At 32.8% G+C, this 57,671-nt stretch carries 61 protein-coding genes (2 of these 61 running past the window's edge); 50 read left to right on the forward strand and 11 right to left on the reverse strand.

Translation table 11 applies throughout. The features are described 5' to 3' along the window. From rfbC to ACGK9U_RS02175, 14 genes are all read left to right on the forward strand, one after another. Positions 1–254, forward strand: partial view of a dTDP-4-dehydrorhamnose 3,5-epimerase gene (gene rfbC / locus ACGK9U_RS02110; protein ID WP_394464709.1) — the 3' portion only. 292 nt of this gene lie to the left of the window's left edge; 254 of the gene's 546 nt are visible here — the last part of the coding sequence; the start codon falls outside the window, past its left edge; its stop codon occupies positions 252–254. Further along, complete coding sequence (gene rfbD / locus ACGK9U_RS02115) at positions 251–1,114, forward strand: dTDP-4-dehydrorhamnose reductase (RefSeq protein WP_394464710.1); 864 nt, start codon at positions 251–253, stop codon at positions 1,112–1,114. Before rfbC ends, rfbD begins: the two co-directional genes overlap by 4 nt. Positions 1,115–1,432: 318 nt before the next feature. Further along, positions 1,433–2,716 (forward strand): flippase, encoded by a 1,284-nt coding sequence (locus ACGK9U_RS02120; RefSeq protein WP_394464711.1) that lies wholly within the window; start codon positions 1,433–1,435, stop codon positions 2,714–2,716. Between the two features lie 21 nt (positions 2,717–2,737). Then, complete coding sequence (locus tag ACGK9U_RS02125; protein WP_394464712.1) at positions 2,738–3,544, forward strand: glycosyltransferase family 2 protein; 807 nt, start codon at positions 2,738–2,740, stop codon at positions 3,542–3,544. Positions 3,545–3,637: 93 nt separating this feature from the next. Continuing rightward, on the forward strand, positions 3,638–4,744 hold the full coding sequence (locus tag ACGK9U_RS02130; RefSeq protein ID WP_394464713.1) for a glycosyltransferase family 4 protein: 1,107 nt from the start codon (positions 3,638–3,640) through the stop codon (positions 4,742–4,744). Then, positions 4,731–5,417, forward strand: coding sequence for an acyltransferase (locus ACGK9U_RS02135; RefSeq protein WP_394464714.1), 687 nt, complete (start codon positions 4,731–4,733; stop codon positions 5,415–5,417). The genes ACGK9U_RS02130 and ACGK9U_RS02135 overlap by 14 nt, the downstream gene beginning before the upstream one ends. 40 nt (positions 5,418–5,457) lie before the next feature. Continuing rightward, complete coding sequence (locus ACGK9U_RS02140) at positions 5,458–6,711, forward strand: O-antigen ligase family protein (protein WP_394464715.1); 1,254 nt, start codon at positions 5,458–5,460, stop codon at positions 6,709–6,711. A gap of 1 nt (position 6,712) precedes the next feature. Continuing rightward, positions 6,713–7,942: an O-antigen ligase family protein gene (locus tag ACGK9U_RS02145; protein ID WP_394464716.1), complete on the forward strand. Its 1,230-nt coding sequence runs from the start codon at positions 6,713–6,715 to the stop codon at positions 7,940–7,942. A gap of 25 nt (positions 7,943–7,967) precedes the next feature. Then, on the forward strand, positions 7,968–9,050 hold the full coding sequence (locus ACGK9U_RS02150) for a DUF1972 domain-containing protein (RefSeq protein WP_394464717.1): 1,083 nt from the start codon (positions 7,968–7,970) through the stop codon (positions 9,048–9,050). 169 nt (positions 9,051–9,219) lie between these two features. After that, the gene (locus tag ACGK9U_RS02155; protein WP_394464718.1) at positions 9,220–10,266 is read left to right on the forward strand and encodes an MraY family glycosyltransferase; all 1,047 of its coding nucleotides are present in this window, start codon (positions 9,220–9,222) and stop codon (positions 10,264–10,266) included. Beyond that, the gene (locus tag ACGK9U_RS02160) at positions 10,263–11,576 is read left to right on the forward strand and encodes a UDP-glucose dehydrogenase family protein (protein WP_394464719.1); all 1,314 of its coding nucleotides are present in this window, start codon (positions 10,263–10,265) and stop codon (positions 11,574–11,576) included. The genes ACGK9U_RS02155 and ACGK9U_RS02160 overlap by 4 nt, the downstream gene beginning before the upstream one ends. Continuing rightward, the gene (locus ACGK9U_RS02165) at positions 11,573–12,559 is read left to right on the forward strand and encodes a UDP-glucuronic acid decarboxylase family protein (RefSeq protein WP_394464720.1); all 987 of its coding nucleotides are present in this window, start codon (positions 11,573–11,575) and stop codon (positions 12,557–12,559) included. The genes ACGK9U_RS02160 and ACGK9U_RS02165 overlap by 4 nt, the downstream gene beginning before the upstream one ends. A gap of 7 nt (positions 12,560–12,566) precedes the next feature. Then, on the forward strand, positions 12,567–13,976 hold the full coding sequence (locus ACGK9U_RS02170) for an exopolysaccharide biosynthesis polyprenyl glycosylphosphotransferase (protein ID WP_394464721.1): 1,410 nt from the start codon (positions 12,567–12,569) through the stop codon (positions 13,974–13,976). A 6-nt stretch (positions 13,977–13,982) separates the two neighbouring features. Next, the gene (locus tag ACGK9U_RS02175; protein ID WP_394464722.1) at positions 13,983–14,762 is read left to right on the forward strand and encodes a glycosyltransferase family 2 protein; all 780 of its coding nucleotides are present in this window, start codon (positions 13,983–13,985) and stop codon (positions 14,760–14,762) included. Here the strand turns inward: ACGK9U_RS02175 and ACGK9U_RS02180 are convergent. After that, positions 14,746–16,053, reverse strand: a complete 1,308-nt coding sequence (locus ACGK9U_RS02180; protein WP_394464723.1) for a phenylacetate--CoA ligase family protein — start codon at positions 16,051–16,053, stop codon at positions 14,746–14,748. The genes ACGK9U_RS02175 and ACGK9U_RS02180 overlap by 17 nt on opposite strands. A gap of 156 nt (positions 16,054–16,209) precedes the next feature. Here ACGK9U_RS02180 and purD point away from each other — a divergent pair, with 156 nt between their 5' ends. Beyond that, complete coding sequence (gene purD, locus ACGK9U_RS02185; RefSeq protein WP_394464724.1) at positions 16,210–17,481, forward strand: phosphoribosylamine--glycine ligase; 1,272 nt, start codon at positions 16,210–16,212, stop codon at positions 17,479–17,481. Here purD and ACGK9U_RS02190 read toward each other — a convergent pair. Continuing rightward, positions 17,476–17,703, reverse strand: a complete 228-nt coding sequence (locus ACGK9U_RS02190) for a uracil phosphoribosyltransferase (protein ID WP_394464725.1) — start codon at positions 17,701–17,703, stop codon at positions 17,476–17,478. The genes purD and ACGK9U_RS02190 overlap by 6 nt on opposite strands. 71 nt (positions 17,704–17,774) lie before the next feature. On the opposite strand from ACGK9U_RS02190, the gene ACGK9U_RS02195 reads away from it, so the two are divergent. Continuing rightward, complete coding sequence (locus ACGK9U_RS02195; RefSeq protein ID WP_394464726.1) at positions 17,775–18,698, forward strand: DUF6427 family protein; 924 nt, start codon at positions 17,775–17,777, stop codon at positions 18,696–18,698. Here the strand turns inward: ACGK9U_RS02195 and upp are convergent. Next, positions 18,687–19,346, reverse strand: coding sequence for a uracil phosphoribosyltransferase (gene upp / locus ACGK9U_RS02200; RefSeq protein WP_394464727.1), 660 nt, complete (start codon positions 19,344–19,346; stop codon positions 18,687–18,689). The genes ACGK9U_RS02195 and upp overlap by 12 nt on opposite strands. Before the next feature lie 75 nt (positions 19,347–19,421). On the opposite strand from upp, the gene ACGK9U_RS02205 reads away from it, so the two are divergent. Together ACGK9U_RS02205 and ACGK9U_RS02210 are read left to right on the forward strand one after the other, a co-directional pair. Then, the gene (locus ACGK9U_RS02205; protein WP_394464728.1) at positions 19,422–20,027 is read left to right on the forward strand and encodes a DUF4254 domain-containing protein; all 606 of its coding nucleotides are present in this window, start codon (positions 19,422–19,424) and stop codon (positions 20,025–20,027) included. A gap of 49 nt (positions 20,028–20,076) precedes the next feature. Then, positions 20,077–21,096 carry a glycosyltransferase family 9 protein gene (locus ACGK9U_RS02210; RefSeq protein WP_394464729.1) on the forward strand — a complete coding sequence of 340 codons (1,020 nt, stop codon included), beginning with the start codon at positions 20,077–20,079 and terminating at the stop codon, positions 21,094–21,096. A gap of 159 nt (positions 21,097–21,255) precedes the next feature. On the opposite strand, the gene ACGK9U_RS02215 is transcribed toward ACGK9U_RS02210, so the two are convergent. Beyond that, entirely contained in the window at positions 21,256–22,311 is a 1,056-nt protein-coding gene (locus tag ACGK9U_RS02215; protein ID WP_394464730.1) for a 2Fe-2S iron-sulfur cluster-binding protein, read from the reverse strand. 114 nt (positions 22,312–22,425) lie between these two features. Here ACGK9U_RS02215 and ACGK9U_RS02220 point away from each other — a divergent pair, with 114 nt between their 5' ends. The 24 genes from ACGK9U_RS02220 (at position 22,426) to ACGK9U_RS02335 (ending at position 42,479) form a co-directional block, all read left to right on the forward strand. After that, positions 22,426–22,764, forward strand: a complete 339-nt coding sequence (locus tag ACGK9U_RS02220; protein WP_394464731.1) for a PadR family transcriptional regulator — start codon at positions 22,426–22,428, stop codon at positions 22,762–22,764. Continuing rightward, entirely contained in the window at positions 22,764–23,456 is a 693-nt protein-coding gene (locus ACGK9U_RS02225; protein WP_394464732.1) for a hypothetical protein, read from the forward strand. The genes ACGK9U_RS02220 and ACGK9U_RS02225 overlap by 1 nt, the downstream gene beginning before the upstream one ends. A gap of 68 nt (positions 23,457–23,524) precedes the next feature. Continuing rightward, complete coding sequence (locus ACGK9U_RS02230; RefSeq protein WP_394464733.1) at positions 23,525–23,929, forward strand: DUF2059 domain-containing protein; 405 nt, start codon at positions 23,525–23,527, stop codon at positions 23,927–23,929. 4 nt (positions 23,930–23,933) lie between these two features. Next, entirely contained in the window at positions 23,934–25,412 is a 1,479-nt protein-coding gene (locus ACGK9U_RS02235) for a DUF5687 family protein (protein WP_394464734.1), read from the forward strand. Positions 25,413–25,423: 11 nt separating this feature from the next. Next, a complete protein-coding gene (locus ACGK9U_RS02240; protein WP_394464735.1) occupies positions 25,424–26,131 on the forward strand; it encodes an ABC transporter ATP-binding protein in 708 nt (235 codons plus the stop codon). Positions 26,132–26,370: 239 nt separating this feature from the next. Next, on the forward strand, positions 26,371–28,884 hold the full coding sequence (locus tag ACGK9U_RS02245) for a tetratricopeptide repeat protein (RefSeq protein WP_394464736.1): 2,514 nt from the start codon (positions 26,371–26,373) through the stop codon (positions 28,882–28,884). 8 nt (positions 28,885–28,892) lie between these two features. Further along, positions 28,893–29,315, forward strand: a complete 423-nt coding sequence (locus tag ACGK9U_RS02250; protein ID WP_394464737.1) for a polymer-forming cytoskeletal protein — start codon at positions 28,893–28,895, stop codon at positions 29,313–29,315. Next, the gene (locus ACGK9U_RS02255; RefSeq protein ID WP_394464738.1) at positions 29,272–29,505 is read left to right on the forward strand and encodes an AtpZ/AtpI family protein; all 234 of its coding nucleotides are present in this window, start codon (positions 29,272–29,274) and stop codon (positions 29,503–29,505) included. Before ACGK9U_RS02250 ends, ACGK9U_RS02255 begins: the two co-directional genes overlap by 44 nt. Next, on the forward strand, positions 29,505–29,897 hold the full coding sequence (locus ACGK9U_RS02260; protein WP_394464739.1) for a hypothetical protein: 393 nt from the start codon (positions 29,505–29,507) through the stop codon (positions 29,895–29,897). The genes ACGK9U_RS02255 and ACGK9U_RS02260 overlap by 1 nt, the downstream gene beginning before the upstream one ends. A gap of 103 nt (positions 29,898–30,000) precedes the next feature. Beyond that, a complete protein-coding gene (gene atpB / locus ACGK9U_RS02265; protein WP_394464740.1) occupies positions 30,001–31,119 on the forward strand; it encodes a F0F1 ATP synthase subunit A in 1,119 nt (372 codons plus the stop codon). Between the two features lie 87 nt (positions 31,120–31,206). After that, complete coding sequence (gene atpE, locus ACGK9U_RS02270) at positions 31,207–31,398, forward strand: ATP synthase F0 subunit C (protein WP_162880152.1); 192 nt, start codon at positions 31,207–31,209, stop codon at positions 31,396–31,398. A gap of 76 nt (positions 31,399–31,474) precedes the next feature. Continuing rightward, positions 31,475–31,975 (forward strand): F0F1 ATP synthase subunit B, encoded by a 501-nt coding sequence (locus ACGK9U_RS02275; protein ID WP_394464741.1) that lies wholly within the window; start codon positions 31,475–31,477, stop codon positions 31,973–31,975. Between the two features lie 4 nt (positions 31,976–31,979). Next, entirely contained in the window at positions 31,980–32,516 is a 537-nt protein-coding gene (gene atpH / locus ACGK9U_RS02280) for an ATP synthase F1 subunit delta (RefSeq protein ID WP_394464742.1), read from the forward strand. A gap of 27 nt (positions 32,517–32,543) precedes the next feature. Next, positions 32,544–34,124 (forward strand): F0F1 ATP synthase subunit alpha, encoded by a 1,581-nt coding sequence (gene atpA, locus ACGK9U_RS02285; protein ID WP_394464743.1) that lies wholly within the window; start codon positions 32,544–32,546, stop codon positions 34,122–34,124. A gap of 88 nt (positions 34,125–34,212) precedes the next feature. Next, complete coding sequence (gene atpG, locus ACGK9U_RS02290) at positions 34,213–35,073, forward strand: ATP synthase F1 subunit gamma (RefSeq protein ID WP_394464744.1); 861 nt, start codon at positions 34,213–34,215, stop codon at positions 35,071–35,073. A 116-nt stretch (positions 35,074–35,189) separates the two neighbouring features. Continuing rightward, positions 35,190–35,648 carry a hypothetical protein gene (locus tag ACGK9U_RS02295; RefSeq protein WP_394464745.1) on the forward strand — a complete coding sequence of 153 codons (459 nt, stop codon included), beginning with the start codon at positions 35,190–35,192 and terminating at the stop codon, positions 35,646–35,648. Positions 35,649–35,738: 90 nt separating this feature from the next. Beyond that, on the forward strand, positions 35,739–37,199 hold the full coding sequence (locus ACGK9U_RS02300) for an oligosaccharide flippase family protein (RefSeq protein ID WP_394464746.1): 1,461 nt from the start codon (positions 35,739–35,741) through the stop codon (positions 37,197–37,199). Then, a complete protein-coding gene (gene dut / locus ACGK9U_RS02305) occupies positions 37,199–37,633 on the forward strand; it encodes a dUTP diphosphatase (protein ID WP_394464747.1) in 435 nt (144 codons plus the stop codon). The genes ACGK9U_RS02300 and dut overlap by 1 nt, the downstream gene beginning before the upstream one ends. A 76-nt stretch (positions 37,634–37,709) precedes the next feature. Further along, the gene (locus ACGK9U_RS02310) at positions 37,710–38,729 is read left to right on the forward strand and encodes a sugar phosphate nucleotidyltransferase (protein ID WP_394464748.1); all 1,020 of its coding nucleotides are present in this window, start codon (positions 37,710–37,712) and stop codon (positions 38,727–38,729) included. A 58-nt stretch (positions 38,730–38,787) separates the two neighbouring features. Further along, positions 38,788–38,853: a hypothetical protein gene (locus ACGK9U_RS02315; protein ID WP_394464855.1), complete on the forward strand. Its 66-nt coding sequence runs from the start codon at positions 38,788–38,790 to the stop codon at positions 38,851–38,853. Continuing rightward, positions 38,840–39,079, forward strand: coding sequence for a GIY-YIG nuclease family protein (locus ACGK9U_RS02320; protein ID WP_394464749.1), 240 nt, complete (start codon positions 38,840–38,842; stop codon positions 39,077–39,079). Before ACGK9U_RS02315 ends, ACGK9U_RS02320 begins: the two co-directional genes overlap by 14 nt. A gap of 30 nt (positions 39,080–39,109) precedes the next feature. Then, positions 39,110–40,471: a tetratricopeptide repeat protein gene (locus ACGK9U_RS02325; RefSeq protein ID WP_394464750.1), complete on the forward strand. Its 1,362-nt coding sequence runs from the start codon at positions 39,110–39,112 to the stop codon at positions 40,469–40,471. Further along, positions 40,471–41,238, forward strand: a complete 768-nt coding sequence (locus ACGK9U_RS02330; RefSeq protein WP_394464751.1) for a DUF4292 domain-containing protein — start codon at positions 40,471–40,473, stop codon at positions 41,236–41,238. The genes ACGK9U_RS02325 and ACGK9U_RS02330 overlap by 1 nt, the downstream gene beginning before the upstream one ends. 50 nt (positions 41,239–41,288) lie before the next feature. Beyond that, positions 41,289–42,479, forward strand: coding sequence for a murein hydrolase activator EnvC family protein (locus ACGK9U_RS02335; RefSeq protein WP_394464752.1), 1,191 nt, complete (start codon positions 41,289–41,291; stop codon positions 42,477–42,479). A gap of 93 nt (positions 42,480–42,572) precedes the next feature. Here the strand turns inward: ACGK9U_RS02335 and ACGK9U_RS02340 are convergent, their stop codons facing one another. Further along, a complete protein-coding gene (locus ACGK9U_RS02340) occupies positions 42,573–43,082 on the reverse strand; it encodes an acyl-CoA thioesterase (RefSeq protein WP_394464753.1) in 510 nt (169 codons plus the stop codon). Positions 43,083–43,151: 69 nt separating this feature from the next. After that, entirely contained in the window at positions 43,152–44,099 is a 948-nt protein-coding gene (locus ACGK9U_RS02345; RefSeq protein WP_394464754.1) for an SPOR domain-containing protein, read from the reverse strand. Between the two features lie 104 nt (positions 44,100–44,203). Here ACGK9U_RS02345 and dprA point away from each other — a divergent pair, with 104 nt between their 5' ends. Then, positions 44,204–45,307, forward strand: coding sequence for a DNA-processing protein DprA (gene dprA / locus ACGK9U_RS02350; RefSeq protein ID WP_394464755.1), 1,104 nt, complete (start codon positions 44,204–44,206; stop codon positions 45,305–45,307). Positions 45,308–45,399: 92 nt separating this feature from the next. On the opposite strand, the gene trpS is transcribed toward dprA, so the two are convergent. After that, positions 45,400–46,368: a tryptophan--tRNA ligase gene (gene trpS / locus ACGK9U_RS02355; protein WP_394464756.1), complete on the reverse strand. Its 969-nt coding sequence runs from the start codon at positions 46,366–46,368 to the stop codon at positions 45,400–45,402. 250 nt (positions 46,369–46,618) lie between these two features. On the opposite strand from trpS, the gene ACGK9U_RS02360 reads away from it, so the two are divergent. Further along, on the forward strand, positions 46,619–47,356 hold the full coding sequence (locus tag ACGK9U_RS02360; RefSeq protein WP_394464757.1) for a lysophospholipid acyltransferase family protein: 738 nt from the start codon (positions 46,619–46,621) through the stop codon (positions 47,354–47,356). A gap of 88 nt (positions 47,357–47,444) precedes the next feature. Here the strand turns inward: ACGK9U_RS02360 and ACGK9U_RS02365 are convergent, their stop codons facing one another. The 4 genes from ACGK9U_RS02365 to recA form a co-directional block, all read right to left on the reverse strand. Next, the gene (locus ACGK9U_RS02365; RefSeq protein WP_394464758.1) at positions 47,445–48,923 is read right to left on the reverse strand and encodes a hypothetical protein; all 1,479 of its coding nucleotides are present in this window, start codon (positions 48,921–48,923) and stop codon (positions 47,445–47,447) included. Beyond that, positions 48,924–49,466 (reverse strand): RNA polymerase sigma factor, encoded by a 543-nt coding sequence (locus ACGK9U_RS02370; protein WP_394464759.1) that lies wholly within the window; start codon positions 49,464–49,466, stop codon positions 48,924–48,926. 27 nt (positions 49,467–49,493) lie between these two features. Further along, entirely contained in the window at positions 49,494–49,907 is a 414-nt protein-coding gene (locus ACGK9U_RS02375; RefSeq protein WP_394464760.1) for a hypothetical protein, read from the reverse strand. Positions 49,908–49,997: 90 nt separating this feature from the next. Further along, a complete protein-coding gene (gene recA / locus ACGK9U_RS02380) occupies positions 49,998–51,011 on the reverse strand; it encodes a recombinase RecA (protein ID WP_394464761.1) in 1,014 nt (337 codons plus the stop codon). A gap of 290 nt (positions 51,012–51,301) precedes the next feature. On the opposite strand from recA, the gene ACGK9U_RS02385 reads away from it, so the two are divergent. The 6 genes from ACGK9U_RS02385 to ACGK9U_RS02410 form a co-directional block, all read left to right on the forward strand. Further along, on the forward strand, positions 51,302–52,375 hold the full coding sequence (locus ACGK9U_RS02385; RefSeq protein ID WP_394464762.1) for a rhodanese-related sulfurtransferase: 1,074 nt from the start codon (positions 51,302–51,304) through the stop codon (positions 52,373–52,375). A gap of 137 nt (positions 52,376–52,512) precedes the next feature. Next, positions 52,513–53,778 carry a stage 0 sporulation family protein gene (locus ACGK9U_RS02390; RefSeq protein ID WP_394464763.1) on the forward strand — a complete coding sequence of 422 codons (1,266 nt, stop codon included), beginning with the start codon at positions 52,513–52,515 and terminating at the stop codon, positions 53,776–53,778. Next, positions 53,765–54,259 (forward strand): gliding motility lipoprotein GldH, encoded by a 495-nt coding sequence (locus tag ACGK9U_RS02395; RefSeq protein WP_394464764.1) that lies wholly within the window; start codon positions 53,765–53,767, stop codon positions 54,257–54,259. Before ACGK9U_RS02390 ends, ACGK9U_RS02395 begins: the two co-directional genes overlap by 14 nt. 49 nt (positions 54,260–54,308) lie before the next feature. After that, on the forward strand, positions 54,309–56,639 hold the full coding sequence (locus ACGK9U_RS02400; RefSeq protein ID WP_394464765.1) for a penicillin-binding protein 1A: 2,331 nt from the start codon (positions 54,309–54,311) through the stop codon (positions 56,637–56,639). An 88-nt stretch (positions 56,640–56,727) separates the two neighbouring features. Next, positions 56,728–57,429, forward strand: a complete 702-nt coding sequence (locus tag ACGK9U_RS02405; RefSeq protein WP_394464767.1) for a CoA transferase subunit A — start codon at positions 56,728–56,730, stop codon at positions 57,427–57,429. A 92-nt stretch (positions 57,430–57,521) separates the two neighbouring features. Then, positions 57,522–57,671 carry the start of a 3-oxoacid CoA-transferase subunit B gene (locus tag ACGK9U_RS02410; protein ID WP_394464768.1) on the forward strand. The gene runs 504 nt beyond the window's last position, so only the first 150 of its 654 coding nucleotides appear in the window; its start codon is at positions 57,522–57,524; its stop codon lies beyond the right edge, outside the window.

Here is a 57,671-nt window from a genome sequence, read left to right on the forward strand (position 1 = left end):
ACATTTCAATAGAATTATCAGAAGAAAATAAAAAACAACTTTTTATACCTCGTGGTTTTGCCCATGGTTTTATTGTTTTAAGCAACACGGCTATTTTTTCTTACAAATGCGATAATTTTTACAATAAACAGTCAGAAGGAGGCATTATATTTAATGATAAATATTTAAACATTGATTGGATTTTGAATGAAAAGGAGTTTGTAATTTCTGAAAAGGATTTACAATTACCAGTTTTAAAAAATGCTAGATTATGAGAACTGTTTTAGTAACTGGAAGTAACGGACAATTAGGGAATTGTATAAAAGATATTGAGAGCAATAATCTAAATATAATATACACAGATTATTTAGAATTAGACATTAGTGATTTAGACAAAGTAAAATCTTTTTTTAAGTCACATGGTCCAATAGATTATTGTGTTAATTGTGCCGCATACACGGCTGTAGATAATGCTGAGAAAGAACCAGAAAAGGCTTATCAAATTAATGCTTTAGGCCCTAAAAATTTGGCATTAACTTGCGAATTGAACAGCACAGTGTTAATTCAAGTTTCAACTGATTTTGTTTTTGATGGAGAGAAAACCGAACCTTATAAAGAAACCGATTTGCCTAATCCGCTAAGTGTATATGGTAAAACCAAATGGAAAGGTGAAAATTTTATTCAACAAATTTGCTCAAAGCACATAATTATAAGAACATCTTGGTTATACTCTCCGTTTGGAAACAATTTTGTAAAAACCATGTTGCGCTTAGCAGAAACCAACATGAAATTGAATATTGTAAATGATCAAATAGGAACCCCCACAAATGCTTATGATTTAGCAGGTGTTATTTTACATATAATTGGTAAAGACAGTTACATGCAAAAAAATGGTGAATCAATTCCTTTTTATGGAACATATCATTACAGTAATGAAGGTATATGCAGTTGGTTTGATTTTGCAAAAAAAATATTTGAAATTAATAACATTAAAATTGAGCTACAGCCAATTCCAACTATAAATTACCCTACACCTGCAAAGCGTCCCCATTATAGTGTTTTAGATAAAGCAAAGATAAAAAGGACTTTTGGGCTTGAGATTAAAAATTGGGAAGAAACTCTGAAAAAATATTAGAACTATTAGAAACCATATATTTTGTAATATTATACTTAGAAGTTCGATTAAAAATTTTAAAGGAAAGTCTTTTGCAATAGCTATAAACAATATTACTTTTGGGTTTTTTGAAGAGTTTTTTTCAACCCAATATTTTTTTAGATCAAAAAAAGTATTATAATAAATAACCCAATACAAACATGTCTTTAACTTTTGCAATGCTATAATAAATGATTTTTATATGCAACGCTTATTATTCTTTATTCTGTCCACAAGATATAAATAGTAGTTTTTGCCATAATTATTAATAAATTTAAATAGAGACTTCGCTCCTTTATTATGTTAAAAAAAATTCTACAAGATGAAGATACAATAAGATATGTTTTATCCAAAGGAGGAATTACTTTCTTTTTTAGGATGATAGCTATGGTATTTAGTTTTTTAACCATGTGGTTTATAACCAACTTTTATGGAGAAACTGTATTTGGAAGATATTCAGTAGCATTAACAGTTTTACAAATTACAACTATGGTTTTTGCTCTTGGATTACCACATGCCTTTGTTAGTTTTACTGGAGAATTTAATTGTGAACAAAAAACAATAGGGTTTTTGTTTAAAAATTTAAAAATAGCAGTATCCTCAGCACTAATACCATCGGTTTTGTATTTTGTTTTTGCCGAGGATATTGCAGATTATTTTTTCAACAAAGCAACATTAATTCCTTATTTTAAAATACTTTCTTTAAGTGTGGTTTTTTTGATTTTACATGAAATAATTTGTTATTACTTTATGTCTTTAAAAAAGTTTGTTACTTATGGGTTATTCTTTTTTATAGCACCTAATGTATTGTTTATTCTTTTTTTGATGCTTTTCAAGAAGTTAAACCTTGAATCTTATTTCACCTTTTTAGCATATACATTGTCTATGTTTATAACGGCAGTTATTGGGTTATTTGTTATATTTTTTAGAAAAAGGAGAATTGAACACCCACCAATTTCTACCAAGGTTATTTTAAATAAATCTTTGCCAATGATGATGAGTGGTGTATTTTTAGTTTTACTTAATTGGACAGATATATTGATGCTTGCAAAATTCCAAACAGAGAGTCAAATAGGCATTTATAATGTTTCTTTTAAAATAGGGTCTTTGGCACTTTTTTTTGTGGTATCTATGAATGTGGTTATAACACCTAAAGTTTCAGAATTATTTTTTAAGAATGATTTTAACGAAATGAAGAAAGTAGTTAATAGGGCAACTCAAATTATTATTTTACTAACAATCCCATTAGCTTTAACTCTAATTTTTTTCAGCAATTTTATACTTTCATTTTTTGGAACAGTATCTATTTCAGGGAGCACAACTTTAACCCTCATTACTCTAGGCGCATTGTTTAATGCTATGACAGGGAATGTTGACCAAATTTTAAATATGACTAATAATCAAAAATTAGTTAGAAATATATTTATAATAGGTTTTATAGTAAATGTTATTTTAAATGTTATTTTAATTCCAAACTATGGAATAGTTGGTGCAGCAGCTTCAAGTTTAATAACAAATGTTATAATAAACAGTATTTTTGTTGTAATTATTAAGAAAAAATTGGGATTTTATACTTTTATGTAATTCCAATAGCCCCTAAAGAGAATGGATATAGAACTTTCGGTTATAATAGTAAATTACAATGGAGTTTCATTTTTTAAAAAATGTTTTGATTCTTTAAAAGAGAATCTTTCCGGCGTCTCATTTGAAATTATTGTTGTAGATAATAATTCTACAGACAACAGTTGTGATTTTTTGAGGATTAATTTCCCAGAAGTTAAGTTGATAGCAAGTGGAGAAAATTTAGGATTTGGTAGAGGCAATAATTTAGGCGTAGAGAACGCACAAGGAAAAACAATTTTATTACTAAATAACGACACCATTATTCAAAATCATTTATCCCCTGCACTTAAAACGCTATATAAAAATGATGAAACTGGAATTGTCTCAATTAATATGCTTAATGCCAACAAAGAATATATTTCTGCAGTAGGGAGATTTCCGTCACCTTTCAAATTATTAAAAATTTCCTTTTTAAACGACACTAGAAACGAGTTTAAAACAGGTAAATTTAATTTAATCCAGTATGATGTTGATTGGGTTTCTGGTGCTTTTATGCTCATTAGAAAAGCAGATTATGAAGCTATAAATGGTTTTGATGCCGATTATTTTATGTATGTAGAAGATGTTGATTTATGTAGGAAAATGAAAAATATTGGAAAGAAATGTGTGTTTCAAGCCAATTTAAGTTATATTCATTTTGTGGGTTTTAATAAATCAAGAGAAAATCTATTGTTAAAAGGCTACAAAATTTATGCTTCTAAACATTTTTCTAAAACAGGGTGTTTAATTGCAAAAAGTATGATTTCAGTAAATAGATTTGTTAAGGGAATAAAATACAAAAAGAAATAAAATATTTTTGTGTTCTTTTAATACAAGTAAATAATTTATGTTAGAAGTACAATGTTTAATAATGGCAGACAATATTAAATTGTAAATATGAAAATGAAAATAGGAATAGACGCAAAGTGGTTTTTTGAAGGCCCTCCAAGTGGCAAGGTTGTTGTAAGGAATATTGTTAAAGAGTTGTTGGCGCAAAATAAAAAGGATACTTTTTATTTATTTCTAAATAAATCAGATAAAAACAGAGAATTTCCTTTTTTAGACAAAAATGTTCATTTAATATATTTGAGAAAAATAAATAATGCAATAAGTAATGTACTACTTCTTCCAATTTATTCTAGAAAATTGAAATTAGACATAGTACTGTACCAAAATTTCTCAAGTCCATTTGCTCAAAGTAGGAGTATTAATTATATTCATGATGTTTTGTTTTTGGACTACCCTGAGTATTATACATTTAAAGAAAGATTGTATTTGTGGCCAATTAAATACCTTTCTAAATTTTCCAACCATATCATTACAATATCTGAGAGCGAAAAAAAAAGAATTATTAAGCATAATCTTTTAAAAGAAAAAAATATTTCTGTTGTTTATCATGGTGTTAATAAAGGATGTGGAAACCAAAACTCAAAAGATATTAATGGGGAGTTTCGTCAAAAATACGATCTACCTGAAAAATTTGTATTGTATCTTGGAAGGTTGAATTCTAGGAAAAATATTGCAACCCTTTTGAAAGCTATAAGTCATTTAAATGATATTTCTTTAGTTATTGCAGGTAAAGAAGACCTTGAAATGTTGAATTTAAAAAAGTTGATTGTAAATCTTAAACTTGAGAAGAGAATTATATTTACAGGTTACATTTCAGACAATGATATCTCAAAGCTTTATTCTTTAGCACATATATTCTGTTTTCCTTCTTTTGCAGAGGGATTCGGATTACCTCCATTAGAATCAATGGCATCAGGAACTCCTGTAATTGTTTCAAATACAACTTCATTACCAGAAATATGTGCAAATGCAGCTTTATATGTTAGCCCTAATGATAGTTTAGAATTAGCCTATCAGATTAATAGATTACTTACAGATGAGAAGCTATATTACAATTTAGTGAAACTTGGTGTAGAAAGAGCAAAAGAGTTTGATTGGGCAGTTACAGCAGAACAAATAAATGAGATATTTAATTTTGTGTTAAACAATGAAAATAGATAGATTAATTTCAAAATTAAAAGGAGATAGTAATTATAAAATTGAATCAGAATATTCTAATGTAGAATTGATGAAGGTTATTTACTATAGATTTTTCCAAGTTGTAAGGGGGACTTTCTCAAAACTTTTATTTATAAAAACAAATGGCTTATTCTTTAAGGGTAGAAATGTTAAAATTAGACAAAGTCAATTAATTACTGCTGGCAAAAATTTAATTTTAGGAGACAATGTCTTTTTAGACGCACTTTCAGTAAATGGAATAAAATTTGGCAATAATGTATCTATTGAAAGAAACTCAATAATTGTCTGCACTGGTGTTATTGCAAAAAAGGGAATAGGAGTGATTATTGGAAATAATACAGGAATAAACGCCAATGCTTTTATCGGAGGACAAGGTGGAGTTTATATTGGGAACCATGTTATTATTGGTCCAGGAGTAATGATATTTTCTGAAAACCATAAATTTGAAGGTTCAGGGTTTTTAAATCAACAAGGGGAAACTAGAATAGGAGTTCATATTAATGATAATTGTTGGATAGGAAGTGGCTCTAAAATTTTAGATGGAGTTTGTCTAGGAAGCAGAACAGTTGTTGCGGCAGGAGCGGTTGTTACAAAAAGTTTTGATGGCAACTGCCTCATTGGAGGAGTGCCAGCAAAAATATTAAAGAAAATATAAAATCAATTTTATAAATTAACATAACAATCAATATTTAATCTTGCAAAGAATTATATACAAAATCATATTTTTTTTACTTGTTTTTTTTCAAACATTATTTCCTCAGTTGGAATTTGTAATTGCGTCTTCACTATTTTGCTTGTTTCTTTTATTCGTAGAACAAAAGCTGTTATTATCTGTCACCTTGCTAAATGTAATTCTTGTTTTAAGTATGATATTTATTTTGGGTATTGTTATAGGAATCTTTCATAATCATACTTATTATGATATAATAAGAGATATAACTCATTTCTCAAAGCCTATAATTGTAATTATAACAGGGTATTTGTTAGCTCAAAAAATTAATAGCTCTAAATTTATTATTAAAACAATAATCTATACAGCATCTTTAATGGCAATTAGTCATCTGTACAAGATATTTTTTGGCGATTTAAATGCCATTTCCGTGTCGGAAATAAGAAGAGTAGGAGGTGCAGATAGTTTTATTGAGCTTTTTGCACTTATATTGTTTTTTTTCCAAAAGCGATATAATTATTTCAAAGTTTTTAATTCAAAGACAGCATCAAGGTTCATGTTTCTATTAATTTTAATTTCTTCGTTCCTATATTTTTCTAGAACGATGATTTTAGGTTTTTTTATATTGTATATTTCTTTAATGGGATATACAAAACTTACCGAAAAGGCTATTAAGTATATTACCCTATTTTTAATAATTTTTGGAGTTTTTTATTCTTATTTATTTACTCTGGAATTGGACTCAGAAAGCCCGGGGATTCAAAATTTATTTTATAAAATACGAAATGCGCCAGCTGAAGTTTTTAGTTCACCAAAGAGTTATAATCCGCGAGACCATAAAGAAATTTTTGATCATTGGAGAGCTTACGAAGCAGGAATGGCTTTAGAGCAAATGGAATACAATATACTTAATTATGTATGGGGAAAAGGTTTTGGGGCTTTAATAGATTTAAAATTTAAAGCACCAATTGGTGGTGAAAACGGTTTAAGGTATATACCGCATTTGCATAATGGATATGTTTATATTTTTTTTAAAACAGGAATTTTAGGGTTGTTCTTGTATTTGTTTATGCTATTAAGTTTATATAGACAAGTTTATATTTCGGCTAACAACGATAATCATACTATCTTATTAAGGCTAATATCTGGTACGGCTTTGTACTTCATTTTTACAAGTTTAGTAATAACAGGTATTTATAACCTGCAGGATATTTCCGTCTTGATTTTAGGGATATTTTTATACCTAGCTAGAAAAGAATCTAACACTGTAACCGTATAGTATGTTTACTAGAATTAAAATAAACGAAAGCGATCTGAATAAAACACAAATTGTACTGTTAAGCATTTCAATGGTAGGGTTGTTATTACCTATCAATATTAGTAGCTTTTTGTTAATAGTTTTTGTTGTTTTTTCAATAATTAAACAGATTTTTTACCACAAAACAGCTAAGTCTTTTAATTTGATTGCGTTATTGTTCAGTGGCTTTTACTTGTTTTATGTGGCGAGCCTTTTTTATTCAAACAATATTCATATAGCTTTTAGGTTACTGGAAAGAAATATAAGTTGGTTTATTTTACCAGTTATTTTCTCTTTAGGAATTCATTCTACTAAAGAAGAACGATTTAAAACTTTAATTCCATTTGCTATTGCAACACAGTTGTTCGCTTTATTTTTCTTGGTTGTAGCTTTATTTAATTTTTTACAAACGGGAAAAGCTGAAAATTTTTATTATACTGAGTTAACATCTATTTTAGATTTTCATCCAGTATATTTTTCACTTTATTTACTTTTTTCACTTAGTATTTTCGTTTACGGTTATTTTGAAAAACAAAAAAACATTCCTGTTTCCTTAATGATAGGATTATTTCTTTTTGATATTTTAATGCTCATCTTACTTTCATCAAAAAACATTTTATTTGTTTCTATTCTTATTTTTTTAATAACATTAATTAAAAACTATAAAAACCAAAAATGGTTGTTGGTGTTATTTAGTTTATCCATTCTTTTTTTATTAAGGTTCACAACCACCAAAGAGAGAATTCAAGAATCATTATTTTCAAAATGGGAACTATTGTCAAAAGATAAATTTTTGTACAACGATCCTTTTACAGGGGCAACACTGCGGTTGATTACTTGGAAATTTGTGCTTTTAGAAATGAAAAACAACAATTATTTAATTGGGACAGGATCTGGTGATAGCCAAGAATTAATAGATGATGTTTATAAGAAACATAAAATGGACGATGCAGGATATTTAGGATTAAACATGCACAATCAGTTTTTAGAGTTTTTTGTTAGTTTTGGGGTAATTGGGCTACTATATTTCCTAATCATTTTATTTGTCTGTTTTAAAAAAGCAATAAAACAAAATGATTATTTATATCTAATTTTTTTATTTTCCTTCTCGTTCATGTCTTTAACTGAGTCAAATTTAAAGCTGCATAGAGGTATTGTTTTTTTTGTACTATTAAATTCATTAATGTATTTTTCAAAATATAAAAAGGTATAGTTTACGTTACATATAAATTTTAGGAATGTTAAAAAACAAAAAAATAGCCGTTATAGGAACAGTAGGTATTCCGGCAAAATATGGTGGTTTTGAAACACTAGTTGAAAATCTAGTCGATAATTTAGGAGGAGGGTTTGATTTTACAGTTTATTGCAGCAAAAAAAGCTATGATACATATCCTAAGAAGCACATAAACGCAAAGCTTGTTTATTTACCTTTTAAAGCAAATGGGATATCTAGTATTTTATACGATGTTTTATCCGTCTTACATTCGCTTTTGTATGCAGATGTGATACTTGTATTAGGTGTAAGTGGAGCTTTTGTATTACCTTTTGTTAAGCTTTTAACTAAAAAAAAAATAATAACAAATATAGATGGGTTAGAGTGGAAAAGAGATAAATGGGGAAGTCTTGCCAAAAAATATTTAAAAAAACAAGAAGAAATTGCCGTTAAATATAGTCATCATGTTGTTGTAGATAATGAAGGTATTCGGGAACATGTTACATTTTCATATTCAAAAAGCAGCCATTTAATTTCATATGGTGGTGATCATGTTTTTAATGTAGGCCTAAAGCAGGAAACAATAGATAAATACAATTTGCCCAAAACGTTTGCTTTTAAGGTTTGTAGAATTGAACCTGAAAATAATATCCATTTGATTTTAGAAGCATTTTCAGAATCTAAAACAAATCTTGTTATTGTTGGCAATTGGAATAATAATGAATACGGGAAAAACTTAAAAAAAAACTACAACAAAAAGAATATTCACTTATTGGACCCAATCTACAACCAAGATCAGCTAAATGAAATTAGGAGCAATTGTTTTTTGTATATTCATGGTCATAGTGCAGGGGGAACAAACCCTTCATTAGTTGAAGCTATGTGCCTTGGGCTGCCAATATTAGCTTTCAATGTTTCATATAATAAGTTTACTACGCACAACGAAGCCTTATATTTTCAAAACAAAGAAGAACTAGTGGCTAATTTGAAATTAATTTCCGAAAACCCTAATATACTTAAGTATAATTCAACTAAAATGAAAGAGATTTCATTAAAAGAGTATAAATGGCATATTATAAGCGATAAATATAAAAAACTCTTTGTTTAGTTTTTAATCAAAAGGAATTCTACAATAATATAATTAATTTAATACTTTTGAAGAATCTAACAATTAACTTGTGGAATTTTATTATCCAATACTTTATTTTTTCGGAGCCTACTTAATAACGCTCCTCACAATACCAAAGATTATTGCTTTGGTAGAGTACAAAAAGTTAATGGATAAGCCTAATAGTAGAAGTTCCCATACAAAACAAACACCTACATTAGGAGGCGTATCTTTTTTCTACACGTTAATATTAGCTCTTTTTTTTCTAAGGGTATGGTGTGATAATGAAGAGTCTATCTATTTTGTTCCTGGATTAACTATACTTTTTATTGTTGGCTTAAAAGACGATTTAGTTGTTCTTTCTCCATATTCCAAATTAGCCGCACAGTTAGTTTCAATTCTATTTATATTAAGTAACGAAGGGTTTACTATATATTCATTAAATGGATTTTTTGGCATTTATGAAATACCCCTTTATGTATATTACTTAATAGGGGCATTTATTATGTTAACAGTTATAAACGCCTATAATTTAATAGACGGTATTGATGGGTTGGCGGCAATTGTTGGTATTGTCATACTTATAATTTACGCAACTATATTTTTTATGACAAAAGAATACTTTTTTCTTTTGATTAGTTTAACGTTAAATGGATGCTTGATTGCATTTTTAAAATATAATTTATCAAGTACAAAAGAGAAAATTTTCATGGGAGATACAGGGTCTTTAATAGTAGGATTTATTATTAGCATCCTGACTCTTAAGTTTTTAGCATTGTCACCTGAAAAATATGATAGCTTACCTTTTTTAATAGAGAATATTCCGTTAATTGCTATTAGTATATTAATTGTTCCATTATTCGATACAGCAAGGGTTTTTACAATTAGAATAGTAAGAAAGAGAAGCCCATTTTCAGCCGACAGAAATCATACGCACCATATATTAATCGATTATTTTAAAATGTCCCACAGAAAAGCAAGTTTGATAATTGGAGGCTTTAATTTAATTTTTGTTTATCTATTTATAATTTTAGGAAGTTCATCTTATAATTTTTGGTTATCAACTACTTTAGCAGTAACGGTTATAATTCTTGGTTATTTATTTTATAGTTTTGACTATAGTTTTGCAAACCTCAGAAGAAAAATTCGCTTTAAAAGAAAAGTAAACAAGGTTAAAGAAAAAGGGAAAAATATAATTGGAAAAAAGAATAAATGAAAATATCAGTAATAGGAACAGGATATGTGGGTTTGGTAACGGGCACATGTTTAGCTGAAACAGGAAATGAAGTGCTTTGTGTAGACATAGATGAAAACAAAGTAAAAAGAATGCAAAAAGGGAAAGTACCTATCTATGAGCCTCATTTAGATATATTGTTTGAAAGGAATATTAAAGCAAATAGATTAAACTTTACTACATCTCTTAAAGAAGGTTTGGATCATGGCGATATTATTTTTCTAGCATTGCCTACACCAGAAGATGAAGATGGTTCTGCCGATTTAAAATATGTTTTAGGTGTATCAGAAGACATAGGGAAGCTTATTGAAAGTTATAAAGTCATTGTTGATAAAAGTACCGTGCCAGTTGGTACTGCCGATAAGGTAATAGAGGTCATTTCAAAAAATGCTAAAGTAGATTTTGATGTAGTTTCAAACCCAGAATTTTTAAGGGAAGGTTTTGCTGTTGACGATTTTTTAAAACCCGAGCGTATTGTAATAGGTTCTAGCTCTGAAAGAGCTACAGAATTAATGATGAAGCTTTACAAGCCATTTGTTAGGTCGGGAAATCCTATCATAATTATGGATGAAAAATCTGCCGAATTAACAAAATATGCTGCAAATGCATTTTTAGCAACCAAAATTACATTCATGAATGAAATTGCCAATTTTTGCGAAATTGTTGGCGCAGATGTAGATAAAGTTAGAGCAGGTATGGGAACTGATTCTAGAATTGGAAAACGATTTTTATTTCCTGGTATTGGTTATGGCGGGTCATGTTTTCCAAAAGATGTTAAGGCACTTCATAAATCAGGCAAAGATTCAAATTATGATTTTGGTATTTTGAATGCTGTTATTAAAGCAAATGATTTTCAAAAGAAAATTTTAATACCTAGAATTAAGGCATTTTTCAATAATGATTTGAAAGGAAAAACCTTTGCTATATGGGGATTGGCATTTAAACCGGAAACTGATGATATTAGAGAAGCACCTGCATTGTATATTATAAATGAATTACTAGAACAAGGAGCAATAATAAAAGTTTTTGATCCTGAAGCCATGCCAAATGTAAAAAAAGAGTTTGGAGATAGAATAGAATATACTTTAAATAAAGATGATGCAACGATAGGTGCGGATGCATTGATTATTTGTACTGAATGGAGTATGTTTAGAACGCCTAACTTTGAAAAGTTAAAGTCAAACTTAAAACATTCTGTAATTTTTGATGGTCGAAATTTATATGACCTAGAAGAAATAAAGAACGAAGGTTTTTATTACAGTTCAATAGGAAGAAAAACAGTAGAGCTATGAAGAAAGTATTAATTACAGGAGCTGCAGGCTTCTTAGGTTCTCATTTAAGCGATCGTTTTATTAAAGAAGGATATAAAGTTATCGGAATGGATAATTTTATAACAGGGGATAAGAAAAACATTGCACACTTACTACAAAATCCAAATTTTGAGTTTATAGAACATGATGTAACGGAGTATATCAAAATAGATGGAGATTTAGATTATATTTTACATTTCGCATCACCAGCAAGCCCTATAGATTATTTGAAAATTCCAATCCAAACTTTAAAAGTTGGTTCATTGGGGACACATAATCTACTAGGACTCGCAAAAGCAAAAAAAGCAAGGATACTTATTGCATCTACTTCTGAAATATATGGAGACCCTTTGGTACATCCCCAAACAGAGGATTATTATGGCAATGTAAATACTATAGGGCCAAGAGGTGTGTACGATGAGGCCAAACGTTTTCAAGAATCTATTACCATGGCATACCATAGGTTTCATGGTGTTGAAACACGAATAGTGCGTATTTTTAATACCTATGGGCCAAGAATGAGACTAAACGACGGGCGAGTTATTCCTGCTTTCATGGGGCAAGCGCTTAGAGGAGAAGACTTAACAGTTTTTGGCGATGGTTCTCAAACACGTTCATTCTGCTATGTAGATGACGAAGTTGAAGGGATATATAGATTGTTACTCAGTGATTATGCTGAACCTGTAAACATTGGAAATCCTCACGAAATAACCATTAAAGATTTTGCTGAAGAGATTATAAAGTTAACAGGAACTACTCAAAAAATAATATATAAAGATTTACCAGTAAACGACCCAATGCAAAGACAACCCGATATAACCTTGGCAAAAAGGCTATTGGGCTGGGAACCAAAAGTGAGTAGAGAAGAGGGTATGAAAATAACCTATGATTATTTTAAGGGATTAACCGAAGATGAACTTTATAAAAGTGAGCATAAAGATTTCTCCAGTTACATAAATAAATAATTGGCTTATGGAGTATAAACGCGGTAGATATTCATGGCTATTAAGACCTCTGTTAATTGTATATGATCTATTAGTTATAAATATCTTTGCGTTTTATTTTTTAAACTTAAATGATGAAAATCTGTATTTTTTTTCATCAGATATACTAAACAATAAAAATTTATTATATGCACTATATTCTACCATTTTGTGGTTGTCCTCAAGCTTTATATTAAATTTTTATAAAGTTTATAGATATACTTCTGCCTTAAATATTTTATCTCTATTAGTTAAGCAATTTTTGGTATATGCGGTCATTGTTTATGCTTTTTTAGGGGTTTTTAGAAGTGTAAAAATACCGGCATTTGTTACTTTAAACTATTTACTTTATGTATTTGCAGCAATAGCATTAATTAAATTAGTTAGTTTTTTTGCTTTAAAAACCTTTCGGACATTTTTAAAAGGAAATTTAAGAAACGTAATTATTGTTGGTAGTGGTGAAAGTACGGAAGAGCTTAAAGAATTTTTTGTAAACCGGAATGAACTGGGTTATAATTTAATAGGTGTCTTTACTAATTCTGAATCTAAAAACATTACAGGAACAATATCCGATAGTTTTGATTTTTTAGAAAAAAATCAAAACATAGATGAAATATATTGTGCAATTGATGAACTTTCAGAAAAAGAAGTAAATGAATATGTAAAGTATGCTAACATAAATCATTGTAATATTAAGTTTGTACCAAATACTTCTAAACTCTTTACAAAAAGACTTCGTACAGATTATTATACCTACATTCCAGTGCTATCTATTCAGGAAGGTGTATTGAATAATGATTTTAATAAAGTTGTTAAACGTAGTTTCGATGTAATGTTTTCATTAGCCATACTCATTTTTGTTTTATCATGGCTTTCAATAATCTTGTTCATTTTAATCAAGTTAGAATCTAAAGGGCCATTGTTTTATAGACACAAGAGAAATGGAATTAACTATAAAGAGTTTTATTGTTATAAATTTAGATCATTAACAACAACAAAAGAAGTTAAAGGTACCTACGTTAAGCAAGATGATAGTAGGGTTACCAGCATTGGTAAATTTTTGCGAAAAACAAGTATAGACGAGTTGCCTCAATTTATTAACGTTTTAAAGGGAGATATGAGTGTGGTTGGACCTAGACCACATATGCTTTCTTATACTGATGAATATTCTAAAGTAATTGACAAGTACAATTTCATATACAGGCATCATGTAAAACCAGGTATAACAGGACTAGCTCAAATAAAAGGTTTTAGAGGAGAAATAGAAACCGACAAAGACATCATCAACAGAGTAAAGTACGATATTTTTTATATTGAAAACTGGTCGTTATTATTAGATATAAAAATTATCATCCAAACATCGTTCAATATATTTAAAGGCGAAGAAAAAGCATATTAACAATCGTTGAAACCGTTAGTTTCCATAATAACTCCCATGTTCAATTCTGAAGCTTATATTTCAGAAACCATTAACAGTGTTATTAGTCAAACGTATGCAAATTGGGAAATGTTTTTAATAGATGACTGTTCAACAGACAAAACATTACAAATTATTACTCCATTTACTAACCAATATCCAAACATAAAACTCCTTAAGAACAACACCAATTTAGGCGCCGCCATTTCGAGAAATAGAGGTATTGAAGCATCGAAAGGAAAATACATAACATTCTTAGATGCTGATGATTTATGGAAACCCCAAAAGCTTCAAATTCAAATAAAGTTTATGGAAACCAATAATTGCGATGTTTCTTATAGCAGTTATGAACAAATAGATGAAACAGGTAAACCGTTGAATGAACTAATAAAAGCGTTGCCTGAACTCTCCTATCAAAAATATTTAAAAAGTAATTACATAGGTAACTTAACAGGCATGTACAATGCTGAGGTTTTGGGCAAAATAAAGGTTCCTAATCTGCAAAAACGTCAAGATTGGGCATTGTGGTTGTTGGCTATTAAAAAGTCTGGAAAACCCGCCAAAGGCATTCAAGAATCGCTGGCGTATTATCGGGTTAGAAAAGATTCGATGTCTTCAAACAAAATCAATCTCCTTAAGCATAATTATTTGGTTTATAGAAAAGGCTTGGGGTTTTCAACTTTAAAATCTGTTTTCTATATGTTGGTGTTTTTATATGAACACTTTTTTGTAAAATCAAAACTGGTTGTTTCTATAAATACGATTTAAATTGTTTTAATTTACCTCTAGCAGAACGCTCTAAAGCTGTTTTTCTTTCAAAAAGAACCGTTAAATTCGGCTCTAAATATTTAGTAATAACATTTTTAATAGTGATTAATTTTTCTTCGGAAAGTTCATAACCACTTGAATAGCTTATTTTAAACGTATCAAGTTTTAGCTGCTCAATAATAAATTCTTTTACGTTGCCACCATCTTCAATCACGGTTTTTGTAACGTAATAAAAGGTTAAACCAGCTGATTTTTTTCCACTAGGCAACTTAACAATATCATTTGTTCTGCCAACTAAAGTTTCCAAAATGGGTTTATTTGGCGTACTTTCTTTTGAAAGTTTACCAATATCTCCCAAATCGTATCGAATAAACGGATGTGCTTTATTGTAAAATGAAGTAATAACCACTCGACCTTCTTCACCATAAGGCAAAACCCGATTGTTTTCATCTAAAATTTCAACATACAAATCTTCGGTATTTACAATCCACTCATTTTTGGTGTTTTGAAACGCGATTAATCCCAATTCGGCAGCGCCATATTCATTTATAATTGGGATACCCAATTGTGTTTCTAAAAGAATTTTATCTTCTTCAAAAAGCATTTCAGAAGTAACAATGCAGGCTTTTAAAGTGGGGCACATGGTGTTTAGAACCATGTTGTTTCGTTGTAAATATTTGGCAAATTGAACAATGGAACTGGTATAGCCATTAATGTAATCGAACTTGATATTTTTAAATATGTTCAGGTTCTTTTCAAGTTGGGCATCACCCAAATCAAAGACGGAGAAGCGATAACGCTTGCTTAAAAAATCTTTAAACCGTTCTTTATAGTAGCCAGTTTTATTTAAAGGAATACCATAAAAACGTGCTTGTTTCGAGGTGTTAAAATCCAAATCAAACCAATTATATCTGTCAACAAAACCTGCCCAAGTTAGTGCATGGCAGAATTTATCTTTGGCAAAAATAAATGGGTCGCCAGATGAACCAGAGGTTTTATTAATGTAAACATTTTTTTTAGAAAAACCATCCGAAAGTCGCTCGCTTAAAGGTTGTTGCAATTGTCGTTTGGTCATTACGGGAATGCTGCTCCAATCTAACGGATTAACATCTTTTGCAAACCTTCTATAAAATGGATTGTGCTCTAAATGAAATGAAACAATGTCTTGTTTTTTTGTTTCAATATGAATTTTTAACTCGGAGTCATCTATCTTATGAATAGAACCCAAAAGATTTTTGGCTTTTTCAATAGGAAAACCATTAAATTTTAATGAAAGATTGAACAAATTCAAGTTAAAGGATATTTTTTGGTAAAGTAAATAAAAAATATTCGTGAATTTCGTAGCATTAATTTTATTTTTGCATTCGAAAAATCACTTTTAATGCGTTGCATTAAAAAACATTAATTTGTCATTCCCATAAAAATGGGAATCTAAAAAAACAATACAATGAATATTCTAATTCTTGGTTCTGGCGGAAGAGAACATACTTTCGCTTGGAAAATTGCTCAAAGTCCTTTATGTAACAACTTATTTGTGGCTCCTGGAAACTCTGGTACAGCAAACGTAGCTACTAATGTTAACATTGGCGTGAATGATTTTGATGCTATTAAAGAATTGGTTTTAAAAGAACTCATTGATATGGTTGTAGTAGGGCCAGAAGACCCATTGGTAAACGGCGTACACGACTATTTTTTAAATGATGATGCTATTAACCACGTAAAGGTGATTGGACCACAAAAAGAAGCCGCAACTTTAGAAGGCAGTAAAGAGTTTGCTAAAGAGTTTTTATACCGACACAACATTCCAACGGCAGCTTATGAAAGTTTCACGAAAGATACTGTTGAAAAGGGCTTTGCTTTTTTAGAAACGTTGAAGCCGCCATATGTATTGAAAGCAGATGGATTAGCAGCAGGAAAAGGTGTTGTTATTTTAAATGATTTAGATGAAGCTAAAGCCGAATTAAAAAGCATGTTGGTCGATTCTAAATTTGGTCAAGCCAGTACCAAAGTGGTTATTGAAGAGTTTTTGGATGGTATCGAGTTAAGCTGTTTTGTATTAACCGATGGTAAAAATTATAAAATACTACCAACAGCAAAAGATTACAAGCGTATTGGTGAAGGCGATACCGGTTTAAATACAGGCGGTATGGGTGCGGTATCTCCAGTGCCATTTGCAACCGATGAATTTCTTGCTAAAATTGAAGACCGCATAGTAAAACCAACCATTAACGGGTTTAAAAAAGACAATCTACCTTATGTTGGTTTTGTGTTTATCGGATTGATTAAAGTAGGGAACGACCCAAAAGTTATTGAATACAACGTACGTATGGGCGACCCAGAAACTGAGGTGGTTTTACCAAGATTGAAAAATGATTTCGTTGAAATTCTTCAAGCGATGGGTAACGGTACATTAGATAAAATTAATATTGAAATTGATGAACGTGCTGCAACAACCATTATGTTAGTATCTGGTGGTTATCCTGAAGATTATGAAAAAGGTATGGAAATTACAGGAATCAACGCTATCGAAGATTCTATTCCTTTTCATGCTGGAGCACAATTGAAAGATGGTAAAGTGGTAACTACTGGTGGTCGTGTAATAGCGATAACATCTTACGGGAATACGTACCAAGAAGCCATAAAAAAATCTTACCAAAGTATAGAAAAACTACATTTTGATAAGATGAATTATCGTAAGGATATCGGATTCGATTTATAGAAATGAGTGCGAAGAAATGCTTTTGTCTTCTTCGTTATTATCATTATATGTTTTAAGTTGCTTCATCCAATAAACCATAGCGGCAAACCCGATGATAACAAAAATCCAAGAAACGGCGCTTGCGGCAAACCAATTTTCAAGTTCTAATGCTCTTAAGGCATCCATAGGTTTGAACAATAAGTTTACAAATAAATCTTGTATAGCGTAAAAGAAATCTTTCATGTCGTTATAATTATTGGTTTCTAACCAGTTTTAGTTAGTATATTTACGAAGCAAAAATACAAAAACAGTTAATGATAACAAGCATTTTTAATAAATCTAAGCCAATAAATTTTATCATTGTTCTTATCATTACCGTTTTAGCTTTTATAACAGCTAGAACAAACATGGTAATGGAGCCAATAACAACTGTTTTGGTTTTTAAACAAGTTACTATATTTCTTATTTGTGTTCTTACCATTTTGGTGTTTAATTTTATTATTACCAAAAACAGTTTAACCCAAAGCAATAGCTACGAAATTTTATTGTTTAGTTTGTTTTTATTAACGTTGGAGCAAACCACGAGCAATACAAACATTCTATTATCAAATCTTTTTGTGCTGTTAGGATTAAGGAAAATAATGAGTTTGCGTTCTCAAAAGAATATTAAAAGTAAACTTTTTGATGCGGCTTTATACATTTCCATTGCTTCGTTACTCTATTTTTGGGCAATTCTATTTTTTATTGCCATACCTTTTAGTTTGATTTTTTATTCAGATAATAACATCAGGCATTGGATCATACCATTTGTAGGTGTAGCAACTGTTTTTATTATTGCGGTGGGAGTTTCGGTGCTTGCTTATGATAATTTTTATGAAATTTTCAAATCATCGCGAGAGGTTAGTTATGATTTCAGTCCGTATAATTCCACAAAATTTTTAGTGGGTATTACCATGTTGTTTTCTTTTGGTTTATGGTCTTCCGTCTTTTATTTACAGAGTATAAAAAAGAAGAAAAAAGGACTAAGAGCCTCTTTTAAAATTGTTATTATAGCAGTTATTATTGCATTTGTTTTGGTGCTGCTTGCGCCAGAAAAAAACGGAAGCGAGTTCCTGTATTTGTTTGCGCCCTTAGCGGTTATTATTACTAATTATATTGAAATTGTTGAAGATAAATGGTTTAAGGAAGTGTTTCTGGCCCTTTTAATCCTCATACCATTTTTGTTGTTAATGTTGTAGCTTATCTCCAAAAGCCAAATCGCCCGCATCACCTAAACCAGGAACAATATAGCCTTTGTCATTTAAAGTTTCATCAATAGTTGCAATCCATAAATGTGTTGAGGCATTAAAATGCTTTTCAATATAATTTACGCCTTCTTGAGCTCCAATAACACTTACCAAATGGATTTCTTTAGGTGTTCCAAAAGGTTTTAAAGCTTCAAAAGTTGCTACCATTGATTGTCCGGTGGCCAACATAGGGTCTGCCAAAATAAGCGTTTTCCCTTCTAGGTTTGGACAAGCTAAATATTCAACAATAATCTCAAAGCTTTCCGTGTTGTGTTTGTGGTGTCTATATGCCGAAATAAAGGCATTATCGGCACTATCAAAATAATTAAGCAGGCCATTATGTAGTGGTATACCGGCTCTCAAAACGGAACATAAAACAACATCGTTTTCTAATGAATTATTAGGTGAAGTTCCTAAAGGCGTTGTAACAGTTGAAGGTTTATAACTTAAAACTTTGCTCATTTCATAACCTAAAATTTCACCAATGCGTTCAATATTTCTTCTAAAACGCATACGATCTTTTTGAATAGAAATATTTCTAATTTCAGAAATAAAGGTGTTCAATATTGAATTTTGTTCAGATAAGTTATGAATTTGCATAAGTTTCAATCTTTCATTTTGAATGATAAAGTTAATTATTTAGACTTATATTTACACTTTTAAAATTAATGCATCATGTTTACAAGTAAAGCCAACAAAATTTTTCAAGATGTTATTGAAAAATACCATGTTATAAATACGGTAGATCAACCATTTGAAAATCCATACCCTGAAAGCAGTTTAATTGAACATTTATTATACAGAAAGTGTTGGATTGATACCGTACAATGGCATTACGAAGACATTATTCGCGACCCACAAATAGATCCGGTTGTGGCTTTAACTTTGAAACGAAAAATAGATGCTTCCAACCAAGATAGAACCGATATGGTTGAGTACATTGATAGCTATTTTCTAGAAAAATACAAGCATGTAATTTCTAAAGAGAATGCAACAATCAATACTGAAAGTCCTGCTTGGGGTGTAGATAGGTTGTCTATTTTAGCCCTGAAAATCTATCATATGAATGAAGAAGCAACACGTGTTGATGCTACCGACTCACACCGTGAAACATGCCAAAGAAAGCTTGATATTTTGTTAGAGCAACGTATTGATTTATCTACAGCCATTGATACACTTTTAAGCGATATTGAAAAAGGCGATAAATACATGAAAGTGTACAAGCAAATGAAAATGTATAATGATGATGAGCTTAACCCTGTTTTAAGAGGGCAGAAATAAATGTTTGTCATCTTGAACTTGTTTCAGGATCTCATCAATTGAAGTTGAGATGCAAAAAAAAATAAACCATATCCTTGTAATTCGTCTATCCGCTATGGGCGATGTGGCTATGACGGTTCCTGTTTTAAAAGCTTTTACAGAACAATACCCAGAAGTTAAACTAACTATTTTAACAAGGGCGTTTTTTCTGCCTTTTTTCAGAGATTTACCAAATGTTTCAGTGTACTCAGCTAATTTTAAAGCGAAACACAAAGGTATTTTAGGGCTTTATAAGCTTTCAAAAGAATTGAGGGATTTAAAAATTGATGCTGTTGCCGATTTACACAATGTATTACGAAGTAAAATTTTAAAATCTTTTTTAATCGGAATAAAAACGATTCAGATTGATAAAGGAAGAGCCGAAAAAAAAGCATTGGTTTCAGGTGAAAATTTTCAGCAATTGGAAACCACGCATCAACGTTATGCCGATGTTTTTGAAGCTTTAGGTTTTAAACTGGATTTATCTAATCCAAAATTCCCTAGTAAAAGTGATTTAAGCGATAAAGAGAAATCTTTAATAGGCGGCAGTTCAAACAAATTAATAGGAATTGCTCCTTTTGCAGCGCACGAGGGTAAAATGTATCCTTTAGACTTGATGAAAGCTGTTGTAGAAACGCTTTCAAAAGATTATAAAGTGATTTTATTTGGAGGTGGACAAAAAGAAATAGCCGTTTTAAACGAATTTGAAGCTGCTTTTAAAAATATTGTTAATGTTGCAGGTAAATTATCTTTAGATGAAGAATTAGACGTAATATCTAATTTAGACATTATGCTTTCTATGGACTCTGGAAATGCGCATTTGGCAGCTATGTTAGGTATAAAAGTAGTAACTATTTGGGGTGTAACCCATCCGTTTGCTGGTTTTGCACCGTTTAGTCAACCAGAAGATTACTTGCTACTTTCAGATAGAAATCAATTTCCAAAAATCCCAACCTCGGTTTACGGTAATAAATACCCCGAAACTTACAAAGAAGCTTCTCGAAGCATTTCTCCTGAAATTGTTATTAAAAAAATTAAGGCAATTATTTAAGTAGTTTGTCATTCCTGCGCATGCAGGAATCTACTTTATAGTATGCAGCTTAGTTGGAAAACCTAAAAGCGTAGCGTTCTAAAAAATTAAATAGTCTAAAAATCTATGATAGTAATTTATATTCAATTTATAAGATTCCTGCCTTCGCAGGAATGACAGTTAAACATCATCATAATCCACCACAATAGTTGGCGTAGTAGGATGTGCTTGACATGTAAGAATTAAGCCTTCAGCAACTTCACTTTCCGTTAGAATGTTGTTTTGGCGCATGGTTACTTCACCTTCTTTCAATCGTGCCAAACAACTGCTGCAAATACCGCCTTGGCAAGAATAAGGCGCATCAATATCTTCATCTAAAGCAGCTTCAAGAACCGTTTGTTTTTGTGACATTTCAAAAGTGGTGGTTTCATCGTCAACGGTTACGGTTACGGTTGTTTTACCCGATGGCGCCGATTTTTCTTCAATCTCAACAGCTTTGGCCGCTTTAAAAAGCTCAAAATGAATGCGGTCTGATTCAATGCCATTATCGGTTAAAACGTCTTTTACAACATGAATCATGGCTTCAGGTCCACATAGGTAAAAGGCATCCACTTCCACATGTTTGTGTTTATTTAGCATCACATAATTAACGGTGCTTTTTTCAATGCGACCAAATATGGAATCGTCTTTGTCTTGTTGACTAAATACAAACTGAATAGAAAATCGGTCTTTATATTCATGCTGAAGCTCTAAAAGTTCGTTTAAAAACATCGTGTCTTCGGTCGATTTGTTTCCATAAACCAAAATAACCTTGCTATAAACTTCTTCTTCTAAAGCACATTTTATAATGCTTAAAATTGGCGTAATACCACTTCCAGCTGCAAATGCTGCTATGTTTTTGGTTTTAGAATCGTTGGGTTCAAAAATAAAACGTCCTTTTGGTGGCGCTACCTCTAATTCATCGCCAATTTTCAACTCATTATTCGCATAGGCGGAAAATGTACCATCCTTAACCTCTTTTACTGCTACTTGAAGTTCGCCACTTTTAGGCGATGCACATATAGAATAATCGCGTCTTACTTCATTACCGTTAAGATTAGTTTTTAAGGTAATGTATTGGCCCGCTTTAAAAGCAAACGTGTCTTTTAACGTTTCGGGAATATTAAAAGCAATGCTTATGGCTTTATTGGCTTCTTTTTTTATACTTTTAATTGAGAGTTTGTGGAATGATGACATGTGTAAATTTTTGACAAAAATAATGAAGCTGTTACATTTTAATACATAAATTACTAAAAAATATATACATAAATACCCTATGCATAAGAAATTTATGTATATATTTGAACATATATGGGAAATTCAAATTTATATAAAGGCAGTTTAGTAACCATCATTTTAAAGCTTTTAAACGAGCATGATAAAATGTATGGTTATGAGATTACCCAAAAGGCAAAAGAACTTACTAAGGGCGATCTTAACATAACTGAAGGCGCGTTATATCCATCTTTGCATAAATTGGAGGCAGATGGATTTTTGGATGTTGAAGTGGTAAAAATAGGTAATAGAACGCGTAAATATTATAAGTTAACCGAAGCTGGCACTAGAGAAACAGTAAATAAGCTCGCTCAATTAGAAAATTATATTAGAAACATGAGGGCTTTGGTAAACCCTAAATTCCGTTTTGAATAATGAAAAAATTGACTAGTTTGGAAATAGAACATCTCTACACTTTTACGAGAAAACATTTTGTGGAATTTTATGATGTGCAAACCGAATTGGTAGACCATTTAGCGAATGGGATTGAAGCACAATGGGAAGAAAACTCGGGTTTAGAGTTTGAAAAAGCTTTAGAAAAAGAATTTAAAAAATTTGGTGTTTTTGGGTTTTCAGAAATTGTGGAGCAAAAAATGCATGCTTTAGAAAAATATTATAGAAAAGAAGTTTGGAATTGCTTGAAGGAATATTTTAAACTACCTAAAATCATATTAACATCTTTTAGTATTTGGGCTTTATTTACCATACTTAATCTAATTGAAAACAAAGATAGTATAGCACTGCTTTTAATGTTTGGAGTTCTATCTTTTTATATTTCTTTTATATTTAAAGAATCAAAACGGATAAAAGAAGCTCAAAAAGTAACAGGAAAAAAATGGCTTTTTGAAAGTGTAGTTTTACAGTTTGGCGGATTACTACAATTATTAAATATAGGCTTATATATGCCTATTATAAATGATGATAATCAATGGGGTGCATTAGCCCTATGGTCATTTTCTACATGTTTGGTATTGTATGTTTTGTGGTTCTTTGTTTCTGTAAAAGTAGTTTCACCTAGTTTAAAAAGCAAATTTTCAAAAGAACACCCTGAATATAAACTTTCATAAAAAAGTGTAACAATTTAAAATTTATTACTACTTATAAAATAACTACTTTAACTATTAAAATTAATAAAATGAAAAAAATCCTATTTGTATCTATATTTATGGTTGCTATGGCAACTCAAGCTCAAGAAAATGCTGACTTTAAAACAGAAACCGTTGAATTTTTGAAACTAACAGGAGCAGGAAAAGCATTTGAAAGCGCTATTGATCAAATTGGATACAATGTTCCTGAAGCTAATAAAGAAGTTTACACTAAAGAAGCCATGGGAACTTTGGATGCTTTATATGCTAAAATGGCCGATTTATATATGTCTGAATTCACTCAAAGTGAAATAAAAGAGTTGATTGTGTTTTATCATACCGATTTAGGAAAAAAATTGGCAGAAAAACAATTGAGCTTAACCCAAAAAGGAATGAGTTTTGGACAGACTTGGGGCATGGAAGTTAGCCAAATTGCCCAAAAATATACCGAGTAATTATATGGTAAAACACTTTTTAAGTTTAGAATGGAAATCATTTTTTAGGTCTGCTAGTTTTGGTAAAGGCATTGCCATAAAAATATTTATGGGGCTTTTGTCTTTGTACTTTATTGTTATGTTTTTTGGAACAGGACTTCTGTTGTACTATGGGCTTAAAAAAGCATCCCCAGAAACCGACCCACTTACTATTGTAAATGGGTTTTTGTTTTACTGGGTTATAGCCGATTTGGTTTTTAGGTTTTTCTTTCAAAAACTGCCGGTTATGGTTGTAAAACCATTACTAATCATACCAATTAAAAGAAGTAAGATTGTAAATTACGTATTAGGAAAATCGGCAATTTCATTTTTTAATTTTCTACCACTTTTCACTATCATTCCATTTGGTATTACGCTTATGGTAAATGGATATCCAATATTATCGGTATTAAGTTGGATGTTTGCTTTAATTCTAATAACCTTAATAATTAATTTTTTAAATTTTATTATTGAAAGTCTTTCTTCAGAAATAGAATTGTCTTTCCTGCCAATTATTGGCCTTTCAGGCGGGTTGTTTGCACTTAATTATTTCAACATTATTTCTTTTTCCCGACTATTTTCTAATGGTATTGATGCTATTTACAAATCGCCAATCTTTATTGTAATTCCACTTTTTATTTTAATGTTGTTGTATGTAATTAACTTTAAACTATTAAGAAATAAGCTGTATTTAGATAGTGGTTTAAAAGAAAAAGTAAAGGAAATTGAAACATCCAATTTAGATTGGACCAAAAATTTTGGTGCCATTGCGCCTTTTATGCAGTTAGATTTAAAACTCATTTGGCGTAACAAGCGCACCAAATCATCTGTTTGGATGGTGTTAATTGGGTTGTTATACGGTTTGTTTTTCTATCCGCAGCCAACCTATCAAGGCATGCCGTGGTTTTTTACCTTTATAGGTGTTTTTTCAACGGGTATTTTTTTAATTAACTTCGGTCAGTTTATACCGGCTTGGGATAGCGGATACTACAAACTGCTTATGAGCCAAAATATAAAATACGAGCAATATTTACAATCTAAATTCACGCTCATGGCATTAAGTGTAGCTATTTTATTTGTTTTAGGCATTCCATACGTGTTTTTTGGTTGGAAAATTTTATTGGCGCATTTTGTAGCAGCTATTTACAACATTGGGGTGAATACCCATGTTATTTTGTATGGTGGTTCTTTCAACAGAAAAAAGATAGATTTAAGTCAAAAAGCAGCATTCAATTACCAAGGTACAGGTGCCGTACAATGGCTTATTGGTATTCCGTTGTTAATCATTCCAATGGGCATATTTGCTTTGTTCTATTTCCTAATTGGGTTTGAATTGGCTTGTTCGGTTTTAGCAATTTTAGGTATTCTAGGGATTGTGTTCCATCAAAAACTAATGAAAGGCATAACAGCAAAATATATACAGTCAAAATACACTATGATTGAGGCATTCAATCAAAACAACTAACGCCTATAATTATGATAGTAACTTCAAACTTATCAAAAAAATATAACGGAAATATAGTTTTAAATATAGAATCTTTAACCATTCCCAAGGGGCAAAGTTTTGGGTTGGTAGGTAATAACGGCGCAGGTAAAACCACGTATTTTAGTTTGCTTTTAGATTTAATTAAACCAACAACGGGCTCTATTGAAAGCAACAATGTGTTGGTGCATGAAAGTGAAGCTTGGAAACCATTTACATCCGCTTTTATAGATGAAAGTTTTTTAATTGGTTATTTAACTGCTGAAGAATATTTCTATTTTATCGGCGAGCTACGGAACCAAAATAGAGCAGATGTTGATGCGTTATTGTCTCAATTTGAAGACTTTTTTCATGGCGAAATACTAAAACAGAAAAAATATTTACGCGATTTAAGTAAAGGAAACCAAAAGAAAGTAGGTATTGTGGCTGCTTTAATTGGTAACCCCGAGGTTATTATTTTAGATGAACCTTTTGCTAATTTGGACCCAACCACTCAAATTCGACTAAAAAGCATCATTAAAAATTTAGCCGAAAAACAAGGTGTTACCGTGTTGGTTTCCAGTCACGATTTAATGCACGTAACCGATGTTTGCGAACGCATTGTAGTATTGGAAAAAGGCGAAGTTGTAAAAGATTTAGAAACCAATACCGCTACCTTAAAAGAATTGGAAGCGCATTTCTCGGGAACTGAAATGGTTTAGTTTCCAGTCTCAGTCACCTGTCAACTGTTTCGGTCTTCAGTCATCTGTCATTCTATTCAAACAGCCTCATTACATCCAAAAACCACGTCATTTTATCGGTTAATCAAAAAAGATGCTTATTTTTACCTGCTTACATAATATAAGCACGAGTTTATAGTTATTTATTTAGACTAAAAATACCAGCATTGAAAATACCGTTTAAAGCAATCTTAGTTTTTGCCTGTTCTATTATATTGTTAGTGAGTTGTTCACGTAAAAAGGACAAATTTATTAACCGAAATTTCCACGCTGTTACAGCAGAGTTTAATGCGCTTTACAATGGTTATAATGCTTTGGAAGCTGGTAAAAGTAGCCTAAACGATGCATATCAAGATAATTACTGGGATGTGTTACCTATCGAACGTATGCAAATCTCTGATGAGGTGATGCTTCCAGGGCAGTCTAAAAACGAAAATTTCAACACCGCAGAAGAAAAAGCGGTAAAAGCCATTCAAAAACATAGCATTACCATAGATGGTAAAGAGAAAAACCCGCAAATAGATGAAGCGTACTTGCTTTTAGGTAAAGCTAGATATTTCGATCAACGTTTTGTGCCTGCTTTAGAAGCGTTTAATTATATTCTTTACAAATATCCTGCAAGCGATAAAATCGTGCAAGCAAAAATTTGGCGCGAAAAAACCAATATGCGTTTAGATAATGATGAGCTTGCCATTAAAAATCTAAAACGTTTATTTAAACAAGAAGAACTTGAAGGTCAAGATTTGGCCGATGCCACATCTATGTTGGCGCAAGCTTACCTAAACACAAAATCAGTTGATAGTGCTATTACACAACTTGAAATAGCATCTAATGCTACAAAAAATGATGATGAGCGCGGACGTTACAGATTTATTCAAGGGCAATTGTACAATCAATTAGGAAAAAAGGATAGTGCCAACATTGCTTTTGATAAAGTAATTGAACTGAACCGCAAAACACCTCGAATTTATTTGATTGGTGCCGAAATTGAAAAAATTAAAAATTTCGATTATGAAACAGGAAACAAATATGAACTATTAGAACATATTACCGAACTTGAAGAAAACCGTGAAAACCGTCCGTTTTTAGATAAAATTTACCATCAAAAAGCAGTGTATTATTTGCATAATAAATCCGATTCTTTGGCTATTACTTATTTCAATAAATCGTTGCGAACCAATTCTCCAGATAAAATATTAAAAGCAAAAAACTACGAAATTCTTGGAGACATGAATTTTGATAAATCTGTTTATCAAGAAGCAGGGAATTATTATGACAGTACCATGACGAGTTTGGTTTTAAATTCGAAACCATACCGTATTATTAAGCGTAAACGCGATAATTTAGAAGATGTCATTTATTATGAAAGTATAGCCAAAGCAAACGACAGCATTCTAAATTTGGTAAACCTATCGGAAGATGAGCGCTTGGCATATTTTGATCTATTTATTGAAAAGCTAAAATTAAAAGCTGAAGAAGAGAAGCTAAAAGCCGAAGCAGCCGAACGTAAAGCAACTGGATTGGTTACGGTTAATAACCAAATAGGAAACCAAAGAACCCCTATGGGTGCACCAACCCAAGCAGCTATGTTTTATTTTTATAACCCAACTACGGTAGCATATGGTAAAAATGAATTTACAAAAATTTGGGGCAATAGGACATTGGAAGATAATTGGAGATGGTCTAACAAAGGAAGTTCGGGTGCGGTAAACAATGCATCAACTAATGATCTATTAGTGAATGCTTCAGAAGATGAAATGTACGACCCACAATTTTATATTTCTAAAATACCTTCCGAAACAAAAGAAATTGATAGTATTTCTAAAGAAAGAAATTATGCTTATTACCAATTAGGACTCATTTATAAAGAAAAATTCAAAGAATACGAATTGGCAAAAAGTAAATTTCAAAACTTGCTTAATAGCAATCCTGAAGAACGATTAATTCTTCCTTCAAAATACAACTTATATAAAATTTATGAAGCTTTAGGTGAAAATGGCGAAGCTACTATTGCAAAAACCGATATTGTTTCCAATTACCCAGAATCTAGATACGCTACCATTTTAACCAATCCAGATTTGGCATCAGATAAAGATGAAAACAGTCCGGAAAGTTTATACGAAGCGCTTTATCATAAGTTTGAAAATCAAGAATATGTTGAGGTCATTTCAAAAAGTGAAGAGTACATAAATACGTTTGATGGCGAGCCCATTGTCTCAAAATTAGAACTCCTAAAAGCAACTGCTACAGGACGTTTGTACGGTTTGGAAGCTTACGGTAAAGCCATAAACTACATTGCCATTACATATGCCAACACACCCGAAGGCAAACAAGCTCAAGCTATTGAAACCAATGTGTTGTCAAAATTAACAAGTTCAGAATTTATTCAAGAAAACGATAGTATAACCGATAACTATAAAGTAGTCTTTAAGTTTGAAAACCCAAAACCAGAACAAGTTGCTAGTTTTCAAAAAACATTGGATGAAGTTTTGAAAAACATAAAATATTATTCGTTAAAATCATCGGTTGATGTGTACAATCCCAACACAAAATTTGTAATTGTGCATGGTTTAAGAAATGCGCAAGTAGCAAAAACATTCGACCAGCTATTAACGAAAGAAGATAAGAAAAAAATTAAAGAACCTTATTTTGCAATATCATCTGCAAACTATCAAGTCGTTCAAATACATAAAAATTTGGATGCATATTTAAATACAGGTAATAACTCTAAATAAATAGCATTATGTTTTCTGAAAACAAAAAAGACAAACAATCTACAGAAGGCTTATCTAGCCAAAATATTATTTCACAAGGCACTAAAATAGTTGGCGATTTTAATAGTGAAGGCGATTTTAGAATAGATGGTACGGTAGAAGGCAATATTAAAACCTCTGGTAAGGTGGTTGTTGGAAAATCTGGATTCATAAAAGGAACGTTACAAGGAACCGATGCCTATTTTGAAGGTAAATTTACTGGGAAATTAGCATTATCCGGTACATTAACTCTAAAAGCTTCTGCACATATAGAGGGCGAAGTGGTTGTAGGAAAGCTGGCTGTTGAACCAGGGGCTACATTTAATGTGTCTTGCATAATGAAAGGTACTGTAAAAGAAATGAACAAAGGTGGACAACAAGGACAAGGAACAGAAACCGAAAAAACAGCTTAAAAACGCCGTTATTCTAACAGGAATAACATTTCAAATGGGTATAACTATTTACCTTTTTATTATGTTAGGCAAGTGGTTGGATTTAAAATATTCTGATGGAGGGAAATTATTCTTAATTATAGGAACACTTCTAGGTGTTGCCATTTCCCTATATGTTGTTTTACAGCAATTAAAGAAGTTTAATAGTTAATGAGAAAATTATTAGCAGAAAATGTTATAATAATAGGTATTGTTTCTATTGTTACTTATTTTATATATATCTGGATTTTAAATTACACACAATCTACCGTACTTCATAATCAAATTTTATTAGCATATATTTTAAACACCTTATTGGCAATAGGTATTATGTTATCTATGTTTTTGCTAAAAAAGCGTTTTAAAGACCAGTTAGGATTTATTTTTATGTTGGGTAGCTTTATAAAATTTGGTTGCTTTTTTATCTTCTTTTATCCGATGTTTAATTCAGATGGAAACGTAACACGCAATGAGTTTTTTTCATTCTTCATTCCCTATGCCATTTGCCTTGTGTCTGAAACCGTAACCACCATACGGATTCTCAACAAATTAGATGCAAAATAGTACACGAAAATAGTCTTTATAAATAATGTGAAAATTTGATTTTTTATTTTAAGATAAAAACATACCTTTGCACCGATTTTTAGCCCACTATTAATTAAGTGATATGCAAAATATATTTTCATTAAAAACAATTTGTTTATTATTTTTCTTCGTATCAAGCTTTTCTTTTGCTCAGCATGAGGAAGAAAAAATGCATTTAGAAGAAATTGCGCCTGAAGTAGAAGGTAAACAAGGTTTAAAAGAAGAAATTAAAGAATACATCAATCATCACTTACTAGATTCGCATGATTTTGGTTTATATTCTTATGTGAATGATGCGGGAGAACATAAACATATTGGATTTCCACTTCCAGTAATTTTATGGGATAATGGGTTACAAGTGTTTTCATCATCAAAACTTCACCACGGCGAAGCTGTTGCTGAGGTTAACGGAAACTATTACAAATTATACCACGGAAAAATTTACAAAACAGATGCAGAAGGTACTATTCATTACGATGAACACCATCATGCAACAAACGTTAAGCCTTTAGATTTTTCAATCACTAAAAACGTATTTACCATATTCTTAGTTGGGTTATTGATATTCTTCATGTTTAGAAGAATGGCTAAATCTTATCAAAAAGGAGCTTTGCCAAAAGGTATGGGACGTTTATTAGAACCAATTGTACTATATATTCGTGATGATATCGCTATTCCAAACATTGGAAAAAAACATTACAAGCGTTACATGAGTTTCTTGTTAACCGTGTTTTTCTTTATCTGGATTATCAATTTATTAGGGTTAACACCGCTTGGGGTTAACGTAACAAACAATATAGCTGTAACATTGGCATTAGCGTTATTAACCTATTTAATAACCACATTTACAGCAAACAAAAACTATTGGGGTCATATTTTCTGGATGCCTGGGGTGCCATGGCCAATGAAAATTATTTTAGCGCCAATAGAGTTATTAGGTACGTTTATTAAGCCTTTCTCATTATTAATACGTTTGTATGCAAATATTACTGCGGGACATATTGTATTAATGAGTATTATTGGTTTAATGTTTATTTTTAAAAACTGGTTAGGAAGTTCATTATCATTTGGTTTAGCATTCGTCTTGGCCTTGTTAGAACTTTTAGTGGCTGCTTTACAAGCGTACATCTTTACAATGTTATCGGCATTGTACTTTGGTTCGGCTGTAGAAGAGCATCACCATGGGGACGAGCATCATTAAAAATGTCCGGTGGACGTTTTATGCGAGTAGCCAGACGGCGCGTTGGCGCATTAATAAATTGAGTGTTTAATTTTTAATATATATATTATGACTATTCCAAACATTGTAGGAGCTGGTTTAATCGTTATCGGTGCTGGTATTGGTATTGGTAGAATTGGTGGACAAGCTATGGAAGCTATTGCTCGCCAACCAGAAGCCTCAGGAAAAATCCAAACAGCTATGCTTATTGCAGCTGCACTTATTGAAGGTATTGGATTTGCTGCTTTATTTGCAGCTTAAAAAAACTAAACAGCTATAACGGTTGGTTATAGCTGTTTTTTAAATTAAAAATTAACTAGTATAAAAAGACACATAAATGGAAAAATTAATTGAACAATTTTCATTCGGGTTATTCTTCTGGCAATTATTATTATTTGTTGGATTAGTGCTTTTATTAAAAAAGTTTGCGTGGAAGCCAATTCTTAATGCTGTTGAAGAAAGAGAAGAAGGAATTAAAGGAGCATTAGAATCTGCTGAAAAAGCAAAATTAGAAATGCAAAACCTTCAAGCAGATAACCAAAAGTTATTAAAAGAAGCAAGAGCAGAGCGTGAAGAGATGTTGAAAGAAGCAAGAGATATCAAAAATAAAATGATAGAGGATGCTAAAGGTGAAGCACAATCTCAAGCTAACAAAATGATCGAGCAAGCAACTGCAGCTATTGAAAGCGAAAAGAAAGCAGCCATGGCAGAACTTAAAAGTCAAGTAGCTGGATTATCTTTAGAAATCGCTGAAAAAGTAGTACGTGGTGAATTATCTAACAAAGACAAACAAGAAAAATTAGTTGAGTCTATGTTAAGCGAAGCAAAATTAAACTAAAACCATGGCAGGAGCAAGAGCAGCAATACGTTACGCAAAAGCAGTGTTAAGTTTAGCATCAGACAGAAATACAGCGGATGCTGTAAATGAAGAAATGAAGCTAATAGCTAATACGATTGCACAAAGTAAGGACTTAAGCGATGCACTACAAAGCCCTGTATTAAGTGCTTCAGTAAAAAAATCTGCGTTATTAGAAGTTTTTAAAAAAGCAGATAAAACAACTTTAGGCTTAATTGATACTTTAGTAGCAAATAATAGAATTGCTATTTTGGCAGATGTTGCTGTTAAATACAATCTGTTATTCGATCAATCTAAAGGTATTGAAGTGGCAACTGTTACAACAGCAATTCCTTTAACCAATGCTTTAAAACAAAAAGTGTTAGCTAAAGCAAAAGAGCTTACAGGAAAAGATATTGAAGTACAAAGCATTGTAGATGAAAGCATTTTAGGAGGTTTCATCTTAAGAGTTGGAGATATCCAATACAACGCAAGCATTTCAAATCAATTAAGTAAATTAAAAAGAGAATTCACATTAAACTAAGATATTTATATCTAAATAAATAATAAGATGGCAGAAGTAAAACCAGCTGAAATATCAGCAATCTTAAAGCAACAACTAGCAGGTTTCGAAGCAAGTGCTTCATTAGACGAAGTTGGAACTGTATTAACTGTAGGTGATGGTATTGTACGTGCTTACGGATTAGCTAACGCTCAATATGGTGAGTTAGTAGAATTCGATGGCGGTTTAGAAGGTATCGTACTTAACCTTGAAGAAGATAACGTAGGTATTGTATTATTAGGGGTTTCTAAAGGAGTTAAAGAAGGTTCTACAGTAAAACGTACAGGACGTATCGCTTCTATCAATGTTGGAGAAGGTATTGTTGGACGTGTTGTAGACACTTTAGGAAATCCAATTGATGGTAAAGGTCCTATTTCTGGTAAAACTTACGAAATGCCTTTAGAGCGTAAAGCACCCGGGGTTATTTTCCGTGAGCCAGTTACCGAGCCGTTACAAACTGGTATCAAATCTATTGATGCAATGATTCCTGTTGGTCGTGGTCAACGTGAGTTGGTTATTGGTGACCGTCAAACTGGTAAAACAGCGGTTTGTATTGACACTATCTTAAATCAAAAAGAATTTTACGATGCAGGTGAGCCTGTATATTGTATATATGTTGCTGTAGGTCAAAAAGCATCAACAGTAGCTTTAATTGCTAAAACGTTAGAAGAAAAAGGTGCTTTAGCCTATACAACTATTGTAGCTGCAAACGCGTCAGATCCTGCAGCAATGCAAGTATATGCACCGTTTACAGGAGCATCTATTGGAGAGTATTTTAGAGATACTGGTCGTCCAGCATTAATCGTGTTTGATGATTTATCTAAACAAGCCGTAGCTTACCGTGAGGTATCTTTATTATTACGTCGTCCACCAGGACGTGAGGCGTATCCAGGTGACGTTTTCTACCTTCACTCTAGATTATTAGAGCGTTCTGCAAAAGTTATTAATAATGACGAGATTGCTAAAAACATGAACGACCTTCCAGAGTCTCTTAAAGGCATTGTAAAAGGTGGTGGTTCGTTAACAGCGTTACCAATTATTGAAACTCAGGCGGGAGACGTTTCTGCATATATCCCAACAAACGTAATTTCTATTACAGATGGGCAAATCTTCTTAGATGGAGATTTATTCAACTCTGGTGTGCGTCCAGCAATTAACGTAGGTATTTCGGTATCGCGTGTTGGAGGTAATGCGCAGATTAAATCAATGAAAAAAGTAGCAGGTACTTTAAAATTAGACCAAGCACAATTCCGCGAATTAGAAGCGTTTGCTAAGTTTGGATCCGATTTAGATGCCGTTACCTTAAACGTAATTAATAAAGGTAAACGTAACGTTGAGATTTTAAAACAAGCTCAAAACGATCCTTTTAAAGTTGAAGACCAGATCGCTATTATTTACGCAGGTTCTAAAAACTTATTAAGAGACGTTCCTGTTGAAAAAGTGAAAGAATTTGAAAGAGATTATCTTGAATTCTTAAAAGCGAAGCATACCAATATATTAGCAGACTTAAAAGCAGGTAAATTAACTGATGAAGTTACAGATACATTAACAGCTGTAGCGAAAGATTTATCAGGGAAATACAAAGCTTAATTGTCATTCCTGTAAAAAGCAGGAATCTCATGTTTTGAAATTGAATTAAATAGATTCCGTAATAAGTGCGGAATGACAAAAAGAGATTATGGCGAATCTAAAAGAAATACGTAACAGAATATCATCGGTATCTTCAACGATGCAGATAACCAGTGCCATGAAAATGGTATCGGCTGCTAAGTTAAAAAAAGCACAAGATGCTATTACAGCAATGCGTCCGTATGCAGATAAGTTAACCGAACTTTTACAAAGTTTAAGTGCTACTTTAGATGTGGATTCAGGCAGCAAATTCTCTATACAACGCGACGTAAAAAAGGTTTTAATTGTAGTAATTACTTCAAATAGAGGTTTGGCAGGAGCTTTCAATTCAAATATCATAAAAGAAGTAAGCAAATTAACATCTAGTACGTATGTTAATCAGGAAGTTTCGTATTTAGCAATTGGAAAAAAAGGTAATGATGCCTTTAAAAAAACAGGTAAAGTAATTGCCAACAACAATACTATTTACGACGATTTATCTTTTGATAACGTAGCTGAAATTGCTCAAATGTTAATGGATAAGTTTGTTGCTGGCGAGTTCGATAAAATTGAAATTGTTTACAATAAGTTTAAAAATGCTGCTACTCAAGAAGTAATAGTTGAACAATTTTTACCAATTGTTCCTGTACAATCAAATAGCAATGTAAGTTTAGATTACATTTTTGAACCATCAAAAATTGAAATCGTAGAGCAATTAATTCCTAAGTCTTTAAAAACACAATTGTACAAAGGTATTAGAGACTCTTTCGCTAGCGAACACGGTGCGCGTATGACTGCGATGCACAAAGCAACAGATAACGCAAAAGAGTTAAGAGATCAGCTTAAATTAACTTATAATAAAGCTCGTCAAGCAGCCATTACCAATGAAATTTTAGAAATTGTTGGTGGTGCGGAAGCTTTGAATAATTAATTGTCATACTGAACTTGTTTCAGTATCTCATTATAACATCAAACCTCACTTTTAAGTGGGGTTTTTTTATGGCATTACTTTTGAAAAGTTATCTTTATAACATTCAATTTAATAACATGCAATTATTTAAAAGCTTCATATATTTATTTTTTATAGGATTGGTTTTAGCTAGCTTTTCCCAATGTGTAAGCACGAATAAACTACAAACCGGTTCGCCTTTAAAATTAGGCGATGTCTATTATCAAGAAGATGAAGCTCATATTTCTATTGTAATCCCTATTAGATCCAACCCAAACAATATTGTGCTCGATAGTGTTTATTTTCATGGAAAAGAAGCCAAATTGGAGTTTGTAAATGATAAAATTTACACAGGTGGGTTTCAACCTAAAAATACGCCCAAATCCGATATTATAATGAGCAATGAACCTTATGCCGAATATAGAAATAAAGTTCCAGAAATCCCTAGAAAACCACGTTTTCAGCTTAAAGAGGATGAATGTATGGTTAGTTACAAAAAAGGGAGTGATACAAAGTATTTTAAAATTGATAAAATCAAAAAAAAAAAGAAGCTTTAAAATTAATAGGAACATAAGCTAAGAACCAATAATTTATCTTTGGTTTGCATTGGCTAAAAACGTATTTTTAACCAGATAAATAAATAATCCTTGAGCGGACTCAAAACATTATTTAAGCAAACATTTATTTATGGGTTGGCTACTGTGCTTCCTAGAATGCTTAGCTTTATATTAGTGCCACTTTATACTACAAAAGGGGTTTTGTCATCCGTAGCAGAGTATGGTGAAGTCTCAGTTATTTTCTCCTATTTTGTACTTTTTAATGTGGTTTTGGCTTATGGTTTGGAAACCGCTTTTTTTAGATTTTTCAACAAAGATGAAGATAAAGATACTGTTATTGGTACGTCGGCAATTTCCCTTATAATATCCTCGTTTCTGTTTTTTATAATAGCCTTAATTTTTCAAAGCCAAATAGCTAACTATATTGATATCAACGTTAAATATATCAATTTAGTTATCTGGATTTTATTGTTCGACGCTTTGGTTATAATCCCTTTTGCTTGGTTACGAGCTACGCAACGTCCCATGCGCTATGCCGTTATTAAAATACTTAATGTGGCTATTAACTTAGGATTGAATTTGTTTTTCCTGCTAGCACTAAAAAAGCTGGCCATAAGCAATTCCTTTTTTGATAGTATTTACAAGCCTAATTTTGAAATCAGTTACATATTCATAGCAAACTTAATATCAAGTGGTATTACGTTGCTTTTAATGACGCCTTTTTATGCCAAAATAAAATACATATTTAATACCGATTTATGGAAAAACATGATGCGATATGCATTTCCTGTTTTAATAGCAGGTGTTGCGTTTTCCATAAATGAAACATTCGATAGAATTTTATTAAAAGAATTATTGCCAGCAAATGTAGCCGAAACCGATATTGGTATGTATTCAGCCTGTTATAAAATATCATTGTTCATGACGCTGTTTGCAACGGCATATCGTTTAGGTATTGAACCCTTCTTTTTTAGTCATGCAAAAAGTGTAAACCCACAAAAAAATTATGCTAAAATCTTAGAGTTTTTTGTAGCTCTGGGTTCGGTAATATTGCTTTTTGTTGTGGTTTTTGCCGATATTTTAAAACCAATTATTGTAAGAAGTGAAGCTTATTGGGAAGCTATGTGGGTGGTGCCAATTATATTAATTGCCAACTTTTGTTTAGGCATTTATCATAATTTATCGGTTTGGTATAAAATCACCGATAAAACAAAATTTGGCGCTTATATTTCTATAGTTGGGGCTGTTGTAACCCTTATAATTAACTTTATGTTTATCGAAGCTTACAGTTATAAAGCTTCAGCTGTAGCTACTTTAGCGGCCTATGCTATTATGATGATGCTATCTTACTATTACGGAAGAAAGTATTACCCCATTCCTTATAATTTAAATAAAATTGGCTTGTATTTGTTGCTTTCAATAGGCTTGTCGTTCATGTCATTTTACGAATTTAGAGCTAATTATGTTGTTGGAATTTCTATGTTAATCGTATTTTTGGGCATTGTTGTTATTTCAGAGAAAAACGAATTAAAAAAGATATTTAATAGATAATGAACATTAAAATAATAAACAAATCCAATCACGCATTGCCACATTATGAAACAGAGGCATCAGCAGGTATGGATTTGCGAGCAAATTTATCAGAAGAACGCATATTAAAACCTTTAGAGCGAAGCATTGTAGGTACTGGGTTATTTATAGAATTACCCATTGGTTATGAAGCTCAAGTACGTCCACGTAGTGGTTTAGCTGCAAAAAAAGGCATTACGGTTTTAAATGCACCAGGAACCATTGATGCCGATTATAGAGGTGAAATAGGTGTAATTTTAGTAAATCTCTCCAATGAAGATTTTGTAATTCAAAATGGTGAACGCATAGCGCAATTAGTCATTGCAAAACATGACCGTGCAGAATGGATTTCGGTTGAAGAACTTTCAGAAACCGTTAGAGGCGAAGGTGGTTTTGGAAGCACTGGAACTAAGTGATTTAAGAATTACGATTAACGATTTTAGAACATAAAATAAATACACAAATCAACGAATAAACGAATCACTCAATAAAATGAAAATAATAGTGCCCATGGCAGGACGAGGTTCTCGTTTGCGCCCACATAGTATAACCGTACCAAAACCTTTAATTCCTGTTGCAGGTCAACCCATTGTACACCGTTTGGTGATGGATATTGCCAAAGTTTTAAAGCAACCTGTTGATGAAATTGCTTTTGTTTTAGGCGATCCTGCTTTTTTTGGTGATGATGTGGTTGAAAGTTTAGAAAAACTAGCAACCGATTTAGGCGCCAAAGCATCTATTTATCGCCAAGATTTACCTTTAGGAACAGGTCACGCTATTATGTGTGCGAAACCATCTTTATCGGGGCCAGCAGTAATTGCTTATGCCGATACATTGATTCGGGCTGAATTCGATTTAGATCCAACAGCTGATAGTGTTATTTGGACCAAACAAGTAAATAACCCAGAAGCTTACGGTGTTGTTAAACTAAATGCAAACCAAGAGATTGTTGAGCTAGTTGAAAAACCAAAAAAATTTGTTAGCGACCAGGCTGTAATAGGTATTTATTACTTTAAAGATGTAGCGGTTTTAAAAGAAAAACTACAACAAATTTTAGATGAAAACGTTACCAATGGAGGCGAATACCAAATTAATGACGGTATCAAACGTATGATGGCCGATGGGAAAATTTTTAAAACTGGCACCGTTGATGAGTGGATGGATTGCGGAAACAAAGCCATTACCGTTGAAACTAATGCAAGAATGTTGGGTTTTTTAAAAGCAGATGGCGAGGAGCAATTGGTGGCAACATCAGCGAAGTTGCAAGATTCCAATATTATCGAACCTTGTTTTATTGGAGAAAATGTGGTGATTAAAAACAGTACCGTTGGTCCTAATGTATCAATTGGTAATAATAGTATTATCGAAAACTCAACTGTTAAAAATAGTTTAATACAAACGCATACTACTATTCAAAATGCTAATTTAGATGATGCCATGATTGGTAATCATGTAAAGTTTGATGGTAAGTTTACGAGTGTGAGTATTGGAGATTATTCTGTTTTAGAATAATTCCTGCGAAGGCAGGAATCTCATAAAAAACAGTATGGAACATTGATACGTTTATATCATGATAAACAAACCAGATGGCGTTTTGTACATAGGGGTGACAGATAACATTGATGAAAAGAGTTAAAGAGCACAAGCTAAAAGTTTATCCTAAATCTTTTACTACCAAATTTAATTGTTACAAATTAATTTATTTTGAAGAATTTGAAGATGGAAGTAAAGCTGGGATAAGAGAAAGACAGTTCAAAAAATGGAAAAGAGATTGGAAAATTAAGCTTATTGAAGAAATGAATCCCAATTGGACGGATTTAAGTTTGAATTGGAATCTAAATTATAATAAATTACGGAATTAATTAAAAAGATACTTGCCTTCGCAGGTAAATATGAAACAAAAAATCTACATATGCATTTTACTAATCGGACTTTTTATAGTACCGCAAATAAACTACGCCCAAGTAGATTTTAATAAAAAGCCAACCGACGATTTAGGCGATGTTGAAGATAAATTTCAGGAACTTTTTTACGAAGCTTTAAAGCAGAAAGCTATTGAAAACTATGACCGCTCGGTTAATGCGCTTTTAAAATGTATTGAACTGGATAATTCGGTACCTGTTTTATATTTTGAATTGGGTAAAAACTACAACCAGCTTAAAAATTTTGGTGCTGCAGAGGATGCCTTAAAAAAAGCGGTGAGCAAAGCACCAGAAAACGAGTGGTTTTTAGACGCGCTCTATACGTTTTACATGGAGCAAAATGAGTTTGATAAAGCCATTAAAACCGTAAAACAATTGGTGAAATTTCACCCCGATTATAAAGAAAATTTGGCAGCATTGTATGTAAAAACCAAAGACTACAACGATGCTTTGAAGATTTTGGATGAATTGGATGCGGAATTTGGCATATCGGTGGCGCGCGATTTCATGCGAAATCAAATTTACGAAGCTACGGGGCGCAAAAAAGACCAAATTAAAAACTTGGAAGCGCGTGTTGAAGAGAACCCCGATAAAGAATCGAACTACCTACAACTCATTTTCCGCTATAGCGAAAGTAACGATAAAGAAAAAGCCTTTGAAACGGCTCAGGAGTTGTTAAAAGTTAATCCGAATTCACAAATTGTTCATTTAGCATTATACAAGTTCTATTTAGATGATAATAATGCTGAAAAAGCCATAGAATCGATGAAAATTGTGGTTAAAAGCCCAGAGATAAAACCGGAAGCAAAACTTAAAGTGCTTACCGATTTTGTTCAATTTGTTGGCAGCAACCCACAATATGAAGCCGATTTAGTAGAAGCTACAACTTTGGTAGGCGATAGCAACAACAGTAAAACACTTATAGAGCTTGGGCAATATTACTTGTCTAAAAAGAATAAACCAAAAGCTTTAGAGTATTTTGAGGCGGCTTTAAAAATAGATTCAGAAAACTTCAATGTGCTTCGCAACGTATTGTTACTTTACATAGATTTGCAAAAGTTTAATGTAGCCGAGAGCAAGAGTAACGAGGTGCTTCAAAAATATCCTGCACAACCCTTGTTTTATTTAATAAACGGTGTGGCGTTAAACCAATTAAACCAACCAAAAAAAGCGATCGATGTTTTGGAAACAGGGTTGGATTATGTAATTGACGATAGGAAAATGGAACTGGATTTTTACAACCAATTAAGTGCAGCCTATGGCGCATTAAACAATACAACCAAGGCAAAAACGTTTAGTGATAAAGCAAAGCAATTAGAAACCTCAAATTAATGAACAAACTTAAGTACATCGTTTTATCTCTATTGGTTGTTTTGGTATTTAATTGTAAGGCGTCTAAAACCTTGGGCGGAGGCGAAGCAAATCTTGATTTGAACACCAAACAGCTTTTAAAAGAGAACGCTAAAAGCACTCCCAATTTTAAAACACTTCAAGCAAAATTAAAAATAACCTATAGTCAAGATGATAAGGAACAATCTTATTCGGTTAATTTTAGGGCTAAAAAAGATGAAGTTTTATGGATAAGTGCTGCATTTTCGGTAGTTAAGGCCATGGTTACCCCCGAAAAAGTAAGCTTCTATAATAAGATAGACAATACTTATTTTGAAGGCGATTACAAATATTTAAGTGATTTGTTAGGAACTGAATTGGATTTTCAAAAAGTTCAAAATCTATTGTTAGGCGAAGCTATTTTCAAACTAAACGCAAATTCATATAATGTTTCGGTAAATGAAGAATCCTATGTGCTTCAACCAAAAGAACAACGCGAATTGTTCGAAATTTTCTTTTTGATAGACCCAGTCCTTTTTAAAATAAAATCGCAACAAGTATCGCAACCCAAAGAGTTTAGGCACTTGCAAATAGATTATTTAAAGTACCAAGAAGTGGAAAAGCAAACATTGCCAGAACACATCAAAGTCATTGCAGTTGAAGCCAATAAGGAGACCATGATAGATCTAGAATTTAAAAGTGTTACTTTAAATGAAGATTTAAGTTTTCCGTATAAAATACCCTCAGGTTTTAAAGAAATAAAACTTTAATGTTACAACAGAACTACCAATCAATAAAAAAACTGATACTACTAAGCTTTATGTTTTGTAGTGTTTTTGTGTTTTCGCAAAGTGCCAAACAACAGGAATTGGAAGCACGTAGGCAAGAATTGCGTTTAGAAATTCAGAAAATAGCTCAATTACGTGCCGAAAACCAAAGCAAGGAAAAGTCTCAATTAACCTTAATTCAAGATTTCAAGCATAAAATTAAGGTGTTGGATAATTTGATTAAAGTAACCAACCAACAGGCCAATTTAATAACACGCGATATAAACTACAACCAAAGAAAAATAACAAGTTTAAGGGACGAATTAAAGGTTTTAAAGGAAGATTATGCGGCTATGATGGTGAAGTCTTATAAAAGCCGAAATCAACAAAGCAGAATCATGTTTTTATTGTCTGCTAACGATTTTAAACAAGCTTACAAGCGTTTGCAGTATATGAAGCAATATACCGACCACCAAAAGGAACAAGGCGAAACCATAAAGGCAAAAACAGCCGAATTGCAAGCAGCAAATTTAGATTTGTTAAAACAGCAAGAAACAAAGAAGAAATTGATTGCTGAGAATAGGGAAGTTCAAAAAGCTTTAGAAAACGAACGCAAACAGCATGAAGATTTAATGAAGGCTATTAAAAAGAATCTTTCTGTTTATGCCGCCCAAATAAAGCAAAAACAACAAGAAGCCGATAGAATAGATGCGGAAATAGACCGTATTATTAAAGAAGCCATAGCAAAATCGAACAAAAAAAATACGGGAGCCACCACTACAAAAAGTTCATCAGGATTTGCATTAACGCCCGAAGAAAAGGTTTTAGCGGCCAACTTTGTGGCAAACAAAGGGAAACTGCCTTGGCCAGTTGAAAAGGGCTATGTAACACTTGGTTATGGCACACAGCCACATCCTATAGACCATTCGTTAACCATTAAAAGTAATGGGGTGCGCATTGCCACCGAAAAAGGCGCTAAAGTATTTGCTGTTTTTAATGGCGAAGTAAGCTCGGTACTTAAAATGAAAAACGTAAACCCCATTGTTATGATTCGTCATGGAGATTACTTAACCCTATACAAAAACCTATCAACCGTTTATGTAAAAGAAGGCGATAAAGTAAGTACCAAACAAGCCATAGGCGAGGTGTTTACCAATCCTTCGAACGGTGAAACAATCTTGAGTTTTTCAATTTCAAAAGGAACAGCTACCGAAAATCCAGCATCTTGGGTTTTTAAAATGTAAAATTCCTGCGAAACAGGGAGTCTAAATCTTTTAATTTACCGCTTTTTGTGAAAATAATTTGCGAATTTGCGGTCTATTTTGGATTTTAAAAATCTACTCAAACAAAGCTTTTAACTCAGTCGCTTCACTAGGTTTCATTTTACCAGAAAGTAGTAAGCTAAGTTGTTTTCTTCGTAAAGCAGCTTCAAAACGTTGTTTTTCCAAATTGGTTTCTGGCAGTACTTCAGGCACCAATACAGGCTTTCCAGTATCATCTACCGCTACAAAGGTGTAAATGCCTTCATTGGCTTTGGTACGTTCACCAGAGACACGGTCTTCAATCCAAACATCAATAAACACTTCCATAGATGTTTTAAAAGCACGAGATACTTTTGCTTCTACCGTCACAACGCTTCCAAGTGGAACCGCTTTACTAAAAGCCACGTGGTTTACCGAGGCGGTTACTACAATATGTCTGCAATGGCGACGCGCCGAAATACTTGCGGCTCTATCCATGCGCGCCAATAATTCACCTCCAAAAAGGTTGTTTAATGGATTGGTTTCACCAGGTAAAACCATGTCGGTAAGAATCGTTTTAGATTGTTCGGGTGTTTTAGCTTGCATCACAACATATTTAATTATGCTGCAAAGGTAAAATGATTTCGGGATTTAGTAGGGGAATTTAAAATATAATTACTCGGTAACTGCATCCAAATCTTTAACCAACAACCAAGCGTCTTCGTTTTGGTTTTTTCTAACATCACGCAAAATAATTAAAGCTTCTTCGGCAGTTTCGTAGCTACCGTAAACCACTTCATGTAAACCGTATTTGTTTGCACCAATAGTTCTGGCGTTAAAACCTTGCGCTTTTAATTCGCTTATAATGGATTCGCAGTTATCTTCAACCCTAAAAGCTCCAGCAACCACGTGGTAATTGCCAGATTGTTTAGTAACATTTAAAGTAATAGCAGGAAGCGGATTCAAGTTAAAAGTAGCCTGCTCAATTTTAGCATCAAGCTGTTGGAACGCTTTTTCTTGCGCTAATTGATTGTGCTGTTCAATTTGCTCTACATAGTATTTAGAAGACACCAAGCCACCCACTGTTAAAGCTATTAAAGCCACAGCAGCATATTTAAAATAAGGTCTTGCTTTGCGTTTTTCAGGTGTCACGGTAAGCGGAATCACTTTTTCAATGGCTTCAACCTCAGTTTTATAAACTTCTCTAGAAACGGTTGGCGATACCAATTGTGATAATCCAAAAGAATCGGTTAAATAGTTTAAGCTATAAGCCGGTTCAAATAAAATTTTACCTTCACTGTTAAAAGTAATGTCTCCAATATTTTTAAAAGTAATGGTTTCACCCTGTGTTAGGTACGATTTTATACTGTTAACACGTTTTGCAATTTTTTCGTTTGCAACCTCAAAAGGAATTTTTTCCACATCGGCAATGTAATGTGCCAACAGGCCATCGTTTTTTTGAATTTGCTCGTTAAACGACACCGTTTTTTTAGGTGGATAAAACGTATTGGTAGCATCATCAATTGCTGCAGATGCACGTTGTGTTAAAAATGTCCCAAATTCAGGGATGGTAACACACTCATATCTATAGAGTAAATCGCTTATGTAGGTTTCTAATTGCATAGAAACAAAGTTATAATTTTTTGCTTTTGGATAAAATTAACTTCAAACTTTTTATTAACATCGTAAAAAATTCTTTTCTTTAACTTCAAAATCAATTGTATACAATGAGCGAAAATGATTTGCTTTATACTTTAGCGTTGCAACATGTGCCAAATATTGGCGATATTACGGCTAAACGACTTATCAATCATTGTGGATCTGCCGAAGCTGTTTTAAAGGAAAAGAAGCAAAATCTACTAAAAATTGATGGTATTGGAAGTGTTATTTTGGGCGATTTGTTTAAGCCCCATCATTTAAAAGAAGCTGAAAAGGAACTTGTTTTTATAAAAGAAAATAATATTCAGGTTTTATATTTTGAAGACAGCAATTATCCTGAAAAATTAAAACATTGTATTGATGGCCCTTTGGTATTATTTCAAACAGGAAACATACATTTAAAAAAGCAACGTATTATTAGCATTGTTGGTGCACGAAAAATTACTATAAGTGGTATCGCTTTTTGTGAAGATTTAGTTGAAAAACTAGCCATTTATAATCCAGTTATTGTTTCAGGGTTTGCTTATGGTACGGATATCACAGCACATAAAGCAGCTATAAAAAACAATTTGCAAACCGTGGGGTGTTTAGCACATGGGTTAAACCAAATTTACCCAGCTGTTCACAAAAAGTACATGGTAGATGTAGAAAAAAATGGTGGTTTTTTCACCGATTTTTGGAGCACCGATACTTTTGATAGAAACAATTTTTTAAAACGAAACCGAGTTATTGCCGGTTTGAGTGAAGCCACCATTGTTATAGAGTCTGCTGAAAAAGGCGGAAGCTTAGTAACTGCCGATATTGCCAATTCGTATAACCGCGATGTATTTGCAGTTCCGGGCAGAACCACCGATTCACAAAGTTCGGGGTGCAACAATTTAATAAAATACCAAAAAGCGCACATGCTAACTACCGCTTTAGATGTGCCTTATATTTTAAATTGGAAACTGGAAGAAGAAAAGAAACCCGCAATTCAAAAGCAGTTATTTGTTGAATTGGATGCTACTGAAAAAACAATTTACAACTACCTAAAAGAAAACGATACACAACAATTAGACACTATTGCCATAAATTGTAATCTGCCTATTTTTAAAATAGCTAGCGTGTTGTTAAATATGGAATTAAAAGGTGTGGTTCGCCCGTTGCCGGGGAAGTTGTTTGAGGTTATCTAAAATTACTGCGCAGGCAGGAATCTCATCAAAGAAACTACAAATTTCAATTCTATTTCGAGATTCAAACAATCAGATTCCTGCTTTCGCAGGAATTAGTATCCAACCTTTTCTCTAACGCGTTTTAAAACATCATCAGCTACCAATCTCGCTTTTTTAGCACCTAAAGCCAAAGCTTTGTCAACTTCTTGTAGATTGCTCATGTAATAGTTGTAGCGTTCGCGTTGTACTGCAAATTTTTCAACTATTAATTCAAACAAGGCTTGTTTAGCATGTCCGTAACCATAATTACCGTTTTCGTAATTGGCTTTCATGGTTTTTATTTGGTCTTCATTTGCCAGCAAACTATAAATAGCAAAACAGTTGCAGGTGCTCCAATCTTTAGGGTCTTCAAGTGGGGTGCTATCGGTTTGAATAGCCATCACTTGCTTGCGTAGTTTTTTATCGTCTAAAAATATATTGATGGTGTTGTCTCTACTTTTACTCATTTTCTCACCATCGGTACCTGGAATAAGCATGATGTTTTCTTCCACTTTTCCTTCAGGTAATACAAAAACCTCACCCATTTTTGCATGAAAACGAGATGCCACATCGCGAGTCATTTCAATGTGTTGTAATTGGTCTTTCCCTACCGGAATTATTTCAGCATCATACAATAAAATATCGGCAGCCATAAGCATGGGGTAGAAAAACAATCCAGAATTTACATCTTCCAATCTATCGGCTTTGTCTTTAAAACTATGCGCCAATGTTAAACGTTGGTAGGGAAAAAAACAGCTTAAATACCAAGACAACTCTGTTACTTGCGGAATATCACTTTGTCTGTAAAACACCGTTTTTTCTATATCTAACCCAAAAGCTAACCATGTAGCTGCTACCGAATAGGTGTTTTGCCTTAATGTTTCGGCATCTTTAATTTGGGTTAAAGTGTGCAAATTGGCAATAAACAAAAACGATTCGTTTTCAGGGCTGTTAGCCATTTTTATTGCAGGTATTAATGCGCCTAAAATGTTTCCTAAATGTGGTGTTCCTGTACTTTGTATGCCTGTTAGTATTCTTGCCATTTTTTTCATTCCCATGAAAATGGGAATCTAATTAATTGATTATACGTTTTTTTTAGAGGCTGTCTGAAAAGTGGGGTTCTATGTCATATTGAACATGTCGAAATATTTCAACTTGGTGATAATCAATATCGGTTTCGACAAGCTCAACCTGACAAATAAAACTTTATACACTTTTCAGGCAGCCTCTTATTAAGGCAAAGGTAATTTTTTTAATAGAATTGCTCAATACTATTATGTATTTTTGGGTGCGATGAAGCTTTTTAAATATCTATTCTGGATTTTGTACCGTATTTGGTTCTACATACTTGTAGCATTGCCAATACTTATATTGTTCCCCCTACTTTTAATTTCTATTTTGAAAGAATCGTGGTATCCGTTCTTTTTTAAGTTGGCTCGTTTATGGGCCAAAATAATTTTGATAGGTATGGGTTTTCATTGGAAAATTGAAAGCGAACAAACGCCCGAAAAGGGCAAAAGTTATATGTTTATTGCCAACCACACATCGATGACAGATATTATGCTCATGTTGGTTTCAATAAAAAATCCATTTGTTTTTGTTGGAAAAAAGGAGCTGACTAAAATTCCTTTATTTGGGTTTTTCTATAAGCGCACCTGTATTTTGGTGGATAGAAGTTCTGAAAAAAGTAGAAAGGCCGTTTTTTTAAGAGCACAAAAGCGATTGAAAACAGGTGTAAGTATTTGTATATTTCCTGAAGGCGGCGTTCCAGAAGAACATATTGCATTAGATGAATTTAAAGATGGTGCTTTTAGGTTGGCCATTAACCACCAAATCCCTATAGTACCCATAACGTTTGGAGATAATAAAAAACGTCTTTCATATACCTTTTTTAGTGGAGGTCCTGGAAAAATGCGTGTTAAAATCCATAAATTTTTAACTACTGAAGGGTTAGAAATTAAAGATACAAAGGCTTTAAATGAAGAAGCAAGACGTATTATTTTAAAACAATTACAAACTTTCAACAAATAAAAAAGACCACTCTGGGGAGAGCAGTCTTTTTCGGATATAGATTTTCGAGCTTAATGAAAATCAGTATCTAATAGATCTACCTAAAAACCTAAAATTTAATAGCGAATCCAGTATAAACACCAATAAAAAACGGTGTGAAATTACCAGAAGTATTGCTAAATGTGTTAATTTGATATTTAAACATAGGTTCTAAATTCAAGTCAATTTTTTTAGAAACCTGATAATTCAATCCCACACCAAAATTAGCACTATAGCTTACTTTATTTATATTGCTGGCTTCACCTAAAAAGGTACGTGTACCCGTTTCGGCTTCCGAATATATTTTATTATCACTTAAAAAGAAAGAACTAAAACCACCTATAAGGTTAACGCCAAATTTGTTGTTTACAAGTGCGTATTGAATTTCCAAAGGCACTTCAATATAAGCCAAAGCCTGATTGATAGTCGTATTGGTCGTTGTAAAATCTTCGGGTTTGGCACTTATGCTTTCACCACTAATTACCGAAATATTATCAGAAGCATCATTACTGCTAGTTGTATTTACATTTTGTAACGCACGTGTATTAGAGCTTATACCAACCGATTGGTAAACAACTACATTGTTGGTGTTATAACCTAAATTTACTTTATTGACACCCGAACGTACCCGTATTTTGTCGTTTACAACATAACTGGCAATTATACCGTAACTCATATTAACTTCACCAGTTTTAGAGTTGCTGTTAAATTGTGGGTCTATAGAAGAACCTTCGCCTAAACTGTTAAAATAAACAGGTGCTGCATTTGGAGTAATACGCCACTTGTTGGTATTTTTTTCTTTTTTAATAACATCTTTATTACTGTCTAAAGCTTCTTCAATAGAAAGTGAATTTTTATTTTCGGTTTTAGCAACAGCAGTATTGTCTTTTGATGTGTTATTAACTATTTCTTGAGCTTTTTCGGTGTTGATTAATGGGTCTTTAGTTTGAGGTGCTTCAGTGTTGTTGTTTCCAGTATTTTTAGCAACGGCTGAATTTATAGCGTTGTATTTTTCTTCGGAATTTGAAGCAACTGCATTGTTATTTGGGTTTTTAAAGCTGTTTTTTTCATTTGAAGATTTGTTAGAAGAACTTCCAGATTGCTTAGTATCATCATTTTTATTAATTGAAGATGGGTTTGAAGCTATGGATGTTTTTTGTGATGCATCATTTTTGTTAGAATTAGAAGGCGTTAAAACATCGTTCTTAGAAGCATTTTCTAAATTGCTTGGTGCAACATTGTCTTTTTCAACAGCAATTTTTGTGTTGTCTTCTAAATTATAGCTTCGTGTTTGGGTATCCTCGGTATCAACCGCTTTTACAGGATCGATGGTTTTTTCATTAAAAAAATACGAGCTACCAATGGTTAATAACAGTGCCAATAGTGCTGCAACACCTGCATACTGCCACCATATAGGTACGATGCGGCGTTTTTTCTTGTCTTGGTTAAGTTGTGCTTCAATGTTTTTCCAAACATTGTCGTTAGGAGCCACTTCAAAATCTTTAAAGTGTTCTTGAAATAACCGGTCTATGTGTTTTTTATCATTCATTTATAATGATTGTAAACTTTGTGTTGTTTTGTAATCTTCAATAGTTTGCTTCAAAATTTGTCTAGCACGCGCTAAATTTGATTTTGAAGTACCTATGTTTATATCTAGCATACTTGCTATGTCTCTGTGCGAATATCCGTCTAGTACATATAGGTTAAAAACCAATCGGTACCTGTCTGGCAATTCTTGTATGATTCGTAAAAGGTAATCGATGGATAATGTGTCTTCATCAATATCTATTTCAACCTCATCAATAATGTTTTCGTTTACAATTTCAAAAACCTTTTCGTTTCGATATTGCTGTAATACGGTATTTATAGTAACCCGCTTTAGCCAACCCTCAAACGAACCTTTATTTCCATATTGATCAATTTTTTTGAAAATTGTTAAAAATGCGTCTTGCAAATTATCTTCGGCTTCGGCATAACTACGTGAATACTTTAAGCACACAGCGAATAACTTACTCGAAAAGAGTTTGTACAATTCACTTTGTGCTTTAGTATCATTAATTTTACAACTTTCTATGAGTTGATCTAAACTCAAATTAATACGTATTAATTTATACCTAAACTACTCTACTACGGGTACTTCAATGGTTAAATATTGGTCTTCTCCATTGTCATCCTCACCTTGCCAAAACTTAAAAATGTAAGAACCGTTACCTGTAACTATAAAGTTAAAAGTAGCTTCTTCTGAAACATTATCCAAAGTTTCGCAATTATCATTTTCATAAACTAAAGTAATAGGCGCCACTGTGCGTTCATTTAAGTTTTTTGAATAATAAAATTCCTTAAAAACATGGCATGCTGTGGGTTTTAAATACGTAACCGTTATAGGGTATGTTTCTCCTAATGTAAATTCGCTAGGAATATCAACACTTTCTACCGGTAAAATTTCAAAGCTATAGTTAGTGTCGTTGTCTTTATCTATACTACACGAAACAAGTAAAACTAAAGCTAAACTTAGGGCAATTAACTTTTTCATTGTATTTCTTTTTATATGTAGATACATTTATAACCAAAAGGTTGCGTATTAAAACAAAAAAATCCCGATGTGTATCGGGATTTTTTTAAATTATTCTGAAGCAGAAGCGGCTTTGGCTATTTTTCTAACCTTGCCTTCAAGTTCGTCCATGAGTTCCGGATTGTCTTTTATGAGCGCTTTAACAGCATCTCTACCTTGTCCAAGTTTGGTTTCATCGTAGCTAAACCAAGAACCACTTTTCTTGATGATTTCGTTTTCAACGGCAATATCTAAAACTTCACCAACTTTACTGATGCCTTCTCCGTACATAATATCGAATTCAGCCGTTTTAAATGGTGGCGCCACTTTGTTTTTAACCACTTTTACACGGGTTTTGTTACCTGTAACATTACCGTCGGTTTCTTTAATTTGCGTAGAACGACGGATGTCCAAACGAACCGATGCGTAAAACTTTAAAGCGTTACCACCTGTAGTAGTTTCTGGGTTACCGAACATCACCCCAATTTTTTCACGCAATTGGTTAATGAATATTACGGTACAGTTTGTTTTACTTATTGAAGCGGTAAGCTTTCTAAGGGCTTGCGACATTAAACGCGCATGTAAACCCATTTTAGAATCGCCCATTTCACCTTCAATTTCACTTTTTGGTGTTAACGCAGCTACAGAATCTATTACTACAATATCAATAGCACCCGAGCGGATTAAATTGTCGGCAATTTCTAAAGCCTGTTCACCGTTATCTGGTTGCGAGATAATTAGGTTTTCTAAATCTACACCTAATTTTTCAGCATAAAATCTATCAAAAGCATGTTCAGCATCAATAAAAGCGGCAATACCACCAGCTTTTTGCGCTTCAGCAATAGCATGTAAAGTAAGGGTTGTTTTTCCTGAAGATTCCGGTCCGTAAATTTCAATGACACGTCCGCGTGGATATCCGCCAACGCCTAAGGCAATATCCAAACCAAGAGACCCCGATGAAATAGCATCAACATCCACAACCGCTTGGTCGCTCATTTTCATTACAGTACCTTTTCCGTAGGCCTTGTCTAATTTATCTAATGTAAGTTTTAGTGCTTTTAATTTAGCTTCTTTTTCGCTGCTCATTTTTATTTTTATTTTCTGGAGTAATGGATGCTAAAATACTATAAGTTTCGTCATCTTACAATTTTATAACGCAACCTTTATGAACATTTTGCATCTACTATTAAATAGTTGGGAAGATATTGCTATGAAACAAATATTAAGAATGCTTTAAACGCAGACTAACTCAAATTATTCTTAGGAAGCACCTGTTTTATAGATAGGTGCTTTTTTTGTGAATATTGTGCTAGTTTTTTTAAAAATTGTACCTTTGCCCCTTAAAATAATCTTTAACCTTAAAACATTAGTATAGCATGCAACTGTACAATAAATTAAGCGCAAAAGAAAGAGCCGAATTAATAGACCAAGCAGGAAAAAAACGCTTGACACTTTCTTTTTATCAGTACGCTAAAATTGAAAATCCACAAATTTTTAGAGACCATTTATTTTTAACCTGGGACGCTTTAGAGGTGTTGGGTAGAATTTATGTAGCTCACGAAGGTATTAACGGGCAACTCTCTTTGCCTGCCGACCGATTTAATGAATTTAAAGAACACTTAGATAGCATCGATTTTCTAAAAGGAATCCGATTGAATATCGCTATTGAACAAGATAACAAGTCGTTTTTAAAGCTAAAAGTGAAAGTTCGTAACAAAATTGTTGCCGATGGTTTAAATGATGATACGTTTGACGTAACCAACAAAGGGATTCATTTGGCAGCGGAAGATTTCAACAAATTTATTGAAGATGAAAATACCGTATTGGTGGATATGCGAAACCATTACGAAAGTGAAATTGGCCATTTTAAAAATGCCATTACACCCGATGTGGATACGTTTAGAGATTCCTTAGATATTATTGAAGCAGACTTAAAAGACCACAAAGAAGATAAAAATTTGGTAATGTATTGCACCGGTGGTATTCGTTGCGAAAAAGCCAGTGCCTACTTTAAGCATAAAGGTTTTAAAAACGTGTACCAATTAGAAGGCGGCATTATTGAATACACCAGACAAGTAAATGAACAAAAATTAGAGAATAAATTTTTAGGAAAAAACTTTGTGTTTGATGACAGACGTGCTGAAAAAATAAGCGATGATGTTATAGCTAATTGCCACCAATGTGGAGAACCTTTTGATGTGCATACCAATTGCGCCAATGAAGCTTGCCATTTGCTATTTATTCAATGTCCAAAATGCAAGGAAGACATGGAAAATTGCTGTTCCACAACTTGTATGGAGATAAACCGTTTGCCTTATGAAGAACAGAAGGAACTGCGTAAAGGACAGGGCAATAGCAATGACATCTTTAAAAAAGGGCGTGCAGACCATTTGCCGCATAAAAAGGATTTAAGAAATATTTTTGATCATTTTCAGAAGCAAAACAAGTAGTTTTTTTATTTGAAATACGATCTTAAAAATTCTTTGCTTTAAGTCTTTAGAATAATCTTATCTTTACGTTTTAAAAGAATTATGAACCTTCTTCCGGTGAAGCTCTGGCTTTAGTCGGAATCAATATATAAAAACTTATGGCTTGTAACAGTTGTTCAACTGGAAAAGACGGTCAACCAAAAGGATGTAAAAATAATGGCACATGCGGAACAGATAGTTGTAATAAACTAACCGTGTTCGATTGGCTTGCCAACATGGCGCTTCCTAACGGAGAAAAACCGTTTAATTGGGTTGAAGTCCGTTTTAAAAATGGTAGAAAAGAATACTATCACAATACCGAAAATTTAACATTAAGTATTGGCGATATTGTAGCTACACAAGCACAATCTGGTCATGATATAGGGATGGTTACCCTTTCGGGGGAATTGGTGCGTATTCAAATGAAGCGTAAAAACATTTCAGAAACTCCCGAAGAAATTCTAAAAATTTACAGAAAAGCAAGTCAAAAAGATATTGATATTTGGAAAGAAGCCCGCGAAAAAGAAGAACCTATGAAGGTGCGTGCGCGTCAATTCGCCATCGATTTAAAGTTGCAAATGAAAATTTCTGATATCGAATTTCAAGGCGATGCCAGTAAAGCCACTTTTTATTACACCGCTGAAGAACGCGTAGATTTTAGAGAGCTTATTAAAGTATTTGCACGCGAGTTTAGAACCCGAATTGAGATGAAACAAGTTGGCTTTCGTCAAGAAGCTTCAAGACTTGGTGGCATTGGGTCTTGTGGGCGGGAATTATGTTGTTCTACATGGTTAACAGATTTCCGTTCGGTAAGTACATCGGCAGCCCGTTACCAGCAATTATCGTTAAACCCGTTAAAACTAGCAGGGCAATGTGGTAAACTAAAATGTTGTTTAAATTATGAGTTGGATAGCTATTTAGACGCACTTAAAGGCTTTCCTAAAACAGAAATAAAACTTCAAACCGAAAAAGGTACCGCCGTGTGCCAAAAAACCGATATTTTCAAAGGGCATATGTGGTATGCTTACGAAGGTGAATGGGCAAATTGGCATACAATAACCAATGTACAAGCGAACGAAATTATAGCCTTAAACAAGAAAAACCAAAAGGTTGCTAGTTTAGAAGAATATGCAGTAGAACTTACTCAAGATACTAAAGCCGAATTTGAAAACGTTGTAGGTCAAGATAGTTTAACACGTTTTGATAGTCCAAAACCTAATAAAAAACGTAAAAACAATAAACGTAAAGCAAATCAAGGAAACAATAAAAACACAGCACCCGAAGCTAATACGAATACAAAGCAAGCTCAAGGTGCTAAGAAAAACAATAACAGAAACAAAAAAAATAGAAATAAACCTCAAAACACTAAAAATGTTGAGAAATAGTGCGCCTTTGTTTTTTTTGATAGTTTTTTTTGTGTTTACATCTTGTGACCCCAATCGTGTTTTTGATGTATATCAACCCATAGCAAATAAATGGCATAAGGATTCTGTTGTTAGTTTTAATATTAAAGCACCAGACTCTATAAACGCCTACAATTTGTTCGTTAATTTAAGAAATACAAATGCTTACAAATACAACAATTTGTTTTTAATTGTTGAAATGGTTTTTCCGCATGGAAAAACAGTTAAAGATACCTTAGAATATAAAATGGCCGACCCTACAGGAAAGCTTTTAGGCACTGGAGTAACCGATATAAAAGAAAACAAACTTTGGTATAAAGAACAGGTTGTTTTTAAGGAAAAAGGAGAATATATGGTTAATATCCAACATGCTATGCGGGAAAACGGAAAAGTAAATGGTGTTGTTGAGCTTGAAGGGATTACCGATGTCGGTTTTAGAATTGAAAAACCAGAGAAAAAATAAAGTAATAATTGTTACACTAAGCCCAGTCGAAGTGTTTTAATCATAGTACATGGCAACAAAAAAACAAGCACCAGAAACTCAAGACTTTTCTAAATATATCCGTTGGTTTTGGATGTTATTTTCAGGAGGTATCCTATTCGCAATATTAATTTTCTTATTAGCTTCTTGGGGTCTTTTTGGTGAGATGCCCGACCATACCATCCTAGAAAATCCAAAAACAAATTTAGCGGCCGAAATTATTTCTTCTGACGGAAAAACGCTTGGTAAATTCTATTTAAATGATAATAGAACACCGGTAGAGTATGAAGAATTGCCACAACATTTAATAGATGCCTTAATTGCTACTGAAGATGCGCGTTTTCATAAACACTCAGGGATTGATGCTGTTGGAACCTTACGAGCCATCGTAAAAATGGGTAGTGGCGGTGGTGCCAGTACCATATCGCAACAATTAGCAAAACAATTGTTTCACGGTGAAGGTTCAAAAAATAAAGCGGGCAGACTTACCCAAAAAATAAAAGAATGGATTATTGCCACTCGTTTAGAACGTCAATATACCAAAGAAGAAATAATTGCACAGTATTTTAATATTTACGACTTTTTAAACAATGCCGATGGTATTAGAAGTGCCGCTAGAATTTATTTTGGAAAAGAGCCTAAAGATTTAGATTTAAAAGAATCTGCCATGTTAGTGGGGATGTTTCAAAACTCTTCATTTTTCAATCCAAGAAAGCGTCCAGAGCTTACACTTCAAAGAAGAAATGTAGTGTTGGCACAAATGGAAAAGTATGATTTTATTGATGAAAAAGTAAAAGATTCACTTCAAAAAACACCACTGGATTTAAACTATTCGCCAGAATCCCATCGCGAAGGACTAGCAACCTATTTTAGAACCTATTTAGATGGTTTTATGAAAGATTGGATAAAAAACAATCCGAAGCCAGATGGCACTAAATGGAATTTATATAATGATGGTTTAAAAATTCATACTACTATCGATTATAGAATGCAGTTATATGCTGAAAATGCGGTGCAGCAACACATGTCTAGGTTGCAAGCCGAATTTTTTAAACAAAATACACCCGAAAGAAACGCGACAGCACCATTTATAGACTTATCCAAAGAAGAAATACAATCTTTGTTAAAGAGCTCCATGAAACAATCGGAGCGTTGGAGGAAGATGAAATACGATTTAGGTAAGTCCGATAAAGAAATAGAGGCATCGTTTTACAAACCTACAGAAATGTCAATTTTCGCTTGGAAAAAAGGAAAAGCCACCGAAATAGATACTACAATGAAGCCTATAGATTCCATTCGCTATTACAAAACGTTTTTACGTACAGGCATGATGTCTATGGATCCTCAAACAGGGCATGTAAAAGCTTGGGTTGGCGGTATTAATTACAGACATTTTCAATACGATATGGTGAAACAAGGGAAGCGTCAAGTAGGTTCTACCTTCAAACCTTTTGTTTATGCAGCAGCTATAGACCAATTGCATTATTCACCTTGCGATGTATTTCCAGATACTCCTTTCTGTATAGAAAAAGGCAAATATGGAAATGTAGAAGATTGGTGTCCTAAAAATTCCGGAGGCGATTATGGCGGAACAAGAACGTTAAAAGATGCCTTAGCAAACTCTGTAAACACCATTACAGCCAGATTAATGGATAAAGTAGGGCCGCGACCTGTAATTGATTTGGTCGAAAAATTAGGAGTGGAGTCTGATATTCCTGCGGTACCATCCATTGCATTGGGAACTGCCGATTTAAGCGTATACGAAATGGTAGGAGCTTATGCAGCCTTTGCCAACAAAGGAGTGTATACAAAACCCGTAATGGTAACCACGATTGAAGATAAAAACGGAACTGTATTGTATCAATTCAAGCCTGAAACACGTGATGTTCTTGGTGAAGAAGAAGCTTATGTAACCGTTAAGCTTTTAGAAGGTGTTACACAGTTTGGTTCTGGTGCAAGGTTAAGAAGAACTGGAGAACCTTATGGTATTTATAAAGAAATTATAACAGGATTCCCATATGGGTTTACAAACCCCATTGCAGGTAAAACAGGAACGACCCAAAACCAAAGTGATGGTTGGTTTATGGGCATGGTGCCAAATTTGGTAACAGGTGTTTGGGTTGGAGCAGAAGATAGGGCGGCTCATTTTAGGTCTATTGCATATGGGCAAGGAGCTTCTATGGCATTACCTATTTGGGCTTTATACATGAAAAGCTGCCTTGAAGATAAAACTTTAGATGTATCAACCGGTAATTTTCAGGCACCACTTAACCTTTCCATTAATGTAGATTGTTCGAAAAGTTCAGGGAATTATGTTGAAGGTGGAAATTCTGGAAGTACACCAGATGATTTGAATTTTTAGTTATATATATTGATAAATAAAATTGCGAAGCCATTCTTTTTTGAATGGCTTTTTTATTTCGTATTTTTAGTGAAGAAAAACTTTTATAATGATCAATAAGAAAGTATCTAATGTAGAAGAAGCACTTAATGGTGTTGAAAGCAACATGACTTTTATGCTTGGTGGTTTTGGGTTAAGCGGTATCCCAGAAAACGCCATTTCTCAGTTAGTAAAACTTGGTGTAAACGGGTTAACCTGTATCTCCAATAATGCGGGTGTTGACGATTTTGGATTGGGCTTACTCCTCCAAAAGCGTCAAATAAAAAAAATGGTTTCCTCCTATGTGGGTGAAAATGATGAGTTTGAACGCCAAATGCTCTCTGGCGAATTGGATGTTGAGTTAATTCCGCAAGGTACTTTAGCTGAACGTTGCAGAGCAGCGCAAGCAGGTTTTCCTGCTATTTACACACCTGCAGGCTATGGAACTGAGGTTTCCGTAGGAAAGGAAACCCGTGAATTTGATGGTAAAATGTATGTGTTAGAGCATGCTTTTAAAGCAGATTTTGCCTTTGTAAAAGCTTGGAAAGGCGATGCGGCTGGCAATTTAATTTTTAAAGGAACTGCTAGAAATTTTAATCCTGTGATGTGTGGTGCAGCAAAAATAACAGTTGCCGAAGTAGAAGAACTTGTGTCTTTGGGAAGTTTAGATCCCAATCAAATTCATATTCCAGGAATTTTTGTACAGCGTATTTTCCAAGGTGAAAATTATGAAAAACGTATTGAGCAACGAACTGTTAGACAAAGAGGTTAAAGTGTTTGTCATTCCTGCGAAGGCAGGAATCCACTTTAAGATATAAAAATTTCAATTAAAAAGATTCCTGCTTTCGCAGGAATGACAAAATTATGTTAGACAAAATAGGCATAGCAAAACGAATCGCTAAAGAAGTGAAAAATGGTTACTACGTAAACCTCGGTATAGGTATTCCGACCTTGGTTGCAAACTATGTTCGTGATGATATTGAAGTAGAATTTCAAAGTGAAAATGGTGTTTTA

The sequence above is a fragment of the Mariniflexile sp. HNIBRBA6329 genome (assembly GCF_043558645.1).
Taxonomy (GTDB): Bacteria; Bacteroidota; Bacteroidia; order Flavobacteriales; family Flavobacteriaceae; genus Mariniflexile.

What these genes read in the sequence shown, in the direction of transcription:
- rfbD (WP_394464710.1), top strand. Translation starts at nt 251, where the DNA reads ATGAGAACTGTTTTAGTAACTGGAAGTAACGGACAATTAGGGAATTGT.
- ACGK9U_RS02120 (WP_394464711.1), top strand. Translation starts at nt 1,433, where the DNA reads ATGTTAAAAAAAATTCTACAAGATGAAGATACAATAAGATATGTTTTA.
- ACGK9U_RS02125 (WP_394464712.1), top strand. Translation starts at nt 2,738, where the DNA reads ATGGATATAGAACTTTCGGTTATAATAGTAAATTACAATGGAGTTTCA.
- ACGK9U_RS02130 (WP_394464713.1), top strand. Translation starts at nt 3,638, where the DNA reads ATGAAAATAGGAATAGACGCAAAGTGGTTTTTTGAAGGCCCTCCAAGT.
- ACGK9U_RS02135 (WP_394464714.1), top strand. Translation starts at nt 4,731, where the DNA reads ATGAAAATAGATAGATTAATTTCAAAATTAAAAGGAGATAGTAATTAT.
- ACGK9U_RS02145 (WP_394464716.1), top strand. Translation starts at nt 6,713, where the DNA reads ATGTTTACTAGAATTAAAATAAACGAAAGCGATCTGAATAAAACACAA.
- ACGK9U_RS02150 (WP_394464717.1), top strand. Translation starts at nt 7,968, where the DNA reads ATGTTAAAAAACAAAAAAATAGCCGTTATAGGAACAGTAGGTATTCCG.
- ACGK9U_RS02155 (WP_394464718.1), top strand. Translation starts at nt 9,220, where the DNA reads ATGGATAAGCCTAATAGTAGAAGTTCCCATACAAAACAAACACCTACA.
- ACGK9U_RS02160 (WP_394464719.1), top strand. Translation starts at nt 10,263, where the DNA reads ATGAAAATATCAGTAATAGGAACAGGATATGTGGGTTTGGTAACGGGC.
- ACGK9U_RS02165 (WP_394464720.1), top strand. Translation starts at nt 11,573, where the DNA reads ATGAAGAAAGTATTAATTACAGGAGCTGCAGGCTTCTTAGGTTCTCAT.
- ACGK9U_RS02170 (WP_394464721.1), top strand. Translation starts at nt 12,567, where the DNA reads ATGGAGTATAAACGCGGTAGATATTCATGGCTATTAAGACCTCTGTTA.
- purD (WP_394464724.1), top strand. Translation starts at nt 16,210, where the DNA reads ATGAATATTCTAATTCTTGGTTCTGGCGGAAGAGAACATACTTTCGCT.
- ACGK9U_RS02190 (WP_394464725.1), bottom strand. Translation starts at nt 17,703, where the DNA reads ATGAAAGATTTCTTTTACGCTATACAAGATTTATTTGTAAACTTATTG.
- ACGK9U_RS02195 (WP_394464726.1), top strand. Translation starts at nt 17,775, where the DNA reads ATGATAACAAGCATTTTTAATAAATCTAAGCCAATAAATTTTATCATT.
- upp (WP_394464727.1), bottom strand. Translation starts at nt 19,346, where the DNA reads ATGCAAATTCATAACTTATCTGAACAAAATTCAATATTGAACACCTTT.
- ACGK9U_RS02205 (WP_394464728.1), top strand. Translation starts at nt 19,422, where the DNA reads ATGTTTACAAGTAAAGCCAACAAAATTTTTCAAGATGTTATTGAAAAA.
- ACGK9U_RS02210 (WP_394464729.1), top strand. Translation starts at nt 20,077, where the DNA reads ATGCAAAAAAAAATAAACCATATCCTTGTAATTCGTCTATCCGCTATG.
- ACGK9U_RS02215 (WP_394464730.1), bottom strand. Translation starts at nt 22,311, where the DNA reads ATGTCATCATTCCACAAACTCTCAATTAAAAGTATAAAAAAAGAAGCC.
- ACGK9U_RS02220 (WP_394464731.1), top strand. Translation starts at nt 22,426, where the DNA reads ATGGGAAATTCAAATTTATATAAAGGCAGTTTAGTAACCATCATTTTA.
- ACGK9U_RS02225 (WP_394464732.1), top strand. Translation starts at nt 22,764, where the DNA reads ATGAAAAAATTGACTAGTTTGGAAATAGAACATCTCTACACTTTTACG.
- ACGK9U_RS02230 (WP_394464733.1), top strand. Translation starts at nt 23,525, where the DNA reads ATGAAAAAAATCCTATTTGTATCTATATTTATGGTTGCTATGGCAACT.
- ACGK9U_RS02235 (WP_394464734.1), top strand. Translation starts at nt 23,934, where the DNA reads ATGGTAAAACACTTTTTAAGTTTAGAATGGAAATCATTTTTTAGGTCT.
- ACGK9U_RS02240 (WP_394464735.1), top strand. Translation starts at nt 25,424, where the DNA reads ATGATAGTAACTTCAAACTTATCAAAAAAATATAACGGAAATATAGTT.
- ACGK9U_RS02250 (WP_394464737.1), top strand. Translation starts at nt 28,893, where the DNA reads ATGTTTTCTGAAAACAAAAAAGACAAACAATCTACAGAAGGCTTATCT.
- ACGK9U_RS02260 (WP_394464739.1), top strand. Translation starts at nt 29,505, where the DNA reads ATGAGAAAATTATTAGCAGAAAATGTTATAATAATAGGTATTGTTTCT.
- atpB (WP_394464740.1), top strand. Translation starts at nt 30,001, where the DNA reads ATGCAAAATATATTTTCATTAAAAACAATTTGTTTATTATTTTTCTTC.
- atpE (WP_162880152.1), top strand. Translation starts at nt 31,207, where the DNA reads ATGACTATTCCAAACATTGTAGGAGCTGGTTTAATCGTTATCGGTGCT.
- ACGK9U_RS02275 (WP_394464741.1), top strand. Translation starts at nt 31,475, where the DNA reads ATGGAAAAATTAATTGAACAATTTTCATTCGGGTTATTCTTCTGGCAA.
- atpH (WP_394464742.1), top strand. Translation starts at nt 31,980, where the DNA reads ATGGCAGGAGCAAGAGCAGCAATACGTTACGCAAAAGCAGTGTTAAGT.
- atpA (WP_394464743.1), top strand. Translation starts at nt 32,544, where the DNA reads ATGGCAGAAGTAAAACCAGCTGAAATATCAGCAATCTTAAAGCAACAA.
- atpG (WP_394464744.1), top strand. Translation starts at nt 34,213, where the DNA reads ATGGCGAATCTAAAAGAAATACGTAACAGAATATCATCGGTATCTTCA.
- ACGK9U_RS02295 (WP_394464745.1), top strand. Translation starts at nt 35,190, where the DNA reads ATGCAATTATTTAAAAGCTTCATATATTTATTTTTTATAGGATTGGTT.
- dut (WP_394464747.1), top strand. Translation starts at nt 37,199, where the DNA reads ATGAACATTAAAATAATAAACAAATCCAATCACGCATTGCCACATTAT.
- ACGK9U_RS02310 (WP_394464748.1), top strand. Translation starts at nt 37,710, where the DNA reads ATGAAAATAATAGTGCCCATGGCAGGACGAGGTTCTCGTTTGCGCCCA.
- ACGK9U_RS02320 (WP_394464749.1), top strand. Translation starts at nt 38,840, where the DNA reads ATGAAAAGAGTTAAAGAGCACAAGCTAAAAGTTTATCCTAAATCTTTT.
- ACGK9U_RS02325 (WP_394464750.1), top strand. Translation starts at nt 39,110, where the DNA reads ATGAAACAAAAAATCTACATATGCATTTTACTAATCGGACTTTTTATA.
- ACGK9U_RS02330 (WP_394464751.1), top strand. Translation starts at nt 40,471, where the DNA reads ATGAACAAACTTAAGTACATCGTTTTATCTCTATTGGTTGTTTTGGTA.
- ACGK9U_RS02335 (WP_394464752.1), top strand. Translation starts at nt 41,289, where the DNA reads ATGTTTTGTAGTGTTTTTGTGTTTTCGCAAAGTGCCAAACAACAGGAA.
- ACGK9U_RS02340 (WP_394464753.1), bottom strand. Translation starts at nt 43,082, where the DNA reads ATGCAAGCTAAAACACCCGAACAATCTAAAACGATTCTTACCGACATG.
- ACGK9U_RS02345 (WP_394464754.1), bottom strand. Translation starts at nt 44,099, where the DNA reads ATGCAATTAGAAACCTACATAAGCGATTTACTCTATAGATATGAGTGT.
- dprA (WP_394464755.1), top strand. Translation starts at nt 44,204, where the DNA reads ATGAGCGAAAATGATTTGCTTTATACTTTAGCGTTGCAACATGTGCCA.
- trpS (WP_394464756.1), bottom strand. Translation starts at nt 46,368, where the DNA reads ATGGCAAGAATACTAACAGGCATACAAAGTACAGGAACACCACATTTA.
- ACGK9U_RS02360 (WP_394464757.1), top strand. Translation starts at nt 46,619, where the DNA reads ATGAAGCTTTTTAAATATCTATTCTGGATTTTGTACCGTATTTGGTTC.
- ACGK9U_RS02365 (WP_394464758.1), bottom strand. Translation starts at nt 48,923, where the DNA reads ATGAATGATAAAAAACACATAGACCGGTTATTTCAAGAACACTTTAAA.
- ACGK9U_RS02375 (WP_394464760.1), bottom strand. Translation starts at nt 49,907, where the DNA reads ATGAAAAAGTTAATTGCCCTAAGTTTAGCTTTAGTTTTACTTGTTTCG.
- recA (WP_394464761.1), bottom strand. Translation starts at nt 51,011, where the DNA reads ATGAGCAGCGAAAAAGAAGCTAAATTAAAAGCACTAAAACTTACATTA.
- ACGK9U_RS02385 (WP_394464762.1), top strand. Translation starts at nt 51,302, where the DNA reads ATGCAACTGTACAATAAATTAAGCGCAAAAGAAAGAGCCGAATTAATA.
- ACGK9U_RS02390 (WP_394464763.1), top strand. Translation starts at nt 52,513, where the DNA reads ATGGCTTGTAACAGTTGTTCAACTGGAAAAGACGGTCAACCAAAAGGA.
- ACGK9U_RS02395 (WP_394464764.1), top strand. Translation starts at nt 53,765, where the DNA reads ATGTTGAGAAATAGTGCGCCTTTGTTTTTTTTGATAGTTTTTTTTGTG.
- ACGK9U_RS02400 (WP_394464765.1), top strand. Translation starts at nt 54,309, where the DNA reads ATGGCAACAAAAAAACAAGCACCAGAAACTCAAGACTTTTCTAAATAT.
- ACGK9U_RS02405 (WP_394464767.1), top strand. Translation starts at nt 56,728, where the DNA reads ATGATCAATAAGAAAGTATCTAATGTAGAAGAAGCACTTAATGGTGTT.